55 protein-coding genes, 2 tRNA genes, 1 pseudogene and 1 other annotated feature (2 of these 59 cut by a window edge) are annotated in these 57,097 nt (G+C 54.7%); of the genes and pseudogenes, 32 read left to right on the top strand and 26 right to left on the bottom strand.

The window, feature by feature from the left end; all coding sequences use genetic code 11:
• The 5 genes from LG383_RS06405 to narI all read left to right on the top strand — a co-directional run.
• Positions 1–802, top strand: partial view of a NarK family nitrate/nitrite MFS transporter gene (locus LG383_RS06405; RefSeq protein ID WP_106993199.1) — the 3' portion only. The gene continues 593 nt to the left of window position 1, outside the view; 802 of the gene's 1,395 nt are visible here — the last part of the coding sequence; its start codon lies off the left edge, out of view; it ends in the stop codon at positions 800–802.
• 382 nt (positions 803–1,184) lie between these two features.
• The gene (locus LG383_RS06410; protein WP_106993198.1) at positions 1,185–4,928 is read left to right on the top strand and encodes a nitrate reductase subunit alpha; all 3,744 of its coding nucleotides are present in this window, start codon (positions 1,185–1,187) and stop codon (positions 4,926–4,928) included.
• Positions 4,925–6,460 (top strand): nitrate reductase subunit beta, encoded by a 1,536-nt coding sequence (gene narH / locus LG383_RS06415; RefSeq protein WP_106993197.1) that lies wholly within the window; start codon positions 4,925–4,927, stop codon positions 6,458–6,460. The genes LG383_RS06410 and narH overlap by 4 nt, the downstream gene beginning before the upstream one ends.
• Positions 6,457–7,167: a nitrate reductase molybdenum cofactor assembly chaperone gene (narJ, locus tag LG383_RS06420; protein WP_166182711.1), complete on the top strand. Its 711-nt coding sequence runs from the start codon at positions 6,457–6,459 to the stop codon at positions 7,165–7,167. Before narH ends, narJ begins: the two co-directional genes overlap by 4 nt.
• A complete protein-coding gene (gene narI / locus LG383_RS06425) occupies positions 7,167–7,844 on the top strand; it encodes a respiratory nitrate reductase subunit gamma (protein ID WP_106993195.1) in 678 nt (225 codons plus the stop codon). The genes narJ and narI overlap by 1 nt, the downstream gene beginning before the upstream one ends.
• Here the strand turns inward: narI and LG383_RS06430 are convergent.
• Complete coding sequence (locus LG383_RS06430) at positions 7,841–8,737, bottom strand: DMT family transporter (protein ID WP_225758602.1); 897 nt, start codon at positions 8,735–8,737, stop codon at positions 7,841–7,843. The genes narI and LG383_RS06430 overlap by 4 nt on opposite strands.
• Before the next feature lie 107 nt (positions 8,738–8,844).
• On the opposite strand from LG383_RS06430, the gene LG383_RS06435 reads away from it, so the two are divergent.
• Positions 8,845–9,288 (top strand): Lrp/AsnC family transcriptional regulator, encoded by a 444-nt coding sequence (locus tag LG383_RS06435; protein WP_106993193.1) that lies wholly within the window; start codon positions 8,845–8,847, stop codon positions 9,286–9,288.
• Positions 9,289–9,431: 143 nt separating this feature from the next.
• On the opposite strand, the gene LG383_RS06440 is transcribed toward LG383_RS06435, so the two are convergent.
• From LG383_RS06440 to LG383_RS06455, 4 genes are all read right to left on the bottom strand, one after another.
• Positions 9,432–9,516 (bottom strand) — tRNA-Tyr (locus LG383_RS06440).
• A gap of 35 nt (positions 9,517–9,551) precedes the next feature.
• A tRNA-Tyr gene (locus tag LG383_RS06445) sits at positions 9,552–9,636 on the bottom strand.
• A gap of 156 nt (positions 9,637–9,792) precedes the next feature.
• Positions 9,793–10,635: a formyltetrahydrofolate deformylase gene (gene purU / locus LG383_RS06450; RefSeq protein ID WP_032611289.1), complete on the bottom strand. Its 843-nt coding sequence runs from the start codon at positions 10,633–10,635 to the stop codon at positions 9,793–9,795.
• A 46-nt stretch (positions 10,636–10,681) separates the two neighbouring features.
• A complete protein-coding gene (locus LG383_RS06455; RefSeq protein WP_166182708.1) occupies positions 10,682–11,140 on the bottom strand; it encodes a YchJ family protein in 459 nt (152 codons plus the stop codon).
• Between the two features lie 118 nt (positions 11,141–11,258).
• On the opposite strand from LG383_RS06455, the gene rssA reads away from it, so the two are divergent.
• The 3 genes from rssA to galU all read left to right on the top strand — a co-directional run bounded on the left by rssA (position 11,259) and on the right by galU (position 14,377).
• Positions 11,259–12,161 (top strand): patatin-like phospholipase RssA, encoded by a 903-nt coding sequence (gene rssA, locus LG383_RS06460; RefSeq protein WP_166182707.1) that lies wholly within the window; start codon positions 11,259–11,261, stop codon positions 12,159–12,161.
• A gap of 92 nt (positions 12,162–12,253) precedes the next feature.
• Positions 12,254–13,267, top strand: a complete 1,014-nt coding sequence (gene rssB / locus LG383_RS06465) for a two-component system response regulator RssB (protein ID WP_106993189.1) — start codon at positions 12,254–12,256, stop codon at positions 13,265–13,267.
• Between the two features lie 201 nt (positions 13,268–13,468).
• Entirely contained in the window at positions 13,469–14,377 is a 909-nt protein-coding gene (gene galU, locus LG383_RS06470; protein ID WP_106993188.1) for a UTP--glucose-1-phosphate uridylyltransferase GalU, read from the top strand.
• A gap of 205 nt (positions 14,378–14,582) precedes the next feature.
• Here galU and hns read toward each other — a convergent pair whose 3' ends face one another.
• Positions 14,583–14,996, bottom strand: coding sequence for a histone-like nucleoid-structuring protein H-NS (gene hns / locus LG383_RS06475; protein WP_106993187.1), 414 nt, complete (start codon positions 14,994–14,996; stop codon positions 14,583–14,585).
• 549 nt (positions 14,997–15,545) lie between these two features.
• Here hns and tdk point away from each other — a divergent pair.
• Positions 15,546–16,160 carry a thymidine kinase gene (gene tdk, locus LG383_RS06480; protein WP_225758603.1) on the top strand — a complete coding sequence of 205 codons (615 nt, stop codon included), beginning with the start codon at positions 15,546–15,548 and terminating at the stop codon, positions 16,158–16,160.
• Between the two features lie 87 nt (positions 16,161–16,247).
• Here the strand turns inward: tdk and adhE are convergent, their stop codons facing one another.
• The gene (gene adhE / locus LG383_RS06485; RefSeq protein WP_225758604.1) at positions 16,248–18,929 is read right to left on the bottom strand and encodes a bifunctional acetaldehyde-CoA/alcohol dehydrogenase; all 2,682 of its coding nucleotides are present in this window, start codon (positions 18,927–18,929) and stop codon (positions 16,248–16,250) included.
• Positions 18,930–19,402: 473 nt separating this feature from the next.
• Here adhE and LG383_RS06490 point away from each other — a divergent pair, with 473 nt between their 5' ends.
• The 6 genes from LG383_RS06490 (at position 19,403) to oppF (ending at position 26,411) form a co-directional block, all read left to right on the top strand.
• Positions 19,403–20,050 carry a YchE family NAAT transporter gene (locus LG383_RS06490; protein ID WP_166185316.1) on the top strand — a complete coding sequence of 216 codons (648 nt, stop codon included), beginning with the start codon at positions 19,403–19,405 and terminating at the stop codon, positions 20,048–20,050.
• 774 nt (positions 20,051–20,824) lie between these two features.
• Entirely contained in the window at positions 20,825–22,456 is a 1,632-nt protein-coding gene (oppA, locus tag LG383_RS06495) for an oligopeptide ABC transporter substrate-binding protein OppA (RefSeq protein WP_225758605.1), read from the top strand.
• A gap of 85 nt (positions 22,457–22,541) precedes the next feature.
• Entirely contained in the window at positions 22,542–23,462 is a 921-nt protein-coding gene (oppB, locus tag LG383_RS06500) for an oligopeptide ABC transporter permease OppB (protein ID WP_106993181.1), read from the top strand.
• A 14-nt stretch (positions 23,463–23,476) separates the two neighbouring features.
• Positions 23,477–24,385 (top strand): oligopeptide ABC transporter permease OppC, encoded by a 909-nt coding sequence (gene oppC / locus LG383_RS06505; protein WP_106993180.1) that lies wholly within the window; start codon positions 23,477–23,479, stop codon positions 24,383–24,385.
• An 11-nt stretch (positions 24,386–24,396) separates the two neighbouring features.
• Positions 24,397–25,410 carry an ABC transporter ATP-binding protein gene (locus tag LG383_RS06510; protein WP_225758606.1) on the top strand — a complete coding sequence of 338 codons (1,014 nt, stop codon included), beginning with the start codon at positions 24,397–24,399 and terminating at the stop codon, positions 25,408–25,410.
• Complete coding sequence (gene oppF / locus LG383_RS06515) at positions 25,407–26,411, top strand: murein tripeptide/oligopeptide ABC transporter ATP-binding protein OppF (RefSeq protein WP_106993178.1); 1,005 nt, start codon at positions 25,407–25,409, stop codon at positions 26,409–26,411. The genes LG383_RS06510 and oppF overlap by 4 nt, the downstream gene beginning before the upstream one ends.
• Positions 26,412–26,454: 43 nt before the next feature.
• Here the strand turns inward: oppF and LG383_RS06520 are convergent, their stop codons facing one another.
• Positions 26,455–26,784, bottom strand: coding sequence for an HI1450 family dsDNA-mimic protein (locus LG383_RS06520; RefSeq protein WP_032611249.1), 330 nt, complete (start codon positions 26,782–26,784; stop codon positions 26,455–26,457).
• 37 nt (positions 26,785–26,821) lie between these two features.
• Complete coding sequence (gene cls, locus LG383_RS06525; protein ID WP_225758607.1) at positions 26,822–28,282, bottom strand: cardiolipin synthase; 1,461 nt, start codon at positions 28,280–28,282, stop codon at positions 26,822–26,824.
• A gap of 142 nt (positions 28,283–28,424) precedes the next feature.
• Between cls and LG383_RS06530 the strand changes: the two genes are divergently transcribed.
• Together LG383_RS06530 and leuE are read left to right on the top strand one after the other, a co-directional pair.
• Positions 28,425–28,598: a YciY family protein gene (locus tag LG383_RS06530; protein WP_146145509.1), complete on the top strand. Its 174-nt coding sequence runs from the start codon at positions 28,425–28,427 to the stop codon at positions 28,596–28,598.
• Between the two features lie 70 nt (positions 28,599–28,668).
• The gene (leuE, locus tag LG383_RS06535) at positions 28,669–29,304 is read left to right on the top strand and encodes a leucine efflux protein LeuE (RefSeq protein ID WP_166182702.1); all 636 of its coding nucleotides are present in this window, start codon (positions 28,669–28,671) and stop codon (positions 29,302–29,304) included.
• A gap of 35 nt (positions 29,305–29,339) precedes the next feature.
• Here leuE and LG383_RS06540 read toward each other — a convergent pair whose 3' ends face one another.
• The gene (locus tag LG383_RS06540) at positions 29,340–29,636 is read right to left on the bottom strand and encodes a YciI family protein (RefSeq protein WP_032611245.1); all 297 of its coding nucleotides are present in this window, start codon (positions 29,634–29,636) and stop codon (positions 29,340–29,342) included.
• Between the two features lie 221 nt (positions 29,637–29,857).
• On the opposite strand from LG383_RS06540, the gene tonB reads away from it, so the two are divergent.
• On the top strand, positions 29,858–30,589 hold the full coding sequence (tonB, locus tag LG383_RS06545) for a TonB system transport protein TonB (protein WP_166185311.1): 732 nt from the start codon (positions 29,858–29,860) through the stop codon (positions 30,587–30,589).
• Positions 30,590–30,631: 42 nt separating this feature from the next.
• Here tonB and yciA read toward each other — a convergent pair whose 3' ends face one another.
• The 4 genes and pseudogenes from yciA to LG383_RS06565 all read right to left on the bottom strand — a co-directional run.
• Positions 30,632–31,027: an acyl-CoA thioester hydrolase YciA gene (gene yciA / locus LG383_RS06550; RefSeq protein ID WP_106993174.1), complete on the bottom strand. Its 396-nt coding sequence runs from the start codon at positions 31,025–31,027 to the stop codon at positions 30,632–30,634.
• Between the two features lie 105 nt (positions 31,028–31,132).
• Entirely contained in the window at positions 31,133–31,672 is a 540-nt protein-coding gene (locus LG383_RS06555; protein ID WP_106993173.1) for a septation protein A, read from the bottom strand.
• Positions 31,673–31,728: 56 nt separating this feature from the next.
• Positions 31,729–32,472, bottom strand: a complete 744-nt coding sequence (locus tag LG383_RS06560) for a YciC family protein (protein ID WP_225758608.1) — start codon at positions 32,470–32,472, stop codon at positions 31,729–31,731.
• A 25-nt stretch (positions 32,473–32,497) separates the two neighbouring features.
• Positions 32,498–32,587: pseudogene (locus tag LG383_RS06565) on the bottom strand (YkgJ family cysteine cluster protein); the annotation flags it as partial.
• Between the two features lie 225 nt (positions 32,588–32,812).
• Here LG383_RS06565 and ompW point away from each other — a divergent pair.
• Entirely contained in the window at positions 32,813–33,445 is a 633-nt protein-coding gene (ompW, locus tag LG383_RS06570) for an outer membrane protein OmpW (RefSeq protein ID WP_166182701.1), read from the top strand.
• 30 nt (positions 33,446–33,475) lie between these two features.
• Here the strand turns inward: ompW and LG383_RS06575 are convergent, their stop codons facing one another.
• From LG383_RS06575 to trpL, 9 genes are all read right to left on the bottom strand, one after another.
• A complete protein-coding gene (locus LG383_RS06575; protein ID WP_103179906.1) occupies positions 33,476–33,748 on the bottom strand; it encodes a YqjD family protein in 273 nt (90 codons plus the stop codon).
• Between the two features lie 89 nt (positions 33,749–33,837).
• Positions 33,838–34,071: a sulfurtransferase-like selenium metabolism protein YedF gene (yedF, locus tag LG383_RS06580; RefSeq protein ID WP_039030671.1), complete on the bottom strand. Its 234-nt coding sequence runs from the start codon at positions 34,069–34,071 to the stop codon at positions 33,838–33,840.
• Positions 34,068–35,279, bottom strand: coding sequence for a selenium metabolism membrane protein YedE/FdhT (yedE, locus tag LG383_RS06585; protein ID WP_225758609.1), 1,212 nt, complete (start codon positions 35,277–35,279; stop codon positions 34,068–34,070). Before yedE ends, yedF begins: the two co-directional genes overlap by 4 nt.
• Positions 35,280–35,435: 156 nt before the next feature.
• The gene (trpA, locus tag LG383_RS06590; protein WP_225758610.1) at positions 35,436–36,245 is read right to left on the bottom strand and encodes a tryptophan synthase subunit alpha; all 810 of its coding nucleotides are present in this window, start codon (positions 36,243–36,245) and stop codon (positions 35,436–35,438) included.
• On the bottom strand, positions 36,245–37,438 hold the full coding sequence (gene trpB / locus LG383_RS06595) for a tryptophan synthase subunit beta (RefSeq protein WP_106993168.1): 1,194 nt from the start codon (positions 37,436–37,438) through the stop codon (positions 36,245–36,247). The genes trpA and trpB overlap by 1 nt, the downstream gene beginning before the upstream one ends.
• A gap of 10 nt (positions 37,439–37,448) precedes the next feature.
• Complete coding sequence (gene trpCF / locus LG383_RS06600) at positions 37,449–38,807, bottom strand: bifunctional indole-3-glycerol-phosphate synthase TrpC/phosphoribosylanthranilate isomerase TrpF (protein WP_225758611.1); 1,359 nt, start codon at positions 38,805–38,807, stop codon at positions 37,449–37,451.
• Positions 38,808–38,810: 3 nt separating this feature from the next.
• Positions 38,811–40,406, bottom strand: coding sequence for a bifunctional anthranilate synthase glutamate amidotransferase component TrpG/anthranilate phosphoribosyltransferase TrpD (trpD, locus tag LG383_RS06605; RefSeq protein ID WP_166182696.1), 1,596 nt, complete (start codon positions 40,404–40,406; stop codon positions 38,811–38,813).
• Positions 40,406–41,968 carry an anthranilate synthase component 1 gene (locus tag LG383_RS06610; RefSeq protein WP_225758612.1) on the bottom strand — a complete coding sequence of 521 codons (1,563 nt, stop codon included), beginning with the start codon at positions 41,966–41,968 and terminating at the stop codon, positions 40,406–40,408. The genes trpD and LG383_RS06610 overlap by 1 nt, the downstream gene beginning before the upstream one ends.
• A gap of 24 nt (positions 41,969–41,992) precedes the next feature.
• Positions 41,993–42,087 (bottom strand) — a sequence feature (Trp leader region).
• Positions 42,064–42,108, bottom strand: coding sequence for a trp operon leader peptide (gene trpL / locus LG383_RS23005; RefSeq protein WP_106993556.1), 45 nt, complete (start codon positions 42,106–42,108; stop codon positions 42,064–42,066). (Overlaps the previous feature by 24 nt.)
• A gap of 138 nt (positions 42,109–42,246) precedes the next feature.
• On the opposite strand from trpL, the gene rnm reads away from it, so the two are divergent.
• The 6 genes from rnm to rluB all read left to right on the top strand — a co-directional run bounded on the left by rnm (position 42,247) and on the right by rluB (position 46,354).
• Positions 42,247–43,128 (top strand): RNase AM, encoded by an 882-nt coding sequence (rnm, locus tag LG383_RS06620; protein WP_106993164.1) that lies wholly within the window; start codon positions 42,247–42,249, stop codon positions 43,126–43,128.
• On the top strand, positions 43,125–43,745 hold the full coding sequence (locus tag LG383_RS06625; protein WP_166182694.1) for an L-threonylcarbamoyladenylate synthase: 621 nt from the start codon (positions 43,125–43,127) through the stop codon (positions 43,743–43,745). Before rnm ends, LG383_RS06625 begins: the two co-directional genes overlap by 4 nt.
• Before the next feature lie 198 nt (positions 43,746–43,943).
• Positions 43,944–44,468 carry a DUF2778 domain-containing protein gene (locus LG383_RS06630; RefSeq protein ID WP_225758613.1) on the top strand — a complete coding sequence of 175 codons (525 nt, stop codon included), beginning with the start codon at positions 43,944–43,946 and terminating at the stop codon, positions 44,466–44,468.
• Positions 44,437–44,709 carry a hypothetical protein gene (locus LG383_RS06635; RefSeq protein WP_225758614.1) on the top strand — a complete coding sequence of 91 codons (273 nt, stop codon included), beginning with the start codon at positions 44,437–44,439 and terminating at the stop codon, positions 44,707–44,709. Before LG383_RS06630 ends, LG383_RS06635 begins: the two co-directional genes overlap by 32 nt.
• A 1-nt stretch (position 44,710) precedes the next feature.
• The gene (locus tag LG383_RS06640; RefSeq protein ID WP_106993160.1) at positions 44,711–45,202 is read left to right on the top strand and encodes a type VI secretion system tube protein TssD; all 492 of its coding nucleotides are present in this window, start codon (positions 44,711–44,713) and stop codon (positions 45,200–45,202) included.
• 276 nt (positions 45,203–45,478) lie between these two features.
• Positions 45,479–46,354 (top strand): 23S rRNA pseudouridine(2605) synthase RluB, encoded by an 876-nt coding sequence (gene rluB, locus LG383_RS06645; RefSeq protein ID WP_225758615.1) that lies wholly within the window; start codon positions 45,479–45,481, stop codon positions 46,352–46,354.
• Between the two features lie 32 nt (positions 46,355–46,386).
• On the opposite strand, the gene cobO is transcribed toward rluB, so the two are convergent.
• Both cobO and LG383_RS06655 read right to left on the bottom strand, forming a co-directional pair.
• Complete coding sequence (gene cobO / locus LG383_RS06650; RefSeq protein ID WP_225758616.1) at positions 46,387–46,977, bottom strand: cob(I)yrinic acid a,c-diamide adenosyltransferase; 591 nt, start codon at positions 46,975–46,977, stop codon at positions 46,387–46,389.
• On the bottom strand, positions 46,974–47,735 hold the full coding sequence (locus LG383_RS06655; protein WP_106993156.1) for a YciK family oxidoreductase: 762 nt from the start codon (positions 47,733–47,735) through the stop codon (positions 46,974–46,976). Before LG383_RS06655 ends, cobO begins: the two co-directional genes overlap by 4 nt.
• Positions 47,736–47,984: 249 nt before the next feature.
• On the opposite strand from LG383_RS06655, the gene sohB reads away from it, so the two are divergent.
• Entirely contained in the window at positions 47,985–49,031 is a 1,047-nt protein-coding gene (sohB, locus tag LG383_RS06660; protein WP_225758617.1) for a protease SohB, read from the top strand.
• 34 nt (positions 49,032–49,065) lie between these two features.
• Here the strand turns inward: sohB and LG383_RS06665 are convergent, their stop codons facing one another.
• Entirely contained in the window at positions 49,066–49,317 is a 252-nt protein-coding gene (locus LG383_RS06665) for a YciN family protein (RefSeq protein ID WP_106993154.1), read from the bottom strand.
• A 396-nt stretch (positions 49,318–49,713) separates the two neighbouring features.
• On the opposite strand from LG383_RS06665, the gene topA reads away from it, so the two are divergent.
• From topA to acnA, 5 genes are all read left to right on the top strand, one after another.
• Positions 49,714–52,308: a type I DNA topoisomerase gene (topA, locus tag LG383_RS06670; protein WP_106993153.1), complete on the top strand. Its 2,595-nt coding sequence runs from the start codon at positions 49,714–49,716 to the stop codon at positions 52,306–52,308.
• A 187-nt stretch (positions 52,309–52,495) separates the two neighbouring features.
• Positions 52,496–53,470 carry an HTH-type transcriptional regulator CysB gene (gene cysB, locus LG383_RS06675; RefSeq protein WP_106993152.1) on the top strand — a complete coding sequence of 325 codons (975 nt, stop codon included), beginning with the start codon at positions 52,496–52,498 and terminating at the stop codon, positions 53,468–53,470.
• Positions 53,471–53,805: 335 nt separating this feature from the next.
• Positions 53,806–53,946: a YmiA family putative membrane protein gene (locus tag LG383_RS06680; RefSeq protein ID WP_225758618.1), complete on the top strand. Its 141-nt coding sequence runs from the start codon at positions 53,806–53,808 to the stop codon at positions 53,944–53,946.
• 299 nt (positions 53,947–54,245) lie between these two features.
• On the top strand, positions 54,246–54,347 hold the full coding sequence (gene ymiC, locus LG383_RS06685) for a small membrane protein YmiC (RefSeq protein ID WP_225758619.1): 102 nt from the start codon (positions 54,246–54,248) through the stop codon (positions 54,345–54,347).
• A 167-nt stretch (positions 54,348–54,514) separates the two neighbouring features.
• Positions 54,515–57,097, top strand: the 5' portion of a protein-coding gene (acnA, locus tag LG383_RS06690; protein WP_225758620.1) for an aconitate hydratase AcnA. The gene runs 93 nt beyond the window's last position; the window shows 2,583 of its 2,676 coding nt (coding positions 1–2,583); its start codon is at positions 54,515–54,517; its stop codon lies off the right edge, out of view.

Consider the following 57,097-nt stretch of genomic DNA (forward strand, 5'->3'; position numbering starts at 1 on the left):
CGGTGCGGGCGTTGAGCAGGCTGATGGCTCATACCTGTTCCTGCAGAACGCGGCGTGGATCTGGGTCCCGTTCCTGGTGGTATTAACCCTGGCCGCATGGTTCGGCATGAACGATCTGGCGGCGTCGAAAGCCTCCCTGAGCGAACAGCTCCCGGTGCTGAAGCGTGCCCATCTGTGGATCATGGCGCTGCTCTATCTCGCCACCTTCGGCTCCTTTATCGGCTTCTCCGCCGGGTTTGCGATGCTGTCCAAAACCCAGTTCCCGGACGTGCAGATCCTGCACTACGCCTTCTTCGGCCCGTTCATTGGGGCTCTGGCGCGCTCCACCGGGGGGATGATCTCCGACCGTCTGGGCGGTACCCGCGTGACGCTGGTGAACTTCGTGCTGATGGCAATCTTCTGTGGCCTGCTGTTTATGACCCTGCCGGTTAACGGCGTGGGCGGCAACTTTGGCGCCTTCTTCGCGGTGTTTATGGTGCTGTTCCTGACCGCCGGGCTGGGTAGCGCCTCGACCTTCCAGATGATCTCGGTGATCTTCCGTAAGCTGACCATGGACCGCGTCAAAGCGCAGGGCGGCGACGAGCAGCAGGCGATGCGTGAAGCGGCTACCGACACTGCTGCCGCGCTGGGCTTCATCTCTGCGATTGGTGCCATTGGCGGGTTCTTTATCCCTAAAGCATTCGGCATCTCGCTGGACCTGACCGGCTCCCCGGCGGGCGCCATGAAAGTGTTCCTTGTTTTCTATATCGTCTGCGTGTTTGTCACCTGGCTGGTATATGGACGAAATTCTAATAAAAAATAAGTAAGTTTGATTATCCGTTTGCGCGGCCTGGTGCCGCGCTTTTTTTATCCCGATATTAGTTACAACATACTCAAGGACGCAACCCCTGCCGCCGCGCAGCCGCTGTGATCCCCATCGCTAATCAGGGGGCTCTACCCCTTAATACCCCTCCAGGTATCTGCCACGCGTGCTTTTGTACGATAAATACAAAATATCCATATAAAACAGTTGGTTGATATGTTGGGTTTTGTACCGCTTTAGGGGTAGTCGCGGATTAGCCGCGCTTAACATCCCCCGTTCCTCTTGATCGTTATCAATTCTCACCATCTTTCATAGCGTTACCTTCGCTGCAAATCAGCAATGTCGATTTAGAGAGCCACAGGCTCCACACAGGAGATACCCGATGAGCAAATTTTTGGACCGGTTTCGCTACTTCAAACAGAAGGGTGAGACTTTTGCCGATGGGCACGGCCAGGTTCTGGAGACCAACCGGGACTGGGAAGACGGTTACCGTCAGCGCTGGCAGCATGACAAAGTTGTCCGCTCCACCCACGGCGTAAACTGCACCGGCTCATGCAGCTGGAAGATTTTCGTGAAAAACGGTCTGGTGACCTGGGAAATGCAGCAGACGGACTACCCGCGTACCCGTCCGGATATGCCAAACCACGAACCGCGTGGCTGCCCGCGTGGCGCCAGCTACTCATGGTATCTCTACAGCGCCAACCGTCTGAAATACCCGCTGATGCGTAAGCGCCTGATGAAGATGTGGCGTGAAGCGAAAGTGCAGCACAGCGATCCTGTTGATGCCTGGGCATCCATTATCGAAGACGCCGACAAAGCGAAAAGCTTCAAGCAGGCCCGCGGTCGCGGCGGCTTTGTCCGCTCCTCCTGGCAGGAAGTGAATGAGCTGATTGCCGCCTCTAACGTCTATACCGTCAAAACCTACGGCCCGGACCGTGTTGCAGGCTTCTCGCCAATCCCGGCGATGTCGATGGTCTCCTATGCGTCCGGCGCCCGCTACCTCTCCCTGATTGGCGGAACCTGCCTGAGCTTCTATGACTGGTACTGCGACCTGCCGCCTGCGTCTCCACAGACCTGGGGTGAGCAGACCGACGTGCCGGAATCCGCTGACTGGTACAACTCCAGCTACATCATCGCCTGGGGCTCTAACGTGCCACAGACCCGTACCCCGGACGCCCACTTCTTTACCGAAGTGCGTTACAAAGGCACCAAAACCGTTGCCGTAACCCCGGATTACGCCGAAATCGCTAAGCTGTGCGACCTGTGGCTGGCACCAAAGCAGGGTACCGATGCCGCGATGGCGCTGGCGATGGGCCACGTGATGCTGCGTGAGTTCCACCTCGACAAGCCAAGCCAGTACTTCACCGACTACGTGCGCAAATATACCGACATGCCGATGCTGGTGATGCTGGAAGAGCGTGACGGTTACTACGCCGCAGGCCGTATGCTGCGTGCCGCTGACCTGGTGGATGCGCTGGGCCAGGAAAACAACCCGGAATGGAAAACCGTTGCTTACAACAGCAATGGCGACATGATTGCTCCGAACGGCTCTATCGGCTTCCGCTGGGGCGAGAAGGGCAAATGGAACCTTGAGCAGCGCAATGGCGCGACGGGCGAAGAGACTGAACTGCGCCTGAGCATGCTGGGCAGCCAGGACGAGATCGCTGACGTCGGCTTCCCGTACTTCGGCGGCGAAGGGTCTGAGCACTTCAACAAGGTTGAACTCCAGAACGTCCTGATGCACAAACTGCCGGTGAAACGCCTGCAGCTGGCCGATGGTTCTACCGCGCTGGTGACCACCGTTTACGACCTGACCCTGGCCAACTACGGCCTGGAACGTGGTCTGAACGATGAAAACTGCGCTACCAGCTACGACGACGTCAAAGCTTACACCCCGGCCTGGGCAGAGCAGATCACCGGTGTTCCGCGGGCGCACATCATCCGTACCGCCCGTGAATTTGCTGATAACGCAGACAAGACCCACGGTCGGTCAATGATCATCGTCGGTGCCGGTCTGAACCACTGGTATCACCTCGATATGAACTATCGTGGCCTGATCAACATGCTGATCTTCTGCGGCTGCGTCGGTCAGAGCGGCGGCGGCTGGGCGCACTATGTCGGCCAGGAAAAACTGCGTCCGCAGACCGGCTGGCAGCCGCTGGCGTTTGCCCTCGACTGGCAGCGTCCGGCACGTCACATGAACAGCACTTCGTACTTCTATAACCACTCCAGCCAGTGGCGCTACGAGACGGTGACTGCCCAGGAGCTGCTCTCCCCGATGGCGGATAAATCCCGCTACAGCGGCCACCTGATCGATTTCAACGTGCGTGCAGAACGCATGGGCTGGCTGCCGTCCGCACCTCAGCTGGGAACCAACCCGCTGCGCATTGCGGAAGAGGCGAAGAAAGCCGGGATGACCCCGGTGGATTACACCGTCAAATCCCTGAAAGAGGGCTCGATTCGCTTTGCGGCTGAACAGCCTGAGAACGGTAAAAACCACCCGCGTAACCTGTTCATCTGGCGCTCCAACCTGCTGGGCTCGTCCGGTAAAGGCCATGAGTACATGCTGAAATACCTGCTCGGGACCGAAAACGGTATCCAGGGTAAAGATCTCGGCAAGCAGGGCGGCGTGATGCCTGAAGAGGTGGAGTGGAAAGACAACGGTCTCGACGGCAAGCTGGATCTGGTGGTGACTCTGGACTTCCGTCTCTCCAGCACCTGCCTGTATTCCGACATCGTGCTGCCAACCGCCACCTGGTACGAAAAAGACGACATGAATACCTCGGATATGCATCCGTTTATTCATCCGCTGTCTGCTGCCGTTGACCCGGCCTGGGAATCGAAGAGCGACTGGGATATCTACAAAGACATCGCGAAGAAATTCTCCGAAGTCTGCGTGGGTCATCTGGGCAAAGAGACCGACGTGGTCACACTGCCAATCCAGCACGACTCCGCCGCCGAACTGGCGCAGCCGCTGGACGTGAAGGACTGGAAAAAAGGCGAATGCGACCTGATCCCGGGCGTGACAGCACCGCACATCATTCCGGTTGAGCGTGATTATCCGGCAACGTATGAGCGCTTTACCTCTATCGGTCCGCTGATGGAGAAAATCGGTAACGGCGGGAAAGGCATCGCCTGGAACACCCAGACCGAAATGGATCTGCTGCGTAAGCTCAATTACACCAAAGCGGACGGCCCGGCCAAAGGCCAGCCAATGCTGAACACGGCGATTGATGCGGCAGAGATGATCCTGACCCTGGCCCCGGAAACCAACGGCCAGGTGTCGGTGAAGGCCTGGGCTGCGCTGAGTGAATTTACCGGTCGCGACCATACCCATCTGGCGCTGAATAAAGAAGACGAGAAGATCCGCTTCCGCGATATTCAGGCCCAGCCGCGCAAAATCATCTCCAGCCCGACCTGGTCTGGTCTGGAAGATGAGCACGTCTCCTACAACGCCGGTTATACCAACGTTCACGAGCTGATCCCATGGCGCACCCTGACCGGCCGTCAGTCGCTGTATCAGGATCACCAGTGGATGCGTGACTTCGGTGAGAGCCTGCTGGTGTACCGTCCGCCAATCGACACCCGTTCTGTGAAAGCCGTTATGGGCAAGAAATCCAACGGTAACCCGGAGAAGGCGCTGAACTTCCTGACGCCGCACCAGAAGTGGGGTATCCACTCCACCTACAGCGACAACCTGCTGATGCTGACCTTGTCGCGCGGTGGCCCGATTGTCTGGATGAGTGAAGCGGACGCCAAAGATCTGGGTATCGAAGATAACGACTGGATCGAAGTGTTCAACAGCAACGGTGCCCTGACGGCGCGTGCGGTAGTGAGCCAGCGTGTGCCGGCCGGGATGACCATGATGTACCACGCGCAGGAACGTATCGTGAACCTGCCGGGTTCAGAAATCACCGAGCAGCGCGGCGGTATTCACAACTCCGTGACCCGTATTACGCCGAAGCCAACCCACATGATCGGCGGCTATGCGCAGCTGGCCTACGGCTTTAACTACTACGGCACCGTAGGATCGAACCGCGATGAGTTCGTGGTGGTACGTAAGATGAAGAATATTAACTGGTTAGACGGCGAAGGTAATGACCAGGTACAGGAGAGCGTAAAATGAAAATTCGTTCACAAGTCGGCATGGTGCTGAATCTGGATAAATGCATCGGCTGTCATACCTGCTCAGTCACCTGTAAAAATGTCTGGACCAGCCGGGAAGGTATGGAGTACGCCTGGTTCAACAACGTCGAAAGCAAGCCGGGCACCGGCTTCCCGACCGACTGGGAAAACCAGGAAAAGTGGAAGGGCGGCTGGATCCGTAAAATCAACGGCAAACTGCAGCCGCGCATGGGTAACCGCGCGCTGCTGCTGGGTAAAATCTTCGCGAACCCGCATCTGCCGGGCATCGACGATTACTACGAGCCGTTTGATTTTGACTACCAGAACCTGCACAACGCGCCGGAAGGTAAACACCAGCCGATCGCCCGTCCACGCTCGCTGATCACCGGTCAGCGCATGGACAAAATCACCAGCGGGCCAAACTGGGAAGAGATTCTGGGCGGTGAGTTCGAAAAACGCGCCAAAGACCAGAACTTCGAGAACATGCAGAAGGCGATGTACGGCCAGTTCGAAAACACCTTCATGATGTATCTGCCGCGCCTGTGCGAACACTGCCTGAACCCGGCCTGTGTCGCCACCTGCCCGAGCGGTGCCATCTACAAGCGTGAAGAAGACGGCATCGTGCTGATCGACCAGGACAAGTGCCGCGGCTGGCGTATGTGTATCACCGGCTGCCCGTACAAAAAGATCTACTTCAACTGGAAGAGCGGTAAGTCCGAGAAGTGCATCTTCTGCTACCCGCGTATCGAAGCCGGGATGCCAACCGTCTGCTCCGAGAGCTGCGTAGGCCGTATCCGCTACCTCGGCGTGCTGCTGTATGACGCAGATGCGATTGAGAACGCGGCAAGCACCGAGCATGAGAAAGATCTCTATCAGCGTCAGCTGGATGTGTTCCTCGATCCGAACGATCCGAAGGTAATCGCTCAGGCGCTGGCCGACGGCATTCCGCAGAGCGTGATCGACGCAGCGCAGCAGTCGCCGGTCTACAAAATGGCGATGGACTGGAAGCTGGCCCTGCCGCTGCATCCGGAATACCGCACATTGCCGATGGTCTGGTACGTGCCACCGCTGTCGCCGATTCAGTCTGCGGCGGACGCGGGCGAGCTGGGCAGCAACGGCATCCTGCCGGATGTCGAAAGCCTGCGTATCCCGGTGCAGTATCTGGCGAACCTGCTGACTGCGGGTGACACCCAGCCGGTGCTGCTGGCCCTGAAACGTATGCTGGCGATGCGCCACTTCAAACGTGCGGAAACCGTTGACGGCGTCATCGATACCCGCGCGCTGGAAGAGGTGGGCTTAAGCGAAGCGCAGGCCCAGGAGATGTACCGCTACCTGGCGATTGCTAACTACGAAGATCGTTTCGTGGTGCCGAGTAGCCACCGTGAGCTGGCTCGTGAAGCTTTCCCGGAGAAAAGCGGGTGTGGCTTTACTTTCGGCGACGGTTGCCACGGTTCAGACAATAAATTCAACCTGTTCAACAGCCGCCGCATCGATGCGATGGATGTGACCAGCAAAACGGAGCCGCACCAATGATTGAACTCGTCATTGTTTCGCGTCTGCTCGAGTACCCGGATGCTGCTCTTGCGCAGCATCAACAGGAACTCTTTGATGCACTCGCGTCATCGGAAAACCTGGATAAAGAGGATGCCCAGACATTGGGCGTTTTCCTCCGCGACCTGCTGGCGCGCGATCTTCTGGATGCCCAGTCTGACTACAGCCAGCTGTTTGATCGCGGCCGCGCCACCTCGCTGCTGCTGTTTGAACACGTTCACGGGGAATCCCGCGATCGCGGTCAGGCGATGGTCGATCTGATGGCCCAGTATGAGCAGCACGGTTTGCATCTCGACAGCCGCGAGCTGCCGGATCACCTCCCGCTGTATCTGGAATATCTGGCGCAGCTGCCGAAAGAAGAGGCGCTGGGCGGTTTGCAGGATATCGCGCCGATCCTGGCGCTGCTGGGCGCACGTCTGCAGCAGCGTGAAAGCCGCTATGCGGTGCTGTTCGATCTGCTGGTGAAGCTGGCCAACGCTTCGGTCGACAGTGAAAAAGTGGCGGAGAAAATCGCGGATGAAGCCCGGGATGACACCCCCCAGGCGCTGGATGCGGTCTGGGAAGAGGAGCAGGTGAAGTTCTTTGCTGACCAGAGCTGCGGCGAGTCGGAAATCTCTGCTCACCAGCGTCGTTTTGCCGGTGCCGTTGCCCCGCAATATTTAAATATCTCTACCGGAGGACAGCAATAATGCACTTCCTGAATATGTTCTTCTTCGATATCTATCCGTACATTGCGGGTTCGGTCTTTCTGATTGGTAGCTGGCTGCGTTACGACTACGGTCAGTACACCTGGCGCGCTGCCTCCAGCCAGATGCTGGATCGCAAAGGGATGAACATGGCCTCGAATCTGTTCCACATCGGGATTCTGGGTATCTTTGCCGGTCACTTCCTCGGGATGCTGACCCCGCACTGGATGTATGAATCCTTCCTGCCGATGGACGTGAAGCAGAAGATGGCGATGATTGCCGGGGGCGCCTGCGGCGTGATGACCCTGGTGGGCGGCCTGATGCTGCTGAAACGTCGTCTGTTCAGCCCTCGCGTGCGGGCCACCACCACCGGAGCGGATATTCTGATCCTCTCCCTGCTGATGGTGCAGTGTGCGCTGGGTCTGCTGACCATTCCGTTCTCTGCACAACACATGGACGGCAGCGAAATGCTGAAGCTGGTGGGTTGGGCGCAGTCGGTGGTGACCTTCCACGGCGGGGCGTCTGAGCATCTCGACGGTGTGGCTTTTGTGTTCCGCGTGCACCTGGTGCTGGGTATGACCCTGTTCCTGCTGTTCCCGTTCTCCCGTCTGGTGCATATCTGGAGCGCGCCGGTGGAGTACCTGACGCGCCGGTATCAGATTGTGCGAGCTCGTCGCTAATTCGCTGTTTTAATCGAAACCCCGCTCTGGCGGGGTTTTTTTTCGCCCCAGCCGAGGTTGTTGCCCGCTGCGGCCAACAGAATCAGCGCCCCGCCGGCCAGTTGGGTGAGATTCAGCGAGTGGCCAAACACCAGATTATCGACAATCAGCGCGACCACCGGGTAGATAAACGACAGTGAGCCGATGATGGGGGTAGGGAGCTTCTGGATGGCGCTGTAGAGCAGCTGGTACATGATCCCGGTGTGGACGATGCCCAGCGTCAATAAAATCCCCCACGGGAACTCACCTGATAAAGCGGGCATATGCGCCAGCGGCATGAGCATCACTACGCCGGTCAGAACCTGAATAAAGGCGATATGCTGCGGTGCAATGGTCTTTAATTTGCGGGTGATGATAGCGGTGAGGGCATAAAAGAAAGCCGCACCCAGCGCGAGGCCGATACCCGCCAGCCATCCCGCCTCATGCCCGCCCGTCAGTTCGCTGGAGAGCAGAATCACCACGCCGCCAAAGGCGAGGAACAGCCAGCCCCATTTCACCAGGCTTACCCGTTCACCCAGCAACATCCCCATCAGCACCAGCATAAAGGGCTGAGTGTTATAGACCACCGTCGACAGGCCGATAGAGATACGCTCAAAAGCGGCGAACAGCAGCAGCCAGTTCACCACCAGCGCGACGCCGCCAAGAACGGCGAGGCCCAGCGTGACTTTGGTTAACGGGCTGAAAGGCTGTTTACTGAAACGAATAAAGAGAAACAGCGCAATCGCGCCGATCAGACAGCGCCAGAACACCACCTCTGTTACCGGCAAACCGGAGAGCAAAACAAAGGCTCCAATGGAACCGGATATCAGCATCGCCAGGCTCATTTGCCAGACGCCCTGTTGGATTTCACGCATCGCACACCTCCTGATTAATGCCCTTATTGTTGAAAAAAAGTGTCCGGTTTAACAGGGCTGATCTAAGGTAAAAGACGTTAGTTGCTTTTATAAATTAGGTGAATGCTATGGATTACCTTATCGATGAGACCGACCGCCGGATCCTGTCCTGTCTGGTGGAGGATGCGCGTATGTCGCTGAAGGTGCTGAGCGGCCGGGTGGGGCTGACATCACCCAGCACCGCAGAGCGGTTGAAAAGGCTGGAAGAGCGGGGTGTGGTTCAGGGGTATGGCGCCCGGGTGAATCTGGCGGCGTTAGGCTATACCCTGCAGGCGCTGGTGCGCGTGCGCCCGCTGCCGGGGTTATTGCATAAGGTGGATAAATATATCCAGGCGATGCCGGAGTGCATTGAAAGCGACAAAGTAACCGGTGAGGACTGTTTTGTTATCAGGCTGGTGGTGCGCTCGATAGAGCAACTGGATACGCTACTGGATGGGCTGGCAGAACATGCCCAGTGCAATACGTCGATTGTGAAGAGTTCACCGGTGACGCGTCGATTGCCACCGTTGTAGGGATTTTGCCGGGAGGCGGCTGCACCTTACCCGGCCTACGATTTGGTTTTGTAGCCCCGGTAAGCGCAGCGCCACCGGGGAGAACAGGTGCGCGGGATCCGAAGAATAGATATTTATTTTGAATTGTTTTTTTAGAGAAGTGATGGTGGTGGGGGAAGGATTCGAACCTTCGAAGTCGATGACGGCAGATTTACAGTCTGCTCCCTTTGGCCGCTCGGGAACCCCACCAGGGGTAATTCAGATTTTGAGGTAAAGCTTGAAGATGGTGGTGGGGGAAGGATTCGAACCTTCGAAGTCGATGACGGCAGATTTACAGTCTGCTCCCTTTGGCCGCTCGGGAACCCCACCACGGGGTAATGCTTTTACTGGCCTGCTTCCTTGTGGGAAGCGGGGCGCATCATATCAAATGACGCGCCCCTGTAAAGACTTCCTTTGCTAAATTGAATCGTTTGCCTGATTTTTACGCATAAAGACGCAAAGCTAATCGATTCATTTTATAAAGGATTAAAGAATAATCGTTCTGTTACCGTAGACAAACACGCGCTGCGCCAGCACCTGATACAGCGCCCGGCTTAAGACATTTTTTTCGACGTCGCGTCCGGCACGCATCATATCTTCCGCCGTGTAGGTGTGATCAACATGAATCACGTCCTGCATGATAATTGGGCCTTCATCCAGATTATCATTCACATAGTGCGCCGTTGCGCCGATGATCTTAACCCCGCGCTCGTACGCCTGGTGATAAGGACGCGCGCCGATAAAGGCTGGCAGGAACGAGTGGTGAATATTGATGATCTTATTCGGGAACCGCGCAACGAAGGATGGCGTCAATACGCGCATGTATTTCGCCAGCACCACGTAATCCGGGTTGTGCGCTTCGATGGCCTGGGCCATTAAATTGTCATGCTCTTCGCGGGTGTGGCCTTCATGGCTCACCAGCTCAAACGGAATATCAAAGCGCTCGACCAGAGTGCGCAGCGTTTCATGATTGCCGATGACCGCGGCGATCTCCACATCCAGACCGCCGTAGTTAGCTTTCATCAGCAGATCGCCCAGGCAGTGCGCCTCTTTGGTGACGAGGATAACTACCCGGCGACGACCGGCTGGCGTCAGCTCGCGCACGGAACCTTCCGGCAGCGCGCCGTCCAGATCGGCCAGCAGCGTCGCGTCGTTGAAAATCCCTTCCAGCTCGGTACGCATAAAGAAGCGGCCGGTACGGTGATCAACAAACTCGTTGTTCTGCACGATGTTCAGTTCATGCTTATAGCAAATGTTGGTAATACGGGCGATCAGCCCTTTCTGGTCGGGACAAATGGTGCGCAGCACTTTGCGTTGTGTTGATTGCATTGCCGGAAAATCCTTTGCGTGTTTGCTGAAACGGTATCGTCAGGCCTTATTGCCCGCAACACTTTTTAAATTTTTTACCTGAACCACAGGGGCAGGGGTCATTACGACCGAACTGCGGACGCGTACCATCAATATAGTACCACCGTCCGCCCTCCTTTAAGAAACGCGAGCGTTCGATGATGGCACCGGCTTTCCCGTGCTCGGTAAAGCGGGCAACAAAACTGACGAACCCCTCGTTCTCGTCTTTGCCTGACGCCGTTTCATACTGGGTCAACCCGGACCATTGCGTATTCGCAAAACCGGATTCGATCTCCTGACGAAAATCAGCAGCATGACATGACGGGTGCCAGGTCTTAACCAGGTAGTCTGCGTCCCGCATCACAAAAGCGGTATAACGGGACCGCATAAGTGAGGCCGGGTCCGGTGCAACCTGTTCACCAGTAAGATATCGCTGGCAACATAGGCTATACTCGTGAGCGCTACCGCAGGGACAGAGTTGAGACACGATTCTCTTCCTGAAACAATAAATGAATAAATGGCGCATAACGCCAGGGTGGCACTATGTTAACCGAGCGGTTGCAATGACGCTATGCCAGGAATCCAGGGGACGTTAAACAGGGCTAATGAGAAAAGTTAAAATCGGACTGGCGTTGGGCTCGGGAGCAGCCCGGGGCTGGTCGCATATTGGTGTGATCAATGCCTTACAACGTTTAGGTATCGAAATAGATATCGTCGCAGGCTGTTCAATAGGTTCTCTGGTGGGGGCCGCCTATTCGTGTGGCAAACTTCCCGAGCTGGAAACCTGGGTACGTTCTTTTAGCTACTGGGACGTCCTGCGCCTGATGGATCTCTCCTGGCAACGTGGCGGGTTGTTACGCGGTGAGCGCGTCTTCAACCGTTTTCGCCAGGTAATGCCTCTGACCGAATTCTCCAGTTGCCAGATGCCTTTCGGTGCGGTCGCGACTAACCTCAGCACCGGCCGGGAAATCTGGTTCACCGAAGGCGATATCCATCTTGCCGTACGTGCCTCCTGCAGTATGCCGGGCCTGATGGCGCCAGTTCCGCATAACGGCTACTGGCTGGTGGACGGCGGTGTTGTCAATCCTGTGCCCATTTCTCTGACTCGCGCGATGGGGGCCGATATCGTGATTGCGGTCGATCTCCAGCATGATGCGCATCTGATGCAGCAGGACCTCATGCCGGTGAATACCCAAACGGATGACGGCGCACTTGACGATCTCGCCTGGCATGAAAAGTTGCGCGGACGTCTGAGTCGTGTGGCGACGCGTAAACGGGTCGCTGCGCCGACCGCTATGGAAATTATGACCACCTCGATTCAGGTGCTGGAAAATCGCCTGAAACGCAATCGAATGGCGGGTGACCCGCCGGATATATTGATTCAACCTTTTTGTCCACAAATCTCAACGCTCGATTTCCATCGCGCAGAGGCGGCAATCACCGCTGGCGCGCAGGCCGTCGAAAAGAAAATGGATGAATTATTACCTTTGGTGCGGGCTTCTGCCTGAGCACGCTTTTTTTGATTACTTCAGCAAAATCTGACAGGCGATAGTACCGATAGCATGCCACTATTGATCTATTGTCAGCGCCGGGAGAGACCATGACACAGCCATTAGCCGGGAAACAAATTCTGATAGTTGAAGACGAGCCTGTTTTCCGCTCACTACTGGATTCGTGGCTTTCATCACTGGGAGCAACAACAGCACTCGCAGGGGATGGTGTCGACGCCCTTGAAAAAATGGCGGGACTAAAGCCCGATCTGATGATTTGTGATATCGCCATGCCGCGGATGAACGGTCTGAAGCTGGTGGAGCATTTACGTAACGCAGGGGATCAGATCCCTATCCTCGTCATTTCTGCGACCGAGAATATGGCTGATATCGCGAAAGCGTTGCGTCTGGGCGTGCAGGATGTCCTGCTCAAGCCGGTGAAAGATCTTAATCGCCTGCGTGAAACCGTCCTCGCATGCCTCTATCCCAATATGTTTAATTCGCGGGTAGAAGAGGAAGAGCGACTTTTTCAGGACTGGGATGCGCTGGTTAATAACCCTACTGCGGCGGCAAAGCTTTTACAGGAACTGCAGCCGCCAGTGCAACAGAACATCTCCGGATGCAAAGTGAATTACCGTCAGTTGATGGCTGCCGATCAACATGGCCTGGTGCTGGATATCGCTCCGTTATCCGATAACGATCTGGCGTTTTATTGTCTGGACGTTACCCGGGCGGGGGATAATGGCGTGCTGGCGGCGTTATTATTACGCGCCCTGTTCAATGGTTTACTTCAGGAACAACTCTCGCATCAGGGACAACGGTTGCCAGAGTTAGGGAGTTTACTTAAACAGGTAAATCAGCTGCTGCGTCAGGCAAGTTTGCCCGGGCAATTCCCGTTACTGGTTGGTTATTACCACAGCGGCCTGAAAAATTTGATTCTGGTCTCGGCCGGACTTAATGCCACGCTTAATACTGGCGAACATCATATTCAGGTCAGCAACGGTGTTCCGTTAGGAACGTTAGGCAACACCTATCTTAATCAAATAAGCCACCGCTGTACTTCATGGCAATGCCAAATTTGGGGTACGGGAGGACGGTTGCGCTTAATGTTGTCCACGGAATAATCAGTTGGAATTTAAACGGTAGATAGCTTTACCGTCGTTTCACCGGCAATGCTACTATCGGGACAAGTTTTCATTCGTATTTATCCTAATTAAGCGGTAGCGCGTCCTTTTCAGACCCGGACCTCATCCTCTGGCTGATATACTGAACGCGTTATTAATGCAGACTAAAGTTCAAAACATGAACAGTTCAGGAGAGTTTCAATGGCTGCCGTAAATTCGAAAGTGACAAAGGCCGTTATCCCGGTTGCCGGGTTGGGAACCAGGATGCTGCCAGCAACGAAGGCAATTCCAAAAGAGATGCTGCCACTCGTTGATAAGCCATTAATCCAGTATGTGGTCAACGAATGTATTGCCGCCGGCATTACTGAAATTGTGCTGGTAACACATTCATCCAAAAACTCTATCGAAAACCATTTCGATACCAGTTTTGAACTTGAAGCCATGCTGGAAAAACGCGTTAAGCGTCAGCTTTTACAGGAAGTGCAATCTATTTGCCCGCCGCACGTGACTATTATGCAGGTCCGTCAGGGTCTGGCAAAAGGTCTGGGTCATGCAGTGCTGTGTGCTCATCCGGTTGTGGGTAACGAGCCAGTGGCGGTTATTTTGCCGGACGTTATTCTCGACGAGTTTGAATCCGATCTGTCTCAGGATAACCTGGCAGAAATGATTAAACGTTTCGACGAAACGGGCAGCAGCCAGATCATGGTTGAACCGGTTGAAGACGTGACCGCTTACGGTGTTGTCGACTGCAAAGGCGTTGAAATGAACCCGGGCGACAGCGTGCCAATGGTGGGCGTGGTTGAGAAGCCAAAAGCCGACGTAGCGCCGTCTAATCTGGCTGTGGTAGGGCGTTATGTCCTGAGTGCAGAGATTTGGCCGCTGCTGGCGAAAACGCCTCCAGGCGCCGGGGATGAAATCCAGCTGACCGATGGCATCGACATGCTGATCGAGAAAGAGACCGTTGAAGCCTACCATATGAAAGGTAAGAGCCACGACTGCGGTAATAAACTCGGTTACATGCAGGCCTTCGTTGAATATGGTGTTCGCCACCAGACCCTGGGTGAAGAATTTAAAGGCTGGCTGAAAGAGACGCTGGGCATTAAAAACTAACCAGACGCTAATGCGTTAAGCAAAAACCGGTGACAGCATGGCTATCACCGGTTTTTTTATGCGTCTTTTCAGCCTGGCTGCTCGGGAGCAGGTGAATAGCATCGCCTGAGTTATATATGACAGTATGTAACGGAATGTCACGCGGTATAAAATACAGGCATAAAAAATCCCGCATTAAGCGGGATTTTTCTGATAACTCTCTGACTTATTCCTTAATCAGGAAGTCGTCCAGTTGTTTGCCTTCTTCTTCCATCGCTTTCTTGATAACAGCTGGAGTACGACCCTGGCCGGTCCAGGTTTTAGATTCGCCGTTCTCATCGATGTAGCTATATTTAGCTGGACGCGCAGCGCGTTTAGCTTTGGTGCCTGTTTTAGCAGCAGCCATGCTGTTCAGCAATTCGTTTGGATCAATACCATCAGCGATCAGCATTTCACGATATTGCTGCAGTTTACGCGTACGTTCTTCGATTTCAGCAGCCGCGGCATTTTCTTCTTCACGGCGCTCGTTTACAACGACTTCTAATTTCTCCAGCATTTCTTCAAGCGTTTCCAGAGTACATTCTCTCGCCTGGGCACGAAGAGTACGGATGTTGTTCAGAATTTTAAGTGCTTCGCTCATTGTAGTAATCTCAAACTTATAATGTGGGGGGTTTGTTGAAGTAATAATAGAGGCATAAATTGATATATGCAATAGGTCAGAATGTAAGGAATTCAAAAAACGCCTAATATTTGGCATTATTATTAATAACGCTAACTTAAATTTCCGTGGCCAAAAGAGGGGAGTGTTATCAAAAGATGCGTTGTAAACCTGACGGGGAACGCATCTTTTGAGAGTAATTTTCTTCGGGATTATTGTTACTGCGGATAAATATCAACCTTTTGTATTAGTGCCGAAAACAGGGTTGCCCGCTGAAACTGTTAATTATTCCGGCTTCAATTCTGACCCCGTAACGACATTAAAATAACAGATTTTTCCTGAACTTACCGTTTTTAAAACCGTACTGTAATTCATGTTTTTACCGGCCTTTATCACCGTCTGGTGTATATCCCTTCAGCGGTTAAAATGTTCCGCACCGCCTGCAAAGCGCGCTGCAGCACGGAAGACCAGACAAAATATGGTACAATCGCGCATCGGTAATAATACACATTGATTAGGGTTTAACGGCCAATGGCACAACTGTATTTCTACTATTCAGCAATGAACGCAGGTAAGTCGACCGCATTACTGCAATCCTCCTACAATTACCAGGAGCGCGGAATGCAGACCCTCGTTTACACCGCAGAGATCGATGACCGTTTTGGTAGCGGAAAGGTTAGCTCGCGAATTGGTCTCTCGTCGCCGGCAAAGCTATATAACCCGCAAACCAATCTGCTGGACGAGATCCGCGCAGAGGTTGCCAGTCAGGCTATACATTGTGTGCTGGTGGATGAGAGCCAGTTTTTAACCCGCCAGCAGGTGCATGAGTTGTCCGAGGTGGTCGACGAGCTGGATATTCCGGTGCTCTGTTATGGCCTGCGTACTGATTTCCGCGGTGAACTGTTTATTGGCAGCCAGTATTTACTGGCCTGGTCGGATAAACTGGTTGAATTGAAAACTATCTGTTTCTGCGGCCGTAAAGCGAGTATGGTGCTGCGCCTGGATCAGGCGGGCACACCCTATGCGGAAGGTGAACAGGTGGTGATTGGCGGCAATGAACGCTATGTCTCAGTCTGCCGTAAGCATTATAAAGAGGCGCTGGTTGTGGGCTCTCTGACGGCCATTCAGGAAGCCTGTCGTCGTTAACGACGCTATTTCATATCCTCTCTCTGTTCACTCTGTATAACAAACATAAAAAAACCCGCCGGAGCGGGTTTTTTATTAAGCAGTTAATTAAGCGCTTTTCTTCGCTTTCTTATCAGCTTTCACCGGCACTTCTACAACAGGTGCTGCGGGTGCAGATACGCCTTCGGAGTATTCACGACCGTAGTAGGTATCCAGCAGGATCTGTTTCAGCTCTGCGATCAGCGGGTAGCGCGGGTTCGCACCAGTACACTGGTCATCAAAGGCATCTTCAGACAGCTTGTCTACGTGCGCCAGGAAGTCAGCTTCCTGAACACCAGCTTCGCGAATAGACTTCGGAATACCCAGTTCAGCTTTAATGCTGTCCAGCCATGCCAACAGTTTCTCAATCTTCGCAGCAGTGCGATCGCCAGGTGCGCTCAGGCCCAGGTGGTCAGCAATTTCTGCGTAGCGACGACGCGCCTGCGGACGGTCATACTGGCTGAAAGCAGTCTGTTTGGTTGGGTTATCGTTCGCGTTGTAACGGATAACGTTGCCAATCAGCAGGGCGTTTGCCAGGCCGTGAGGAATGTGGAACTGGGAGCCCAGTTTGTGCGCCATGGAGTGACACACACCCAGGAAGGCGTTAGCAAACGCGATACCTGCGATGGTGGCAGCACTGTGAACGCGCTCACGAGCAACCGGGTTCTTAGAACCTTCGTTGTAAGAGGCTGGCAGGTTCTCTTTCAGCAGTTTCAGCGCCTGCAGAGCCTGACCGTCAGAGAACTCAGACGCCAGCACGGAAACATAAGCTTCCAGGGCGTGAGTTACCGCATCCAGACCACCGAACGCACAGAGTGATTTCGGCATATCCATCACCAGGTTGGCATCAACAACTGCCATGTCCGGAGTCAGGGCATAGTCTGCCAGCGGGTATTTCTGGCCGGTAGCGTCGTCGGTTACAACGGCAAACGGCGTGACTTCAGAACCGGTACCAGACGTGGTGGTGATCGCAACCATTTTTGCTTTCACACCCATTTTCGGGAACTTGTAGATACGTTTACGGATATCCATAAAGCGCAGCGCCAGTTCTTCGAAGTGCGTTTCCGGATGCTCGTACATTACCCACATGATTTTGGCTGCATCCATTGGGGAGCCGCCGCCCAGGGCGATAATCACGTCTGGTTTGAAGGAGTTCGCCAGCTCTGCGCCTTTACGAACAACGGACAGGGTTGGGTCAGCTTCAACTTCGAAGAACACGTCCACTTCTACGCCAGCTGCTTTCAGCACAGAGGTGATCTGGTCTGCATAGCCATTGTTGAAGAGGAAACGGTCAGTCACGATGAGCGCACGTTTGTGGCCATCAGTAATCACTTCATCCAGCGCGATTGGCAGGGAGCCACGGCGGAAGTAGATAGATTTCGGAAGTTTATGCCACAACATGTTTTCAGCTCGCTTAGCAACGGTTTTCTTGTTGATCAGGTGCTTAGGACCAACGTTCTCAGAGATGGAGTTACCACCCCATGAACCACAACCCAGAGTCAGGGAAGGCGCGAGCTTAAAGTTATACAGGTCACCGATACCACCCTGAGAAGCAGGGGTGTTAATCAGGATACGTGCAGTTTTCATCATCTGACCGAAGTGCGCGACACGCTCCGGCTGGTTGTCCTGGTCGGTGTACAGGCATGAGGTATGACCGATACCGCCCATGGCTACCAGTTTCTCTGCTTTGATGACCGCGTCGTCGAAATCTTTCGCACGGTACATGGCCAGCGTAGGAGAGAGTTTCTCGTGAGCAAACGGCTCGCTTTCATCAACGTCGGTCACTTCACCAATCAGGATCTTGGTGGAAGCCGGAACGGTGAAGCCTGCCAGTTCAGCGATTTTATACGCTGGCTGACCTACGATGGCTGCGTTCAGTGCGCCATTTTTCAGGATGATGTCCTGAACAGCTTTCAGTTCCTGGCCCTGCAGCAGGTAGCCGCCGTGGCTGGCGAAACGTTCGCGAACGGCGTCGTATACGGAGTCAACAACAACGACAGACTGCTCGGAAGCACAGATAACGCCGTTATCGAAGGTTTTAGACATCAGTACCGATGCAACAGCACGTTTGATATCGGCAGTTTCGTCGATAACAACCGGGGTGTTACCTGCACCTACGCCGATAGCCGGTTTACCGGAGCTATAAGCGGCTTTAACCATGCCTGGACCACCGGTCGCAAGGATCAGGTTAATGTCAGGGTGGTGCATCAGGGCGTTAGACAGCTCCACAGAAGGTTGATCGATCCAGCCGATCAGGTCTTTCGGTGCACCTGCAGCGATCGCCGCTTGCAGAACGATATCGGCCGCTTTGTTGGTCGCATCTTTAGCACGTGGATGTGGAGAGAAAATGATTGCGTTACGCGTCTTCAGGCTGATGAGCGATTTGAAGATAGCAGTAGATGTTGGGTTAGTAGTAGGAACGATACCGCAGATGATGCCGATAGGCTCTGCAATGGTGATGGTACCGAATGTGTCATCTTCAGACAGGACGCCGCAAGTCTTCTCGTCTTTATAGGCGTTGTAGATATACTCAGAAGCAAAGTGGTTTTTGATCACTTTATCTTCAATGATACCCATACCAGATTCGGCAACGGCCAGTTTAGCGAGAGGGATTCGAGCATCTGCAGCAGCCAGAGCGGCGGCACGGAAGATTTTATCAACCTGCTCTTGAGTGAAATTGGCATATTCACGCTGGGCTTTTTTTACGCGCTCTACAAGTGCGTTAAGCTCTGCGACATTAGTAACAGCCATAATGCTCTCCTGATAATGTTAAACTCTTTTAGTAAATCAGTTGCTCGACACGAAAGTATAGTCAGCGTCATTGCCACTTGCTTAACTTACATAAAAACAAGGTGTTAACGTTTTTATCGTTCCCCTGATTTACTAAAAGAGCCTCCCATCAGTAGCCTACGTTCAGATACTGAATCTCCGTGGTGGCGTAATCAAGATTACTCACTTCTGAGTACGGAAAACATGATCTGTATCAATTTATCCATAAGCTGATACCTTTCAGCAGGGGTATTTTGGGGCATTGCCAACGATGTTAAATAATTGCAAAAGCAATTGAACCACAGGTATGCATTTAGTACACAAATATTTTACAGCGTCAAACCACTATAATTCACAATATTGTGATGAAGTACATGCGTAAAAAGCGTATCTTCTGCGCGGTTATTGGCGTTGCCATTCTTTATTTTCAGTCTTGCTTATCAGCGGAGCTAACAGTGAGCCTATCGCTCTTTGATTTTCCAACTTATTTCAAGTTTTTTATCGGTCTGTTCGCGCTGGTCAACCCGGTGGGCATTATTCCCGTCTTCATTAGTATGACCAGCTATCAGACCGCGCTTGCCAGGAATAAGACCAACCTGACGGCGAACCTGTCGGTCGCTATTATCCTGCTGACCTCTCTCTATCTTGGCGACTCTATATTGCAGATTTTTGGCATCTCTATTGATTCATTCCGGATTGCCGGCGGGATCCTGGTGGTAACCATCGCGATGTCGATGATTAGCGGCAAGCTGGGCGAGGATAAACAAAACAAGCAAGAAAAGTCAGAGACCGCTATCCGGGAAAGTATCGGCGTGGTGCCGCTGGCGCTGCCATTAATGGCGGGTCCGGGGGCGATCAGTTCCACCATCGTCTGGGGAACGCGCTACCACAGCCTGATGCATCTGATTGGCTTCTCGATCGCCATTGCGCTGTTTGCATTCTGCTGTTGGGGTGTGTTCCGCATTGCGCCCTGGTTGGTACGACTCCTTGGCCAGACCGGCATTAACGTTATCACCCGTATTATGGGTCTGCTGCTGATGGCTCTGGGGATTGAATTTATTGTTACCGGGCTGAAATCAATATTCCCGGGCTTGTTGAGTTAACCATTTCAAATGAAAGAGCGGCGCCAGTGGCGCCGTTTTTTTTGTCATTATCAGCAAATCATATAATGAAAGTTGAAAATCGCTTTAACTATAATAAATTTTACTAATAATTTTGTTTTGTTAACTATCAACCACTTGTCTCCCACCCCGACACAGCACTGGTCACATTCCGCGCAATAAGACTGTTATTTTACTCACACGATACTCTGGGGCTTGCTGCGGGATAACTGAGATGATATTAGTAATTTGATGAATGAATTAGATGAATGTGCTAAATAATAGACAGTTGTTAATTTTTTGTACAAACAACGCCTCGTCTCCAGCACTGCGACGCCATCGTCGAGCACACTTTCTACATCCCATTGAAAAGCGAAGATTTTATCCGCTTTTGATGCGCGGCAGGGTAGCTCACAACATAACGGTAAGTTCCGTAAAAGAGAATTGGTTAACAAATTTGCAAAATGTATTGGCACCCGGGAAAGCCATTTGGTACTTTCCGGCCTTATATTTTCCGCAGAAATCTTTTAGATGAGAATCTTTTTCATTAACGATTCTGATCTAAAAGAATTAAGACGGGCCTCGACAGGGGAGGCCTGTTAAGAATCGACGCAAGGCGGCCAGACGAGCCGTTAGTAATAGTAAAGTCGGTGATAGCGAGAAGTAAAAAACGCCTGACAGCAGCATAAACTCCTACGTTGTCAGGGAACCCCAAAAAAGGGGAATTAAACAGGCTGGTAAAAAACCAGTAATTATAAAGAGTGGAGTACCAACACAATGTCCATCATCACAAAAAAAAGTCTGGTCGCGGCGGGGATTTTAACTGCGCTAATCGCGGGCAACGTTGCAATGGCTGCTGACGTACCTGCTGGGGTTCAGCTGGCGGAGAAGCAAACGCTGGTGCGTAACAACGGTGCTGAGGTTCAGTCTCTGGATCCGCACAAAATTGAAGGTGTACCGGAGTCTAACGTTAACCGCGACCTGTTCGAAGGTCTGCTGGTCACCGACGTAGACGGCCACCCGGTTGCCGGGGTTGCTGAAAAATGGGAAAACAAAGACTTTAAAGTCTGGACCTTCCACCTGCGTAAAGACGCAAAATGGTCTGATGGTTCCCCGGTTACCGCACAAGATTTCGTTTATAGCTGGCAGCGCCTGGCGGATCCAAATACCGCCTCTCCGTATGCGAGCTATCTGCAGTATGGCCATATCGCCAATATCGATGACATCATCACCGCCAAAAAACCGATTACCGACCTCGGCGTAAAAGCCATTGATGACCACACCTTCGAAGTAACCCTGAGCGAGCCAGTCCCGTATTTCTACAAGCTGCTGGTGCACCCGTCCGTTTCCCCTGTTCCAAAAGCAGCGGTTGAAAAATTCGGCGAGAAGTGGACCCAGCCTGCCAATATCGTTACCAACGGCGCCTACAAGCTGAAAGCCTGGGTGGTTAACGAACGTATCGACCTCGAGCGTAATACCAACTACTGGGATAACGCGAAAACCGTTATCAACCAGGTTACCTACCTGCCAATCGCTTCTGAAGTGACAGACGTTAACCGCTACCGCAGCGGCGAAATCGACATGACCTATAACAACATGCCGATCGAACTGTTCCAGAAGCTGAAAAAAGAGATCCCGGCTGAAGTTCACGTTGACCCGTATCTGTGTACTTATTATTACGAAATCAACAACCAGAAAGCGCCATTCACCGACGTTCGCGTGCGTACCGCGCTGAAGCTGGCACTGGATCGCGATATCATCGTCAATAAAGTGAAAAACCAGGGCGACCTGCCGGCTTACAGCTACACCCCGCCGTACACCGATGGCGCGAAGCTGACCGAGCCAGAATGGTTCAAAATGACCCAGGAACAGCGTAATGCTGAAGCGAAGAAACTGCTGGTCGAAGCCGGATATACCGCTGACAAGCCGCTGACCTTCAGCCTGCTGTACAACACCTCCGATCTGCATAAAAAACTGGCTATCGCCGTCTCCTCCATCTGGAAGAAAAACCTGGGTGCGAACGTGAAGCTGGAAAACCAGGAGTGGAAAACCTTCCTGGACAGCCGCCATCAGGGCACCTTTGATGTAGCGCGTGCAGGCTGGTGTGCGGACTATAACGAACCAACTTCCTTCCTGAACACCATGCTGAGCGACAGCTCGAACAACACCGCGCACTATAAGAGCGCAGAGTTCGATAAGCTGATCGGCGATACCCTGAAAGTCACTGACGAAGCGCAGCGCGCTGAGCTGTATTCGAAAGCAGAACAGCAGCTCGATAAAGACTCTGCGATCGTGCCGGTTTACTACTACGTGAACGCCCGTCTGGTGAAACCGTGGGTAGGTGGTTATACCGGTAAAGACCCGATGGATAATATCTACGTTAAAAACTTGTATATCATCAAGCATTAATGGCAATGAGTGGGGCGGGCAGTGCTCGCCCCACGGTGTCTACTCATCGTAATATTATATAGGCACACGCCAGAAGGTACGGGCAATGTTGAAATTTATCCTACGTCGCTGTCTTGAAGCGATTCCAACGCTATTTATTCTCATAACGATCTCCTTCTTTATGATGCGTCTCGCACCGGGTAGTCCATTTACCGGTGAACGTACGCTGCCGCCAGAAGTGATGGCGAATATCGAAGCGAAATACCATTTAAACGATCCGATCTCCACCCAGTATTTCAATTATCTGAAGCAGCTGGCGCACGGCGATTTTGGGCCGTCATTCAAATATAAAGACTATTCCGTAAACGATCTGGTGGCGTCCAGCTTCCCCGTTTCGGCTAAATTAGGTGCCGCGGCATTTTTACTGGCCGTGATTCTTGGCGTGACGGCGGGTGTAATCGCCGCGCTGAATCAAAATACCAAATGGGATTACGCCGTTATGGGGGTGGCAATGACCGGGGTCGTCATACCGAGTTTTGTCGTCGCGCCCTTACTGGTCATGATATTTGCTATTACCCTGAAGTGGTTGCCCGGCGGGGGCTGGAATGGTGGGGCGCTGCAGTACATGATCCTGCCGATGGTGGCGCTGTCACTGGCCTATATTGCCAGCATTGCGCGTATCACCCGTGGTTCGATGATTGAAATTTTGCACTCAAACTTCATTCGTACCGCGCGCGCCAAAGGGCTGCCGATGCGTCGGATTATTTTCCGTCACGCATTAAAACCTGCGTTATTGCCGGTTCTCTCTTATTTAGGCCCGGCGTTCGTCGGTATCATTACCGGTTCAATGGTTATCGAAACCATTTATGGTCTGCCGGGTATCGGCCAGCTGTTTGTTAACGGCGCCCTGAACCGCGACTACTCCCTGGTATTGAGTCTGACCATCCTCGTCGGTGCGCTGACCATTTTCTTTAACGCGATTGTTGATGTGCTGTATGCCGTCATCGATCCGAAAATCCGCTACTGACACTGGAGCTCGCCATGATGTTAAGTAAGAAAAATAGCGAGGCGCTGGAAAACTTCAGTGAAAAACTGGAAGTCGAAGGACGCAGTCTCTGGCAGGATGCCCGCCGTCGCTTTATGCACAACCGCGCGGCGGTTGCCAGCCTGATTGTGCTGGTGATGATCGCCCTGTTTGTGACCTTAGCGCCGATGCTGTCGCAGTTCAGCTACTTCGATACTGACTGGGGCATGATGTCCAGCGCTCCGGATAGCGAATCGGGCCACTACTTTGGTACCGACTCCTCCGGGCGTGACCTGCTGGTGCGTGTCGCCATCGGCGGGCGAATCTCGTTGATGGTGGGGATCGCCGCAGCCTTCGTGGCGGTGATTCTGGGCACCCTGTACGGATCGCTCTCCGGCTATCTCGGCGGTAAAGTGGATTCGGTGATGATGCGTATCCTTGAGATCCTCAACTCCTTCCCGTTCATGTTCTTCGTGATCCTGCTGGTGACCTTCTTCGGCCAGAACATCCTGTTGATCTTTGTCGCTATCGGCATGGTCTCCTGGCTGGATATGGCGCGTATCGTGCGCGGCCAGACCCTGAGCCTGAAGCGCAAAGAGTTCATCGAAGCGGCGCAGGTCGGTGGGGTCTCTACCGGCAATATCGTGGTCCGTCATATCGTGCCGAACGTGCTGGGTGTGGTAGTGGTGTACGCCTCCCTGCTGGTGCCGAGCATGATCCTGTTCGAATCCTTCCTCAGCTTCCTCGGCCTGGGTACCCAGGAGCCGTTGAGCAGCTGGGGTGCGCTGTTGAGTGATGGCGCGAACTCGATGGAAGTTTCACCGTGGCTGCTGCTGTTCCCGGCAGGGTTCCTGGTCGTGACACTGTTTTGTTTCAACTTTATCGGCGATGGCCTGCGTGATGCCCTCGACCCGAAAGACCGTTAAGGAGCGCCGCCATGACCATTATTGAAACGGCATCTGCGCCACAAACCCAACAGCTGGGCAATGCCCTGCTGGATGTGAAAGATCTGCGCGTCACCTTTAAAACGCCTGATGGCGATGTAACCGCGGTAAACGATCTCAACTTCAGCCTGCGGGCCGGTGAGACGCTGGGGATCGTGGGTGAATCCGGTTCCGGTAAATCCCAGACGGCCTTTGCGCTGATGGGGCTGCTGGCGCAAAACGGCGTCATCGGAGGGTCTGCGACCTTTAACGGCAGAGAGATCCTCAACCTGCCGGAAAACGAGCTGAACAAGCTGCGCGCCGAGCAGATCTCGATGATTTTCCAGGATCCGATGACCTCCCTTAACCCGTACATGCGTGTGGGTGAGCAGCTGATGGAAGTTCTGATGCTGCACAAAGGGCTGGGCAAAGCCGAAGCTTTTGAAGAGTCGGTCAAAATGCTGGATGCGGTGAAAATGCCGGAAGCGCGTAAGCGCATGCGCATGTTCCCGCATGAGTTTTCCGGCGGGATGCGCCAGCGTGTGATGATCGCCATGGCCCTGCTGTGCCGACCAAAACTGCTGATTGCCGATGAACCCACCACCGCGCTGGACGTGACCGTTCAGGCGCAGATCATGACCCTGCTGAACGAGCTGAAGCGTGAGTTCAATACCGCCATCATCATGATCACCCACGATCTGGGCGTGGTCGCCGGGATCTGTGACAAGGTGCTGGTGATGTATGCCGGTCGTACCATGGAGTACGGGCGAGCGCGCGACGTGTTCTACAACCCGGCGCACCCGTACTCTATCGGCCTGCTGAATGCTGTCCCGCGTCTGGATGCGGAAGGCGAGGCGCTGCTGACCATCCCGGGCAACCCACCGAACCTGTTGCGTCTGCCGAAAGGCTGTCCGTTCCAGCCGCGCTGCCCGCATGCGATGGAGATTTGCAACACCGCACCACCGCTGGAAGAGTTTGCCCCAGGCCGTCTGCGTGCCTGCTTTAAGCCGTACGAGGAGCTGGTATGACTGTCATCGACGAAAAACGTAATGTCCTGCTCGAAATCGCGGATCTGAAAGTCCACTTTGACATCAAAGATGGCAAGCAGTGGTTCTGGCAGCCGGCAAAAACCCTGAAAGCCGTGGACGGCGTCACCCTGCGTCTGTACGAAGGGGAGACCCTGGGCGTGGTGGGCGAGTCGGGCTGCGGTAAATCGACCTTTGCCCGTGCGATTATTGGCCTGGTGAAAGCCACCGACGGTAAAGTGGCCTGGCTGGGCAAAGATCTGCTGGGGATGAAGCCTGACGAGTGGCGCGCCGTGCGTAGCGACATCCAGATGATTTTCCAGGATCCGCTGGCCTCCCTGAACCCGCGTATGACCATCGGGGAGATCATTGCCGAGCCGCTGCGCACCTATCATCCTAAGATGCCGCGGACTGAAGTGCGCGATCGCGTCAAAGCGATGATGATGAAAGTGGGCCTGCTGCCGAACCTCATCAACCGTTACCCGCACGAGTTCTCAGGCGGCCAGTGTCAACGTATCGGGATTGCCCGCGCGCTGATCCTTGAGCCGAAACTGATTATCTGTGACGAACCGGTCTCCGCGCTGGACGTGTCGATTCAGGCGCAGGTAGTGAACCTGCTGCAAAAACTGCAGCGTGAGATGGGCCTGTCGCTGATCTTTATCGCCCACGATCTGGCGGTAGTGAAGCATATCTCCGATCGCGTGCTGGTGATGTATCTCGGCCATGCGGTAGAGCTGGGCACCTATGATGAGGTGTACCACAACCCGCTGCACCCTTACACCAAAGCCCTGATGTCTGCGGTGCCGGTGCCCGATCCGGATCTGGAGAAGAATAAACAGATTCAGCTTCTGGAAGGGGAGCTGCCGTCGCCGATCAATCCGCCGTCCGGCTGTGTGTTCCGTACCCGCTGCCCGATTGCCGGGCCGGAGTGTGCGAAAACGCGCCCGGTGCTGGAAGGCAGTTTCCGCCATGCGGTCTCCTGCCTGAAGGTTGACCCGCTCTGAACGGATAACAGGTAATAAAAAAGGCTGCATTCGCAGCCTTTTTTTATTCGCGCCAGAGGATGTGGCACAGCTTGTGGTCTTTCTCGCGACACAGCAGGACGCGGGCAAAGATATCGTTAATCTCACCGCCGTCGGTATCGGCCAGACCAATCACCACTTCAGCGAAGAAGTCCGGGTTCAGGTCATAATCGACGTGCTCGGCCCAGTCTTCAGACGGGTCGAACAGCTCGGCACCGCCACGCTCTTCAAACTGCAGATTAAAGAGAATCACGTCTGCCGGATCGAGATTATCGACGGCCAGTTCGAGGAAGATATCGTAGGCCTGTTCGAGCGTTTCGTCTTCGGTCAGGCGATTGTTCAGATCCATTTCCATGATGACTACCTGTTTAACATCGTTGGTTGGGCACGTTTTACAGCAACGGACTAAAGAAGTAAAACAGTCGTTCGGTAATTCGTTGCCATAGCGGTCTTTTCACCCACAACCGCGCATCCAGCAAGCGGGAGCGGGAGATATAGTCGTCCTGCACCGCGGCCAAATCAGCGCCAAAACCAGCGTCATCAATCACCAGGGTGATCTCAAAATTGAGCCACAGGCTGCGCATATCCAGGTTAACCGTCCCCACCAGGCTGAGTTCGCCATCCACCAGCACGCTTTTGGTGTGAAGCAGGCCACCTTCAAACTGGTAAATCTTCACCCCGGCGGCCAGCAGTTCGCTGAAGAAGGCCCGGCTGGCCCAGCCTACCAGTACCGAATCGTTCTTGCGCGGCAGGATGATGCTGACATCCACCCCGCGCTGGGCGGCGGTACAGATGGCGTGCAGCAGATCGTCGCTCGGCACGAAGTAGGGGGTGGTCATGATCAGATATTCGCGGGCGGAATAGGCCGCGGTGAGCAGCGCCTGGTGAATCAGATCTTCCGGGAAGCCAGGACCAGAGGCAATGGTGTGGATGGTATGCCCGCTGGCCTGCTCAAACGGCATGATGTTGGCATCAGGCGGCGGGGGCAGAATGCGCTTGCCGGTTTCGATCTCCCAGTCGCAGGAGTAGACAACCCCCATCGCGGTGGCGACCGGGCCCTCCATGCGCGCCATCAGATCAACCCACTGGCCCACGCCGGCGTCCTGTTTAAAGAAGCGCGGGTCCACCATGTTCATACTGCCGGTATAGGCAATGTAGTTGTCGATCAGCACCATTTTGCGGTGTTGGCGCAGGTCCATCCGGCGCAGGAACACACGCAGCAGGTTTACTTTTAAGGCTTCGACCACCTCCACCCCGGCATTGCGCATCATCGATGCCCAGTTGCTGCGGAAAAAGGTCACGCTACCGGCGGAGTCGAGCATCAGACGACAGTGAATACCCCGGCGTGCGGCGGCCATCAGGGATTCCGCGACCTGATCGGCCATCCCGCCCGGTTGCCAGATGTAAAACACCATCTCGATGTTATGGCGTGCCAGCTGAATATCGCGGATCAGCGCATGCATCACGTCATCGGAGGTGGTCATCAGCTGAAGCTGATTGCCTTTGACGCCCGCAATGCCCTGGCGGCGCTCGCAGAGCTGAAACAGAGACGCTGCGACGTCGCTGTTCTCTTCGGCAAAGATATGTTTGCAGGATTTCAGATCGTTAAGCCATTTGGCCGTTGAGGGCCACATGGCGCGGGCGCGTTCCGCGCGTCGTTTACCGAGGTGAAGTTCGCCAAAGGATAAGTACGCGATGATGCCGACCAGCGGCAGGATAAAAATAATCAACAACCATGCCATGGCGGAAGGAACGGCTCTGCGCTTCATCAGGATGCGTAATGTTACCCCTGCGATGATTAGCCAGTATCCCAGAATGAGCAGCCAACTCACCACGGTGTAGAAGGTTGTCATAATAAAAAATCCTTTTGAAAGCGTATTGTTAAGAGTTTACGCGTCAGGATTTTTCTGGCAAATAAAAACGCCAGATAAAAGCACTGGTTTGCCGCAGGCAAGGGTCTATAATGAGCGCTCTGTTTTAGGAAGAGTTGTTAACATGAAGCGCAGTAGAACAGAAGTAGGGCGCTGGCGCATGTTGCGACAGACAGGTCGTCGCAAAGCGCGTTGGCTGGAAGCACAATCCCGCCGTAATATGCGTATCCACGCCATCAGAAAATGCAGTACGAACCGTCATCGCAATGCGTTACTGTTCGCCGTTCAGGATTACTGAATGACACAAGGGCACCCTTTGAGGTGCCCGATGTTTTTTAAAGATTCGCTATTTCGAAAAGGAGGATGAAGTGTTTGCGGATTTTGGTGTGCTTAATTTCTGGACCTATGTTGTTGGAGCCATTTTCATTGTTCTGGTTCCGGGTCCCAATACCCTGTTTGTCTTAAAAACCGGCATTGGTCATGGCGTCAAGAAAGGCTATCTGGCGGCCAGCGGCGTGTTTATCGGTGATGCGGTGCTGATGTTTCTCGCCTGGGCCGGGGTCGCGGCGCTGATTCAGACCACCCCAATACTGTTTAATGTGGTTCGCTATCTCGGGGCGTTCTACCTGTTATGGTTGGGCGGGAAGATGCTCTGGTCGGTCATCCGGCATAAACAGCAGGGCGAAGCGGGCGGTATCGAACCGGCAAAAACCATCATGAAACGCTCGCTGGTGCTGAGTATGACCAATCCGAAAGCGATCCTGTTTTATGTCTCGTTCTTTGTGCAGTTTATCGACGTACAGGCTAACAACACCGGCGTGGCGTTTATGATCCTCGCGATCACGCTGGAGGTCATCAGCTTTATCTATATGAGCTTCCTGATTTTCTCCGGGGCATTTGTCACCCGTTACCTGAAAACCAAAAAGAAACTGGCGAAGCTGGGGAATGGCTTGATCGGTTTGTTGTTCGTTGGATTCGCGGCGCGGCTGGCGTCGCTGCACTGACAAGAAAGGCTCCTGATAAGGAGCCTTTTTTTATCCTAGAAAACTTTTTTAAACGGTTTCACCACGACGTTATCATATACGCCAGCCGCCACATACGGGTCGTCCTGCGCCCAGGCCTGCGCCGCTTCGAGTGATTCAAACTCGGCAATCACCGTCGAGCCGGTAAAGCCGGCCGCACCCGGATCGTTGCTGTCGACGGCAGGCATTGGCCCTGCAGTCAGTAATCTGCCTTCGTCATGCAGCAGCTGTAAGCGTGCCAGATGGGCAGGGCGCACGGAGAGGCGTTTTTCCAGAGAATCAGCAACATCTGCAGCAAAAATCACATAAAGCACAGCGGAGCTCCTTAACCAATAAAAGTGTGAATTACGTTATGTGAAAGTGCAGGGGACTGCAATGTAAAGATAGCTACATTGTTAAAACCCTGCGCACTGCGTGCCTTTTTTCGCCTGCCGGACGCTTTATTCAGGCGAAGTTTAACTGGCTTATTGAATATGATTGCTATTTGCATTTAAAATCAGGGCCTGGCTTTTTAACTGAAACGATTATGACTTCAATGACCCTTGAATTACCTCGCCGCTTTCCCTGGCCGACGCTGTTGTCCGTCGCGATTCATGGCGCCGTCGTTGCGGGTCTGCTTTACACATCGGTACATCAGGTTATTGAAATGCCAGCGCCCGCGCAGCCGATTTCTGTGACCATGGTGACGCCTGCGGAGCTGGAGCCCGTACAGGTAGCGCCACCACCGGAACCTGTCGCAGAACCCGAGCCGGAACCGGAACCTGAAATCGTTCCTGAACCGCCTAAAGAAGTGCCGGTGGTGATCCCGAAACCGGAGCCCAAGCCTAAGCCAAAACCGAAGCCGAAACCAAAACCGGTGAAAAAGGTGGAAGAGCGTCCGAAGCGTGAAGAGCGCCCGGTCGAGCCTCGCACTACGCAACCGGTTGAAAGAGCTGCCCCGACTCGCCCGGTGATGAACTCGTCCCCGGCCACCGCTAAGCCGGTTGCGGCGGCCCCTTCTGGTCCGCGTGCGCTGAGCCGTAACCAGCCGGTTTATCCGGCGCGAGCGCAGGCATTACGCATCGAAGGGCGTGTTCGTGTGAAGTTTGACGTGACCGCAGACGGGCGAGTGGATAATGTCGAAATCCTCTCCGCGCAGCCATCGAATATGTTTGAGCGGGATGTGAAAACCGCGATGCGTAAATGGCGATACGAAGCTGGTAAGCCAGGCCGCGGGCTGATTGTGAATATCGTTTTCCGCCTCAACGGCGGGGCACAGATGGAATAATAAAAAAAGCCTCCGGATGGAGGCTTTTTTTTGGCCTGATTGTCAGACCTGCGGCAGAGGACGCGGTTTCCCGTCGTTATCCACCGCGACATAGATAAACAGCGCTTCGGTCGCTTTATAACGCTGGCCGATAGGCTCAGAAGAGACCTTTTTCACCCACACCTCAATGTTGATCGACACTGACGTATTTCCACGCTTCACGCAACGCGCGTAGCAACACACCACATCACCGACCGCGACAGGGCGCAGAAACGTCATGCCATCGACCCGGACCGTCACCACGCGGCCCTGAGCAATCTCTTTGGCGAGGATCGCCCCACCCATATCCATCTGCGACATCAGCCAGCCGCCAAAAATATCGCCGTTCGCATTGGTATCGGCGGGCATTGCAAGTGTGCGTAAAACCAGTTCGCCCTGCGGGGCGTTCGTTGTTGTCATTATGGACTCTACTCATTACGGAGGACTTCAGGCGGGATGCTACTATGATTTACAGCCGGAGAGAACAGAAGAAAACGCCAGGCTTATTGAGCCTGGCGGGGGAGATTACTGCTTGTCGTCCTGCGGCATGTGGCGGTAGATGTAGATCCCGCTCAGCAGGGTGAAAATCAGCGTCAAGGCGGTCAGACCAAACACTTTGAAGTTGACCCAGATATTCTGCGGCAGCCAGAAAGCGATATAGATATTCGCCAGGCCACAGAGAATAAAGAACACCGCCCAGGCAACGTTCAGGCGCGACCAGACGCTCTGCGGCAGGGCCAGCTCTTTACCCAGCATGCGCTGAATAAGCGGCTTTTTCATTACCCACTGGCTGAACAGCAGGGCACCGGCAAACAGCACGTAGATAACGGTCACTTTCCACTTGATGAACTCATCGTTGTGGAAAAAGACGGTCAGGCCACCGAAAAAGGCCACCAGCACGAAGGTGATCAAGGCCATTTTTTCGACCTTACGGTAGCGCACCCAGCTGTAGATCAGCACCACCGCAGTAGCGACGATCAGGGCGGTGGTGGCCGCGTAGATGTCATACAGTTTGTAGAAGGCAAAAAAGACAACCAGGGGTAAAAAATCAAGAAACTGCTTCATTCTTCGATTCCATCATCTGCGACGACCCGGGCGTGGTGCCCGGACCATCAGAAAAATTACTGGCGAATTAACGTATACAGGCGGAACAAATAGACCAGCAAGACCGCTGAGATCAGGTTGCTCACAGTATTCGCCACCACGGCACCGACGTTCGGGGTCAGGACGGCCAGGTTCGGGGCAAACAGCAGGAGCAGGGTTTTAGCCAGCAGCCAGCTCATCACCGCCGGGGCAACCAGACGCATATTAGACCATGCCAGCCGAATGCTGCTACGCATGGCGACAAAAATGCCCATTCTGTCCTGCACCACCATAATCGGCGCGAAGGCGAGCACAATCGCTAACAGTACGCCCGGCACCACGACCAGCATAATCCCTAATTGCACCAGCATGGTGGTTAAAAAGATCAGGATAAACAGTTTCGGCAGCAGTGGCGCGCTGGCGCCAATCGCCCGCAGGGCGCTGACGCGTTGCCCGGCCGAGACCAGTTGGATCATTAACAGTACGCCACCCGCCAGAATGGCATTGCCAATCAATCCGGAAAAGGTGGTCGCCGCAGAGGCTCGCAACAGGATCTGCTGCTGCTCCGGGGACATATTTTGCACCATCTCAAACAGCCCGACGCTGCTGGTGACGGGATCGCCTTCACTCAGGCTGGCTATCTGCTCCTCACTCGGCGAAAAGGCATGACCAAGTACCACCGTGATTAATGCGCACAACAAGGCGATCAGTAACAAAGTAACGAACTGATTGCGGAAGAAATTCCCCGTGTCACGGTAGACAGACTTCGCCGTGATAGACATGCACTCTCCTTGAGTATTGCAGATGTTAATTAGCGGGCAATTGTACCCTGGATAACTGCCTGGTGGCAGTATCAAGCCTTGTATGGAAAAGCATATCTTTGTAAAGCGCCCGTAATGCATCGCTGTAATTTTGCGCGGTGGTTATGCCGCTGCGCAGGGTTTGCCCGAAACGGCAAAATTGATCCAGATAGCCACTACCAATTTTTGCGTAGGGTTAAAAAAATTAATTTAGATCAATGAATGTTAAATTGCTGAATCTAGTGTGATCTCTGTTGGATCACTTATTAATCATTTGTGGGTATATTCCGTTCCTCAATAAAACCATAGCGAGGGAATGGATATGAAAAAAGCAGTGGTTGCAGCATTGATTCTGAGCACGTTTTCCGGTGGCGCCGTGGCCCACGAAGCAGGCGAGTTCTTTTTCCGCCTGGGAACCGCCACGGTTCGTCCCACGGAAGGTTCGGACAATGTGCTGGGGTTGGGCGGATTTAACGTCAGTAACAATACCCAGGCCGGGATGACCTTTACCTGGATGGCCACCGACAACGTCGGCGTTGAACTGCTGGCGGCCACGCCGTTTCGTCACAAGGTAGGGACGGGCCCGACCGGGGACATCGCCACGGTTCATCATCTGCCACCCACCCTGATGGCCCAGTGGTATTTCGGCGACGCCGGTAGCAAGCTTCGCCCCTATATTGGTGCCGGGGTCAACTACACCACCTTCTTTGATGAGAAGTTTAACGATACCGGTAAAGAGGCGGGCCTTTCCGACCTGAGTCTGAAAGATTCCTGGGGCGTAGCGGGGCAGGCGGGGCTGGATTACCTTATCAACCGCGACTGGCTGATTAACATGTCGGTCTGGTACATGGATATCGACACCGAAGTGCGCTTTAAGGCGGGGGATCAACAGCAAAATATCAGCACCCGTCTGGATCCGTGGGTGTTTATGTTCTCGGCGGGATACCGCTTCTGAAAGCAAAAAGGCCCCGAAGGGCCTTTTTTACTATTTACGACCCAGTAACAGGCCGAGGACAATACCCACCGCACCTGCGGCAATAAGGCCGGTCAGCGGGTTATTTTTAACGGCATCGGTCACATCAGTCACCACGTCGCTGGCCTGTGCAGCATATTTGCGCCCGGCACCCTTCAACTGATGTTTAGGCGAATCAACGGCCTCGCCAAACTGCTGCTGTGCAGCACCGGCAAATTCATCCAGTTTGTTCTTCGCTTTTTCACCTGCGTATTGTGCATCATTATCAAGATTTTGGTCTGACATAACGTTCTCCTTTTGTAGTCAATGTAAAGCATAGACCCAATAGAGATATCCTGAAGAAAATGGGATTAATACCTGGCGCTACGCTGTCATTATTTCTGGATAAGATAGCGGATAGTCGGTCCATCCTGCTGAATATCCAGCACCGTATAACCGTGGTTTTTGGCATCCAGCGGAATATTGTTGATGGATTGCGGACAGTCGCTGACCACCTCAAGGATCTCGCCTTTCTTCAACTGCGGCATCGCTTCAAGGGTAGCCACGGCAGGGTAAGGACAAGGTTCGCCCACCATATCGAGGCGATAGTCGGGAACGATCTCTTTCATGCGGCTTCCTCACGAATTTCAGTTTTCACGGCAGCGCGACGGAAGAAGCGTTTCTCCTGCGCCAGCACCAGTAAAAAGGCGATCAACAGCAAAAGGTAGGTCACCAGCAACCCACCCAGTGGACCAAAGGTGGTGAGAAGATTGACCTTGTCCCAGTTGGTCGCAAGAGCCGGTGCGAAATCATCCCAGTAAAAGGCCAGCAGGGTGGAACCAATCACGTTACCCAGACCGACCCACCAGTAGTGGACCTGACCTTCCACCGCGCGGTACATCCAGCCCGTCTCGCACCCGCCGGCCAGCACAATCCCGAAGCCAAACAACAGCCCGCCGATGATGGCGTTCGGGCCTGCCCACATGATCTTGGGTGCCACACCCAGCTGGACGTAGCTGAAAATGCCGATAGCACTCACCGCCATCCCGGCGATGATCGCTTTGGCCATCATCGTGCGCCCGGTGATCCACATATCGCGAAACGCCGAGGTAAAGCAGATCTGCGCCCGCTCAATCAACAGGCCAAAGCCGACGCCGAACAGCATCGCTAGCCCCAGTTTGGGCTGATCCAGCGCGGTACAGAGCGCCCAGGCCAGCATGCCGAAGAAGACCAGCATCCCCAGACGAAAGCGGCGGCGCGCCTGATCCGGCTTCTGGGTTAATGGCGAAGCGGCGCTCACCTTTTGCATTTTGATCGGAATACGGAACAGGGGCAGCAGCGTGAAGCGAGCGCCAAAGTACGAGCCTACGGCGGTGGCCAGGGCAAAGAACCAGGCGTGCAGGGAGAACTGGGGGATCCCGGTAAAGAAGGCGGCCAGGTTACAGCCCATCGCCAGACGTGCGCCGAACCCGGCGATAATGCCGCCGACCACTGCCTGGGCGATGCGGATCCGGCTGTGCGGCATACGCAGTTTGACATTGTTGGCCCACAGCGCGGCAGCAAAACAGCCGCCGAACATGCCAATGATCATCATGCCGTCGATACGGGTGAGCGGGGTACCTTCAAGGTGGATCAGTTTGAAGTAGCCCCACTCTTCGGTGTGAACGCCCGCCAGCTGCAGCAGCTGACCGCCCCAGCGGGTGAATTCGCCGGTGACGGCCCAGAAGGTGCCGGTGATGCCGAAGTAGTAGGTGGAGAGGATCCCTGCAGCAATAACGGCAGGAACGGGGGACCAGAACTTAATTAAATAAGCCTGTTTAAAGTGTTGCCACGACATAGATAAACCTCTGAACTCAGAAGGATTAAGGAGGAAGCCTTAAAAGACGAGGGGATAATACGCCGGGAATCGGGTTTGAAAAGCGTTAAATGCGCTAAAGCTCGAAGGGATCAATTTATACGGAAAGCCGTCTGGCAAAACCAGACGGCGATGTCATTACTGCGGACGGGTTGCCGCTTTCATGGCACTGGCAAACGTTTTCAGCTGGCTCAGCATCTGCTCAGGCTTATCGACGTTTTTCTCGATAATTTTCACGATTGCAGAGCCAGAGATCGCCCCGGCAGCACCGGCCCCCAGCGCGGCAGAGACCTGCTCCGGCGCGGAGATACCAAAGCCCTGCAGCGGCGGAGCGGCATTGTACTCCGCCAGTTTCTCTACCAGATGATGCAGCGGCAGCGCAGCTTTGTTCTCAGCCCCCGTTACACCGGCGCGCGACAGCAGGTAGGTATAGCCGCGACCATGAGAGGCGATCTGGCGCAGCAGTTCGTCGTCGGCGTTCGGCGGACAGATAAAGATCGGCGCGACGTTATAACGCATCGCCGCCTGGCGGAACGGTGCCGACTCCTCTACTGGCACATCGGCCACCAGCACTGAATCCACCCCCACGCGGGCGCACTCGGCGTAGAACTCGTCGATGCCGCGGTTAAACACCAGGTTAGCGTACATCAGCAGCCCGATGGGAATGGTCGGGTATTTCTGACGAATGGTGGCCAGCATTTCGAAGCACTGCGTCGGGGTCACGCCCGCGGCAAAGGCGCGCAGGGTAGCGGCCTGGATGGTCGGGCCGTCGGCCAGTGGGTCAGAGAAGGGAATGCCCAGCTCCAGCGCATCGGCACCCGCTTCGATCAGGGTGTCGATAATTTTCAGCGACTGCTCAGGAGAGGGATCCCCCAGGGTAACGAAGGGAACAAAGGCGCCTTCCTTGCGGGCTTTCAGCTCAGCAAACACGTTATCGTAACGTTCCATCAAATTTCCCCTCGTGCTTTCAGAATATCGTGAACGGTGAAGATGTCTTTATCGCCGCGACCGGAGAGGTTCACCACCAGCAGCTGCTCTTTCTCCGGGTTGTCTTTGATCATTTTCAGGGCATGCGCCAGGGCGTGGGAGGACTCCAGCGCCGGAATGATCCCCTCTTTACGGCACAGGGTTTTGAAGGCTTCCAGCGCTTCGTCATCAGTGATCGACACATATTCGGCGCGACCGATGCTGTTCAGGTGCGCGTGCTGCGGCCCAACGGACGGGAAGTCCAGCCCGGCAGAGATGGAGTACGACTCCTCAATCTGCCCTTCGTCGGTCTGCATCATCGGCGCCTTCATACCGAAGTAGATGCCGACGCGGCCATGCTTCAGCGGTGCGCCGTGTTCACCGGTTTCAATCCCGTGACCGGCAGGTTCCACGCCAATCAGCCCCACGTTGGCGTCGTCGATGAAGTCAGCAAACATGCCGATGGCGTTAGAGCCGCCACCTACGCAGGCGATAACCGCATCCGGCAGACGCCCCTCTTTTTCGAGGATCTGCGCTTTGGTCTCTTCGCCGATCATGCGCTGGAATTCACGCACGATGGTCGGGAACGGGTGCGGGCCTGCGGCGGTACCCAACATATAGTGGGCATTTTCATAGTTACCGGACCAGTCGCGCAGCGCCTCGTTACAGGCATCTTTCAGGGTGGCCGAGCCGCTGTATACCGGGATCACTTCCGCGCCCATCAGACGCATACGGAACACGTTCGGCGACTGACGTTCAACGTCTTTTGCCCCCATGTAGATGCGGCATTTCAGGCCCAGCAGGGCGCTGGCCAGCGCCGACGCCACGCCGTGCTGACCGGCACCGGTTTCGGCGATGATTTCGGTTTTACCCATCCGTTTTGCCAGCAGCGCCTGACCCAGTACCTGGTTGGTTTTATGCGCGCCGCCGTGGAGCAGATCTTCACGCTTCAGATAGAGCGTGGTATTGGTGCCCTCGGTCAGGTTGCGACATTTGGTCAGGGCCGTCGGACGCCCGGCATAGTTTTTCAGCAGGTCGGTAAACTCAGCCTGGAAGAGCGGATCTTTTTGCGCGCTCACGAACGCCTCTTCCAGCTGGCGCAGGGCGGGCATCAGGATCTGCGGCACATACATGCCGCCGAATTCGCCAAAGTAAGGGTTTAATAATGTGGTCATCTTCTCTTCCTTAATATGCACGCAGCGTTTTGAACACCGAAGCCAGCTTGCTGGCATCTTTGATGCCCGGCTGCGACTCAACGCCTGAATTGAAATCGAGACCTGCGCAGCCCGCTTTAGCGGCTTCAACGCAGTTATCCGGGCCTAAACCCCCGGCGAGCAGGACGTTGTCCAGCTTCTCACCATTGAGCAGCGACCAGTCAAAACGCTGCCCGGTTCCGCCCTGGCCGTTATCCAGAACATATTTATCGACATGGTGCAGCGTGCGCGGCGGCAGGGTACCGGTCACGCTCAGCGCTTTCCAGATTTGCACCTGCGGGTTCAGCGCGGCGCGCAGGGCATCGATATAGGCCTGATCTTCACTGCCGTGCAGCTGAACGGCGGCGAGAGAAAGCGCCTCTGCCGTGGCAACCACCTTTTCAAGAGTGGCATTGCGGAACACGCCCACGTACTGCAGTGGGGCGGCGGCAATCACTTCGCGCGCCTGGGTTTCGCTGACGTTGCGCGGGGAGGACTCAACAAAAATCAGCCCGCCGTAAATCGCGCCCGCTTCATGGGCCGCGGCGGCATCCTGAGGACGCGTCAGGCCACACACTTTGTTCTCACCCAGCAGAACGCGACGCACCGCCGCGCTGAGATCGGCCTGCTCCATCATGGCGGAGCCAATCAGGAAGCCGTTGGCGAAGTGGCTCAACTCGCGAACCTGAGCATAACTGTTGATGCCGGACTCGCTGATCACCGTCACGCCTGCGCCCAGACGCGGCGCCAGTTGACGGGTGCGGTTGAGGTCGATGGAGAGATCGCGCAGGTCGCGGTTATTAATACCGACCACTTTCGCCTCCAGGGCGATGGCGCGCTCCAGCTCCTCTTCGTTGCTCACTTCGGTCAGCACGCCCATGTTCAGGCTGTGCGCTACCGCGGCGAGCTGGCGGTACTGCTCGTCGTCCAGCACCGAGAGCATCAGCAGGCAGGCATCGGCCTGATAAAAACGTGCCAGCCAGATTTGATACGGGTCGATAATAAAGTCTTTGCACAAAATCGGCTGCGGAGCGATCCCGCTGACGATCGGCAGAAAATCAAAGCTGCCCTGGAAGTACTTCTCATCGGTCAGCACCGAAATAGCCGACGCGTGGTGCTTGTAGATGGCGGCGATCTGGGCCGGGTCAAAATCGTCGCGGATCACCCCTTTTGACGGGGAGGCTTTTTTGCACTCCAGGATAAACGCGGTGCGCGCGCCCCGCAGGGCATCATAAAAACGACGGCTGCTCGGTACCACCTCATTCTGGAAACTGGCGAGCGGCTGCTGCTCTTTACGCGCTTCAACCCAGATGGCCTTATCGGCAACGATTTTCGCTAATACGGTCTGCATTGTTTACCCTCTTGCCGCAAGTGCGGTCACTCGATCGTAGGCTGCGCCAGAGCGCAACACGTCCATCACTTTTTGCGCGTTTTTATGGAGATCTTCTTCGCCGTGCAGACGCATCAGCATGGCGACGTTAGCGGCCACAGCGGCCTCATGCGCAGGCTCACCTTTACCTTGTAACAGGCGCGTCAGAATGTCACGGTTTTCTTCCGGGGTGCCGCCTGCCAGCTGCTCCTGGTGATATGGCGTCAAGCCAAAGTCCGCGGCTTCAAGCTGATAGCTTTTGATTTCACCGTTATCAAGCTCTGCCACCAGAGTCGGCGCATGCAGGGAGACTTCATCCATCCCGCCGCTGTGCACCACCGCGGCGCGCTGATATCCGAGCACGCGCAGGGTTTCGGCAATCGGCAGCACCAGCTCCGGGCTGTAGACGCCAATCAGCGCTAACGGCGGATGGGCCGGGTTGATCAGCGGGCCCAGCACGTTAAACAGGGTGCGGGTTTTCAGCTGCTGGCGCACCGGCATCGCGTGACGGAATCCGGTGTGATACTTAGGCGCGAACAGGAAGCAGACGCCCAGCTCGTCCAGCGCATCGCGGGACTTCTCGGCGTTCATGTCCAGATTGATGCCGAAGGCGGCCAGCAGATCCGACGATCCGGAACGGCTGGAGACGCTGCGGTTCCCGTGTTTTGCCACCTTCATCCCGCAGGCCGCCGCCACAAAGGCACTGGCGGTGGAGATGTTGATACTGTTGCTGCCGTCGCCGCCGGTACCGACGATGTCCGCAAACAGGTAGTCCGGACGCGGGAACGGGGCGGCGTTTTCCAGCAGGGCGGTGGCGGCACCGGCGATCTCCTGCGGCTGCTCACCGCGCACTTTCATGCTTACCAGCGCGGCGGCCAGCTGCTCGGGCTTCAGCTCGCCGCGTACTACGGCGGAGAATAGCTGGTGGCTCTCCTGCTGGCTCAGGGTCTGCGCCTGATAGAGTTTTTCCAGAATCGGCTGCAGGCTGTTGGTCTGCTCCAGCTTCTGCAGCGCCCAGTTGAGGGTCTGCTCCAGCAGGCGCGCGCCTTGCGAGGTCAGAATGGATTCCGGGTGGAACTGCATGCCACAAACCCGGTCTGCATCGTGACGCACCGCCATTACCATCCCGTTGTAGTGGGCGTTGATGGTCAGGCCTGCCGGGATATTGCTGCCTACCAGCGAGTGATAGCGCGCCACCGGCAACGGATTCATCAGCCCGGCAAACATCGCCTGGCCGTCATGTTCAATACTGGAGGCTTTGCCGTGCAGGATCTCACCGGCCTGACCGACGTAACCGCCGTAGGCCTCGACAATCGCCTGGTGGCCGAGACAGATGCCAATGATCGGCAGCTTGCCGCGCATGCGGGTTAACAGTTCCGGCATACAGCCCGCTTCACTTGGCGCACCCGGGCCCGGGGAGAGCATCAGCACCGGGTTCTGCATGGTGGCCAGACGGTCGATTAAGGTCTGAGCCGGAACATGGTTACGGTAAATCACCACGTTGTGACCGTTTGCACGCAGCTGATCCGCCAGGTTGTAGGTAAATGAGTCGATATTATCGAGCAGCAGAATGTCAGCCATCAGAAAATCTCCTGTGCGTGATGGGCAGTCGCAATTGCGCGCAGTACCGCGCGGGCCTTATTGCGGGTTTCGTCAGCTTCAGACTGCGGAACCGAGTCGAGCACAATGCCTGCGCCCGCCTGGACAGTAGCGATCCCTTCTTCAACGTAAGCAGAGCGGATCACGATGCAGGTATCCAGATCGCCATGTGCCGTGAAGTAACCCACTGCACCGCCGTAGCTGCCGCGACGTCGACCTTCGGCCTGGGCGATAAGCTGCATGGCGCGGACTTTCGGCGCGCCGCTCAGGGTGCCCATGTTCATGCAGGCCCGGTAGGCGTGCAGCACATCGAGATCCTGACGCAGTTCGCCCACCACGCGGGAGACCAGGTGCATCACGAAGGAGTAACGGTCAACTTTGGTCAAATCGGCCACGTAACGGCTGCCTGGGGTACAGATGCGCGCCAGGTCGTTACGCGCCAGGTCCACCAGCATCAGGTGCTCGGACATCTCTTTCTGGTCGGTACGCATCTCCAGCTCAATGCGGCTGTCGAGATCGCGATCCAGAGAACCGTCGGCGCGGCGACCACGCGGGCGGGTTCCGGCAATCGGATAGATTTCAATCTGACGGCTGGTGGCGTCGTACTTCAGGGAGCTCTCCGGCGAGGCGCCGAACAGCGTGAAATCGTTATCCTGCATAAAGAACATGTACGGGCTGGGGTTGCTCTTCTTCAGCACGTCGTAGGCCGCCAGCGGGGACGGGCATGGCAGGGAGAAGCGACGGGACGGCACTACCTGGAAAATCTCGCCAGCGCGAATCGCTTTCTGCATCTGACGCACCACCACGCCAAACTCATCGTCCGTCTGGCTGACATCACAACGCATCTGCTCCACCCGCTGCACCGGCAACTCCGGTGGCGCTTCATTCATCTGCTCCTGCAGCTGGGCAATGCGCTGCTCCAGTCGCTGTTTCTCCGCCAGTAATGGCGTAAACAGGCTGGCCTGAATGCGGGTGTATTTTTTCTGGTGGTCGATCACCAGTAAGGTTTCTGCCAGATAGAAGCAGTAGTCCGGGCAGCGGTTGCCCTGTTCAAGCTCCGGCAGCTCCTCAAAACCGGCAACCAGGTCATAAGCAAACAGCCCGCCGAAGAACATCGCTTCGCGCTCATGTTCCGGCACGTTCACCAGCCCCTGCAGCAGACGGAAGGCATCAAACACCGACAGCGAGCAGAGGCGGGCATCTTCGTCCAGCAACTGGCTCACCGGCGGGAAGTGCAGGATGCGCTGGTCCGGGCGATGTTCATTCTCGATGCCTGCTGGCAGCACGCCATCCAACAAACAGAGCAGCGCCGCGCCGTTTTCGGAGAGCGCCTGCAGGGTGACGGTGTCGCCCAGAGCGGTTATACGCAGCGCGCTGTCGACCAGCAGCAGGCTTTTCAGATCGTCCTTACTGTCGATATCCGCAGACTCCAACAGCAGCGTGGCAGGGCGCGCGCCGCAGACCTGATGGAACAGAGCGGTTGGGTTGTGGCGATACGCCGCCTCACGGGTCAGCAGTTCAAGGGTCGGTTTGGCTCTATGCATTTTGTTGTTCTCTTTATTCTGTTCATAAAAAAGCCCGCTCAGTGGCGGGCCAGGTATCTGTTTGCATGATGCAGACGTACGACACTGCCCGATTATCAGGAAGTGCGCCACCAGCCATGCAGAGTGAAATGTGCGGTCATTTTCAGATACCTCGTTGAGTGAACTTGCGTACTAGTTAACTAGTTCGATGGCGTAATGTCAACCCCCCGATTTCAGAATTTCACCACATAACGTTATTATAGCGGCGCAGATATTGAAGATGAGTGACGGGAGCCGCTTTGAGCGACACGAATTACGCAGTGATTTACGATTTACACAGCCACACTCAGGCCTCTGACGGCCTGCTTACGCCCGAAGAACTCGTCCATCGCGCCCATGAGATGCGCGTCGGCACGCTGGCGATCACCGATCACGATACCACCGAGGCCATTGCGGCCGCGCGGGCGGAAATTGCCCGCAGTGAATTGCCGCTTACACTCATAGCAGGCGTGGAAATTTCCACCGTCTGGGAAAACCATGAGATCCATATCGTCGGGCTGAACATCGACATTGAGAACCCGACCCTGCGTGCGTTCTTGGACCAGCAGAAGGCGCGTCGCATTCTGCGGGCAGAACTGATCGCCGAGCGGCTGGATAAAGCCCACATCCCCGGCGCCTGGGAAGGGGCGCTGCGTCTGGCCAAAGGCGGTGCGGTAACCCGGGCACACTTTGCCCGTTTTCTGGTTGAGGCCGGGAAGGCGAATAACATTGCGGATGTGTTTAAAAAATATCTCGCACGGGGGAAAACCGGATACGTTCCTCCCCAGTGGTGTACAATAGAACAAGCTATTGATGTCATTCATCATTCTGGCGGAAAGGCGGTGCTTGCCCATCCCGGGCGGTATAACCTCTCTGCCAAATGGCTGAAACGTCTGCTGGCGTACTTTGCCGAACACGGCGGAGACGCGATGGAAGTCGCGCAGTGTCAGCAGGCGCCCAACGAGCGCAGTCAACTGGCTGAGTATGCCCGCCAGTACGGCCTCCTTGGCTCCCAGGGCTCTGATTTCCATCAGCCTTGCCCGTGGATCGAGCTGGGACGCAAGCTCTGGTTACCCGGTGGCGTCGAGCCAGTGTGGCAACTCTGGGAGCAGCCAACGCCAATTGAGGAGAGGGAAGTATGAGCCAATTTTTTTATATCCATCCTGACAATCCGCAGCCGCGTTTGATTAATCAGGCCGTGGAGATCGTGCGTAAGGGCGGCGTTATCGTCTACCCAACCGATTCAGGTTACGCTTTGGGCTGTAAGATTGAAGACAAAGGCGCGATGGAGCGCATTTGCCGGATCCGCCACATCCCGAACGGGCACAACTTTACCCTGATGTGTCGCGATCTGTCGGAGCTGTCGACCTACTCCTACGTGGATAACGTGGCGTTTCGGTTGATCAAAAATAACACCCCGGGCAACTACACCTTTATCCTCAAAGGGACAAAAGAGGTGCCGCGTCGCCTGCTGCAGGAAAAACGCAAAACTATCGGGATGCGCGTGCCATCGAACCCGATTGCCCAGGCGCTGCTCGAGACGTTGGGTGAGCCGATGCTGTCGACCTCACTGATGCTGCCAGGCAGCGACTTTACCGAATCCGATCCGGATGAGATCAAAGATCGTCTGGAGAAACAGGTGGATTTGGTTATTCACGGCGGCTATCTCGGCCAGCAGCCGACAACGGTTGTCGATTTAACGGAAGATGCCCCGGTAGTACTGCGTGAAGGGGTAGGGGACGTTAAGCCTTTCCTGTAATGGTGTAGTTTCCTTTCTTATGGGGCCATTTTATTAGCTTATATAATGGCCCTGTTATTAACGCTTCGTTTCTTCCCCTTTGTAGTGAAAATCTTATTATTATCTGAAAACTATTCTTTTGTCGGAATAGTCTCACAATGTATGAATATGCGGATGTACGATAAAAGAATACATATTTACTGATAAAGCAGGTTATCTATGGCGTTACAAGGAACGTTAATTCTGAACGGGGCAGACTATGCGCCTTTTAATCTGTACGGCGTAGGTGTGTTTATGGCGCACTCGGGATTAGGAGCATATCGGAACAATATGAATTGTGCTGCTATTGCAAAACTAGGGCCGATCCCTCCCGGAAAATATTGGATTGTTGATCGCAAAGAAGGCAACTTCTTGTCTCAGAAAATGACGGAAACACACGATGAGGCGAATAGACTTTTTGGTCGTCGCGCCTTTGGCAAATCGGATTGGTTTGCATTATGGCGCGATGATTGGGGAATCGACGATGACACATGGATTGAAGGTGTCAAACGCGGCAACTTCCGGCTACATCCTGGTACAGTTTCAAAAGGCTGCATAACCATAGCCAATAATTCTGACTTTGCGATGATCCGTAATGCGCTTATGAGCACGCCACTTATACAGGTTCCCTGTATGCGGGCTTTGATGGCGCGGGGATGGGTGGAGGTGGTCGATGGCGGTTATACTAAAAAAACTTGCGCGTAAAACAGGTAAATTTATTTATTTCATCATTCTGTTGATTTGTATAGCCCACAGCCTTCCATATGCAGAGTTATATATTAATGAAAGTTTTGCAACAAGATGGGCGCTGTTTTTCTATGGAAAGGAAGACGCAGAAGCCATGTATGATGCTTTTACCGATATTGATTTTTCTATAATGCTATTAATAGCATTCCCTATGTATATTTTAACAATGAAGTTAATTAAAAAAATAAGGAGAAAATAAAATGCCAATCCCTCCGTATATGTGGTTGAAAGACGATGGCGGCGCAGATATTAAAGGATCTGTTGACGTTGAGGATCGCGAAGGAAGCATAGAGATAATAGGGTTAAGCCACGGGATAAACCTGCCTGTAGACAGTGCTAACGGTAAAATCACCGGGACACGCCAGCACTCATCCATGATGATTGAAAAGGAAGTGGATAGCTCTACACCCTACCTTTATAAAGCAGCATCTACAGGTCAGACGCTGAAAAGTGCAGAGATTAAGTTTTATCACATTAACGATGCCGGACAAGAAGTCTGCTATTACACGGTGTTGATGGAAAATGTAAAGATTACTGGCGTTAACTGCGCTGTACCTAACGTTAAATTATCGGGAAACGATAAAATGAACCACGTAGAAAGCATCAGTATCCAATATGAGAAAATCACCTGGCGCATAGTGGATGGCAACATTCAGCATACCGACGCCTGGAACGAGCGCCCTACAGCATAACGAAATCTGACGGCCCCATCTGTACGAGAGAGCCGATCCGTTGGGTTTGCTTCAGGTTATCCATGCCAGAACGCTGCTGCACAAAACTTGTTGAATCATTTAGTCTAAAATTCATGTAGTATGTGCGGCCATGAATCACTATGTGCGGCACCTTGCCCGCCATTTTGTGTGCTATGAAAGAGTTATAGATCAGCGAGTTAAGCTCTTTTTGGGCCTGACTCGTTGTTTTCGAAAGTATACCAGACGCCTGTGAAGGCGACACCTGAAGGAAGCTCAATGAGCGAGAAATTACAGAAAGTGCTGGCCCGCGCCGGCCACGGCTCACGCCGTGAAATCGAAACCATTATCGAAGCAGGTCGTGTCAGTGTGGACGGTAAAATCGCCACCTTGGGCGATCGTGTTGAAATCGTGCCAGGCTTGAAAATCCGTATCGATGGTCACCTGATCTCGGTAAAAGAGTCTGCCGAGCAAATTTGCCGCGTGCTGGCGTACTACAAACCAGAAGGCGAGCTCTGTACCCGTAACGATCCTGAAGGCCGTCCGACTGTGTTCGACCGCCTGCCAAAACTGCGCGGTGCGCGTTGGATTGCTGTAGGCCGTCTGGACGTCAACACCTGCGGTCTGCTGCTGTTCACCACCGATGGCGAACTGGCAAACCGTCTGATGCACCCAAGCCGTGAAGTGGAGCGTGAATACGCGGTTCGCGTGTTTGGCGAAGTCGACGAGAACAAGATCCGCGATCTGTCGCGCGGCGTGCAGCTTGAAGATGGCCCGGCCGCCTTCAAAACCATCAAATTTACCGGTGGTGAAGGCATTAACCAGTGGTACAACGTAACCCTGACCGAAGGCCGTAACCGCGAGGTGCGTCGCCTGTGGGAAGCCGTTGGTGTGCAGGTTAGCCGTCTGATCCGTGTACGCTACGGTGACATCCTGCTGCCGAAAGGGCTGCCGCGCGGCGGCTATACCGAGCTGGATTTAACCCAGACTAACTATCTGCGCGAACTGGTGTCACTGACGCCGGAAACCACCTCGAAAGTTGCGGTAGAAAAAGATCGTCGTCGCATGAAAGCAAATCAGATTCGTCGGGCGGTCAAACGTCACAGCCAGGTCAGCAGCAATCGCCGCTCTGGCAGCCGTAACAACCACGGCTAAAAAAATAAAACCCGGCATCGCCGGGTTTTTTCTTAATAGTCGATACCGATTTGCGCTTTAATGCCGGCATCAAAGGCATGTTTGACCGGGCGTAACTCGCTGACCGTATCCGCCATCTCCAGAATATCCCGATGACAGCCGCGCCCGGTGACAATCACCGTCTGGTGTGTCGGACGGTTGTTCAGTGCCTCCACCACCTCCTGCAAAGGCAGGTAGTCGTAAGCCACCATATAGGTGATCTCATCCAGCAGCACCATGTTGAGCGTTGGATCGGCCAACATGCGCTTCGCCTGCTCCCAGACGCCCAGACAGGCCGCGGTGTCGGTGTCGCGGTTCTGGGTGTCCCAGGTAAACCCGGTCGCCATCACCTGAAACTCAACTCCGTGAGGCTCGAGCAGATTACGCTCGCCGTTCGGCCACTCTCCCTTGATGAACTGGATCACGCCTACCTTCTGCCCGTGACCCACGGCGCGGGTCGCGGTACCAAAGGCCGCGGTGGTTTTGCCTTTGCCGTTACCGGTGAAGACGATAATAATTCCGCGCTCATCCTGAGCGGCGGCAACGCGGGCATCAACCTGTTCTTTCAGGCGCTGCTGGCGCTGCTGATGACGTTCATCACTCATTGCGATATTCCTGGTTTACGGCCGGGTTGGGCATCAAAGGTCATACCGGTTTTGCGGCGACTGTCGTCGCCCATCAGCCACAGATAGAGCGGCATGATATCGGCCGGGGTTTTCAGTTTAAGCGGATCTTCACTCGGGAACGCACTGGCGCGCATCCCGGTGCGTGTGCCGCCGGGGTTGATGCAGTTCACGCGCAGGTGGCGGCTCTGATACTCCTCCGCCAGCACCTGCATCATCCCTTCAGTAGCAAATTTCGAGGCCGCATAAGCACCCCAGTTGGCGCGCCCCTGACGCCCGACGCTGGACGAGGTGAACACCAGCGAGCCGGAATCGGACTGCAGTAATAAAGGAAGGAGTGCCTGGGTAAGGAAAAAGGTGCCGTTGACATTCACCTGCATCACCTGCTGCCAGATCTCCGGGGTCTGCTGATCCATCGGGCGCACTTCACCGAGGAAACCCGCATTATGCAATACCCCGTCCAGACGCGGATAATCTGCGGCAATACGCCGGGCAAGCTGCTGGCACTCTTCTGGAGTGCAGGTTAACAGGTCGAGCGTATATTGGTGGGTCGGTGCGCCGCCCTCGCTGGCGATCGCTTGCGCAACGTCGCGCAGTTTATCTTCATTCCGCCCCAACAGAATGACGTGTGCGCCATGGCGGGCGTAAGTCAGCGCCGCCTCACGGCCAATACCGTCGCTGGCGCCGGTGACCAGGATGATACGGTTTTGCAGTAGATCTTTTTTGGGTTGATAGTGCAAAGTCACTCCTCTGGCGCGCGTTGGCGCGGCCCATGCTGTGCGGTCTCTTTTCGGCTTTATGCCCGAAAGTGAGCAGGATATCAATCAGTCATCCGGAGAGTTCACTGTAAAATTAACAATTTGCAAACATTTTTCCGTGAAATGCCAATTCCTGAAGACGCCTCGCAAGGGTATCGTCAGGTGCGAGACGCCTGGCGAAGGCTGTTGTACACTGGGTGTGAAAACAAGTGGTTAAACCAAGGTGGACGCGTGGAATTACTTTCTGAATACGGTTTATTTCTGGCCAAAATAGCAACGGTAGTGATTGCCATTGCGGTGGTCGCAGTTCTGATTGTCAACCTGACGCAGCGTAAACGTCAGCGCGGTGAGTTGCGGATCACCCGGTTAAGCGAGCAGTATACGGAGATGAAGGAAGAGATGTCGGTGGCGCTGCTTGACCCGCATCAACAAAAGCTGTGGCACAAAGCGCAGAAGAAAAAGCTCAAGCTTGACGCGAAAGCGGCAAAGCAGAAAGCAAAGCAGGAGCACCGCGCCGAGGTGTCAAAACCGCGGGTCTATGTGCTGGATTTCAAAGGCAGCATGGATGCGCATGAGGTCTCCTCCCTGCGCGAAGAGATCACCGCCGTGCTGGCAGTGGCCAGAACTGAAGACCAGGTTGTCCTGCGTCTTGAAAGCCCGGGTGGGGTGGTGCACGGCTACGGGCTGGCCTCCTCGCAGCTGCAACGCCTGCGTGACAAGCAGATCCCACTGACGGTGGCGGTAGATAAAGTTGCCGCCAGCGGTGGCTACATGATGGCCTGCGTGGCCGATAAAATCGTCGCTGCGCCTTTCTCTATTATTGGTTCGATTGGCGTAGTGGCGCAGATCCCCAACTTCAATCGTTTCCTGAAAAACAAAGATATTGACGTTGAGTTGCACACGGCGGGTCAGTACAAGCGCACCCTGACTCTGCTCGGTGAAAACACCGAGGAAGGGCGACAGAAGTTCCGTGAGGATCTTAACGACACGCACCTGCTGTTTAAAAGCTTTGTGAAGCAGATGCGTCCAACGCTTGATATCGAGCAGGTGGCGACCGGTGAACACTGGTACGGCACCCAGGCGCTGGAAAAAGGGCTGGTGGACCAGGTGGGGACCAGCGACGATCTGCTGCTGGGGCTGATGGAGGGCCGCGAGCTGGTAGGCGTGCGCTATATGCGACGGAAAAAGCTGATAGACCGTTTTACCAATAGCGCCGCAGAGAGTGCGGATCGTCTCCTGCTACGTTGGCTGCAGCGTGGACAAAAACCCCTGCTGTAAACAAAAACGCGAGGCCAGTGCCTCGCGTTTTGCTTCAATCGACCAGGTGATACTTTTCCGATAGCGCATGGGCCAGGTATTTAAACATGTTAAATACCGCCGTGCTGCGTGGGGTAGGTAGCCCCTGCTCATCGAGATAGTACTCGCCGCTGAACACCAGCACGCCATTACGCTGTTCCACACCCGTGGCTTCGATCCCTGCCAGAGTGTCTTCATGTTCACGAATGAGTTTATTTGCTTCGGCAAGTAACGTTGCGCGGTCAATTGGTTGGGTAGTTTGCTGCATTATCCCCTCCTTAAACAGTGATATTAGTCTACGCTGACGCGGTCCCGGGAGCAAATTTTCCCCGTTTTCGGGCATGCAGGGCAAGACGGACAGCGCTGGCGTGATTTGCTTTTGCATGCTAATAAAGTTGCGTAACGGATTTTATCAGGTAGAGTGTGCGCTTTCGTCATTCTGGCAATAGATTTGCTTGACATTCGACCTAAATCTCGTCGTGCAGTCACACCGGAGCGAGAAAAAGCCCGTAATCTCAACCACCTGGCTGAGGTCGTTTTTGGCGACTGGTCCGAATGGGGGTTGATATCCACTGATGACGTCGTTATATAGATGACTCGTCGCCAGTGGAAGGTGAACTCACGCGACGTATTCCTGGAAGAAACAAATTAGGTAAAGGTGAATATGGGTAAAGCTCTCGTTATCGTTGAGTCCCCGGCAAAAGCCAAAACGATCAATAAGTATCTGGGTAGTGACTACGTGGTTAAGTCCAGCGTCGGTCATATCCGCGATCTGCCGACCAGTGGCTCAGCCAAGAAGAGCGCCGACTCTACCTCCACCAAAGGGGCCAAAAAGCCTAAAAAGGATGAACGTAGCGCGCTCGTAAATCGCATGGGGGTTAACCCGTGGGATAACTGGCAGGCACAGTACGAAGTGCTGCCGGGTAAAGAGAAAGTCGTCTCCGAGCTGAAACAGCTGGCGGAAAAAGCCGACCACATCTATCTCGCAACCGACCTTGACCGCGAAGGGGAGGCCATTGCATGGCACCTGCGGGAAGTGATCGGGGGAGATGACACCCGCTACAGCCGCGTGGTGTTTAACGAAATTACGAAAAACGCGATCCGTCAGGCTTTTGAAAAGCCGGGCGAGCTGAACATCGATCGCGTTAATGCTCAGCAGGCGCGCCGCTTTATGGACCGCGTCGTGGGTTACATGGTCTCTCCACTGCTGTGGAAAAAGATTGCCCGTGGTCTGTCAGCGGGCCGCGTACAGTCTGTTGCCGTGCGTCTGGTGGTTGAGCGTGAACGCGAAATCAAAGCGTTTGTGCCAGAAGAGTTCTGGGAAATTGACGCCAGCGTGACCACGCCAGGCGGCGATACGCTGCCGCTGGAAGTGTCGCACCAGAACGATAAGCCGTTCCGCCCTGAAAACCGTGAGCAGACGATGGCTGCGGTTGCGGTGCTGGAAAAGGCCCGCTATCAGGTGCTGGATCGTGAAGACAAACCGACCAGCAGCAAGCCGGGCGCGCCGTTTATCACCTCCACGCTGCAGCAGGCGGCAAGTACCCGTCTGGGTTACGGCGTGAAGAAAACCATGATGATGGCTCAGCGTCTGTATGAAGCGGGTCACATTACCTATATGCGTACTGACTCCACCAACCTGAGCCAGGACGCAGTGAACATGGTGCGTGATTACATTGGCGATAACTTCGGTAAGAAGTATCTGCCGGAGAGCGCCAACCAGTACAACAGCAAAGAGAATTCACAGGAAGCGCACGAAGCGATTCGTCCTTCTGACGTTGCTGTGGTGGCGGAATCCCTCAAGGATATGGAAGCCGATGCGCAGAAGTTGTATCAGCTGATTTGGCGCCAGTTTGTCGCCTGCCAGATGACACCAGCGCAGTACGACTCCACCACCCTGACCGTTGGTGCGGGTGATTTCCGCCTGAAAGCGCGTGGCCGTATTCTGCGTTTCGATGGCTGGACCAAAGTGATGCCGGCGCTGCGTAAGGGTGATGAAGACAAAACCCTGCCAGCGGTCAACGCCGGGGATGAACTCTCTCTGGTTGAACTGACGCCAGCCCAGCACTTCACCAAGCCACCGGCTCGCTTCAGCGAAGCTTCGCTGGTGAAAGAGCTGGAAAAACGCGGCATCGGTCGCCCGTCTACCTATGCGTCGATCATTTCGACCATCCAGGATCGCGGCTATGTGCGTACGGAAAACCGCCGTTTCTATGCAGAGAAAATGGGTGAAATCGTAACCGATCGTCTGGAAGCTAACTTCCGCGAGCTGATGAATTACGACTTTACCGCGCAGATGGAAAACAGCCTGGACCAGGTGGCGAACCACGAAGCCGAGTGGAAGAAAGTGCTCGACAGCTTCTTCGGCGACTTCACCAACCAGCTGGAAAAAGCGGAAAAAGACCCTGAAGAGGGTGGCATGCAGCCGAACCAGATGGTGCTGACCAGCATCGACTGCCCGACCTGCGGCCGCAAGATGGGGATCCGTACCGCCACTACCGGCGTGTTCCTCGGCTGCTCAGGCTATGCTTTATCACCGAAAGAGCGCTGCAAAACCACCATCAACCTGGTGCCGGAAAACGAAGTGCTGAACGTGCTGGAAGGCGATGATGCGGAAACCAACGCATTACGCGCTAAGCGCCGCTGTAACAAGTGCGGCACAGCGATGGACAGCTACCTGATCGATCCGAAGCGTAAGCTGCACGTCTGTGGTAACAACCCGACCTGCGACGGTTACGAGATCGAAGAGGGCGAGTTCCGCATTAAGGGCTATGACGGTCCGATCGTGGAGTGTGAAAAATGTGGTTCTGAAATGCACCTGAAGATGGGGCGTTTTGGCAAGTACATGGCCTGTACCAACGACGACTGCAAAAACACGCGTAAGATCCTGCGTAACGGTGAAGTGGCACCGCCGAAGGAAGATCCGGTTCCTTTGCCGGAGCTGCCGTGCGAGAAGTCTGATGCCTACTTCGTCCTGCGTGACGGTGCCGCAGGCGTCTTCCTGGCGGCTAACACCTTCCCGAAATCACGTGAAACGCGTGCGCCGTTAGTGGAAGAGCTGTTCCGCTTCCGCGATCGCCTGGCAGAGAAGCTGCGCTATCTGGCCGATGCGCCACAGCAGGATCCTGAAGGCAACAAAACGGTTGTACGTTTTAGCCGTAAAACCAAGCAGCAGTATGTTGCTGCTGAAAAGGACGGTAAAGCCACCGGCTGGTCAGCATTTTATGTTGACGGCAAATGGGTTGAAGGCAAGAAATAAGCCTTAATTACCGCAACTTACCTGTAAAAGGGCCGGACATCCGGCCCTTTTTTATTGCCTGTTTATTATTTTTTGTTACGGGCTATACAGCAATGATATAAATGATATAGTGGTTATAGTTAATCCTTTTCTTATTATCAAATCGTCTTAAGCGATTGCCCGTGTGCGCTCAATCGGATGGTCCCGCATGAAACTACAGCAGCTTCGCTATATCGTTGAGGTGGTCAACCACAACCTTAATGTCTCCTCGACCGCAGAAGGTCTTTATACCTCCCAACCCGGTATCAGTAAGCAGGTCCGTATGCTTGAAGATGAGCTGGGGATCCAGATTTTCGCCCGCAGCGGTAAACATCTTACCCAGGTGACCCCGGCGGGGCAGGAGATTATCCGTATCGCCCGCGAGGTGCTGTCGAAGGTCGATGCCATTAAATCCGTGGCAGGCGAGCATACCTGGCCTGACAAAGGCTCCCTGTATATCGCCACCACCCACACTCAGGCACGTTACGCCTTGCCGGGCGTGATTAAAGGCTTTATCGAGCGCTACCCTCGCGTGTCGTTGCATATGCATCAGGGCTCACCGACGCAGATTGCTGAGGCGGTCTCCAAAGGCAATGCGGATTTTGCTATTGCCACCGAAGCGCTGCATCTTTACGACGATCTGGTCATGCTGCCTTGCTATCACTGGAACCGCTCGATTGTGGTGACGCCGGAACACCCGCTGGCGGCCAAAACGTCGGTGTCGATCGAAGAGCTGGCTCAGTATCCGCTGGTAACCTATACCTTTGGCTTTACCGGCCGTTCAGAGCTGGACACCGCTTTTAATCGTGCGGGGCTGACGCCACGGATCGTCTTTACCGCCACCGATGCCGACGTGATTAAAACCTATGTACGGCTGGGGCTGGGGGTGGGGGTGATTGCCAGCATGGCAGTCGATCCGATAGCCGATCCCGATCTGGTGCGCCTGGATACCCAGGGGGTGTTCGGCCATAGCACCACCAAAATTGGTTTCCGTCGTAGCACTTTCTTGCGTAGCTATATGTATGATTTCATTCAGCGTTTCGCCCCACATTTAACCCGCGATGTGGTGGATACGGCAGTGGCGCTGCGTTCTAATGAAGACATCGAAGCGATGTTTAAAGATATTAAGCTGCCAGAAAAATAATACCCTGCGGTATCTTTCCTGCGGGAAGGATACCGTTATCCCTGCGTTAACCCGAATTAAACCCCGCCTCACGCTTGCCATTCTTCAGAATAACCATAGGGTTTTAGCGCTTTCTGTACCTGTCCTTAACAAAAATACAACCAAAATAGAAAATAAATAGCCGCTACGCAAATTCCTCGTTTCATTTATATATTTCCGCTCAAAAGATTAGATATTTCACGGTATACGATTGGTAAATTCGCTGGATTTTCAACTAAAGTTTCTTTAGGATTTATCTCAACCATGATTACTTATACCAATTGTTTGGTATCTAAATGATAAGCGATATCGATTGTATGAGGTTAGCAATGCCGTCAGGACGTCAGGATCCGCAACGGAACCCAGGACTTAAGCGTAAAGCCTGGCTGGCGGTGTTTCTCGGCTCCACGCTGTTTTGGGTGGTGGTGGCGTTACTGGTCTGGAAATTTTGGGGTTAACTATGACGGTACAGGGGCGCAGTGAAGCAGTGAAACCTATGTGTCAGCAACGTGACACTCGCCGCAAAGTCCGTAAAGAAGTTAAAGGGCAAGTGCCTGCTTCCTGGACACTGTCTCCGCAACAGCAAGCCTTCATTGATTCGTTCGCAGAAGACGATACCAAAAAACAATAATTCTGCCGCTCAGGCGTAGTGCATTAATAATCCAGTGCACTTTTGTACTCTTAAATAAATACACTTCAGCAATACCGAACTGAGCCAGACTCAGCCGTAAACAAATAAATAAAGACGGGTGTCACAATGATGAATAATATATCCGGAGTTAAATACTGGTCGTGGATCGCTGCGTTCTCCCTGTCGATTCTCTTCTGGTACCAGCTCATCTCCCTCACCTTACACTGAAAAATAAAGCCTCGCTAAAGCGGGGCTTTTTGTTTTTACCCTCTCCTGTAGTCTTAAATTTGTCCATTTGAGTTGTTATCAAATCGTTACGGTGACGATGTGTTATCTTTAATTACGGCCCTGATAAAGGTCAGGGTATCGCAATCCCGGTAATTAAGGAGGAGCTTATGTCGTTAACCTTACGCGAAGCCAGTAAGGACACATTGCAGGCCGAGAACAAAACCTATCACTACTACAGCCTGCCGCTGGCCGCCAGGGAGCTTGGGGACATCGCGCGTTTACCCAAGTCGCTTAAAGTATTACTGGAAAACCTTCTGCGCTGGCAGGATGAGGACTCTGTCACCAGCGAGGATATCCACGCCCTCGCCGGGTGGCTGCAAAATGCCCATGCCGACCGGGAAATTGCCTATCGTCCGGCCAGGGTCCTGATGCAGGACTTCACTGGCGTCCCGGCGGTAGTCGATCTGGCGGCGATGCGCGAAGCGGTTAAACGCCTCGGCGGCGATACCGCCAAAGTGAACCCGCTTTCTCCTGTGGACCTTGTTATTGACCACTCTGTAACCGTGGACCACTTTGGCGACGATGAGGCCTTTGAAGAGAACGTGCGTCTGGAGATGGAGCGTAACCACGAGCGCTATGTGTTTCTGAAGTGGGGCCAGCAGGCCTTCAGCCGCTTTAGCGTTGTCCCGCCCGGCACCGGTATCTGTCACCAGGTCAATCTCGAATATCTTGGCAAAGCGGTGTGGAGCGAACTGCAGGATAAAGAGTGGGTGGCCTACCCGGATACCCTGGTCGGTACTGACTCGCACACCACCATGATCAACGGTCTTGGCGTGTTGGGCTGGGGGGTAGGGGGGATCGAAGCTGAGGCCGCCATGCTCGGCCAGCCGGTCTCGATGCTGATCCCTGACGTGGTCGGCTTTAAGCTGACCGGCAAACTGAGTGAAGGCATCACCGCAACCGATCTGGTGCTCACCGTGACGCAGATGCTGCGTAAGCATGGGGTGGTGGGCAAATTCGTTGAATTCTACGGTGACGGGCTCGATACGTTGCCGCTGGCTGACCGGGCCACCATCGCCAACATGGCGCCGGAATATGGCGCAACCTGTGGCTTCTTCCCGATTGACGGCGTAACGCTGGAATATATGCGCCTCAGCGGGCGCAGCAGCGAGCAGGTCGCGCTGGTCGAGGCCTATGCCAAAGCGCAAGGAATGTGGCGTAACCCGGGTGATGAACCCGTGTTCACCAGCACTCTGGCGCTGGATATGGGCGAAGTGGAAGCCAGTCTTGCCGGGCCGAAACGTCCTCAGGATCGGGTGGCGCTGGCAGATGTGCCGAAGGCCTTTGCCGCCAGCACCGAGCTGGAGGTTAACACCGCCCACAAGGATAGCCGTCCCATTGATTATGTTATGAACGGCCATCAGTACCAGCTTCCGGATGGCGCGGTGGTGATCGCGGCCATTACCTCCTGTACCAACACCTCTAACCCCAGCGTGTTGATGGCGGCCGGGCTGCTGGCAAAAAAAGCCGTTACTCTTGGGCTGAAACGCCAGCCGTGGGTAAAAGCCTCGCTGGCACCGGGGTCCAAGGTGGTCTCCGATTATCTGGCCCAGGCCCGGCTGACACCGTACCTGGATGAGCTGGGCTTTAACCTGGTCGGCTACGGGTGTACCACCTGTATCGGGAACTCCGGGCCGCTACCGGAGCCTATCGAGACGGCCATCAAGCAGGGCGATATGACGGTAGGGGCGGTGCTCTCTGGCAACCGTAACTTCGAAGGTCGTATCCATCCGCTGATTAAAACCAACTGGCTGGCATCACCGCCGCTGGTGGTGGCCTATGCCCTGGCCGGCAACATGAATATTAACCTCGCGACCGAGCCGCTGGGGCACGATCGCAAAGGGGATCCGGTTTATCTGAAGGATATCTGGCCGTCAGCACAGGAGATCGCCCTCGCGGTGGAAAAAGTCTCCACCGACATGTTCCGCAAAGAGTATGCCGAAGTGTTCGAAGGCACGCCGGAGTGGAAAACGATTGAGGTGGCGCGCTCAGACACCTACAGCTGGCAGGATGATTCTACCTATATCCGTCTGTCGCCTTTCTTCGACGAGATGCTGGCCGAACCAAAACCGCTGGAAGATATTCACGGCGCGCGGGTGTTAGCCATCCTTGGCGACTCGGTTACCACCGACCACATCTCCCCGGCGGGCAGCATTAAAGCCGATAGCCCGGCTGGGCGATATCTGCAGAGTCGTGGCGTGGAGCGACGTGACTTCAACTCCTACGGTTCGCGTCGCGGCAACCATGAGGTGATGATGCGCGGTACCTTCGCTAATATCCGCATTCGCAACGAGATGGTGCCAGGGGTCGAAGGTGGGATGACCCGCCATCTGCCGGGCACGGAAGTGATCTCGATTTACGATGCTGCCATGAAGTATCAGCAGGAAGGCACGCCGCTGGCGGTCATTGCCGGGAAAGAGTACGGCTCCGGATCCAGTCGCGACTGGGCTGCAAAAGGGCCTCGACTGCTGGGCGTGCGCGTGGTGATCGCTGAGTCGTTTGAGCGTATCCACCGTTCAAACCTGATTGGGATGGGGATTTTACCCCTGGAGTTCCCGCAGGGGACATCACGTAAAACGCTGGGGCTGACCGGGGAGGAACGCATTGATATTGCGGATCTGCAAAGTCTGACGCCGGGTGCCACGGTACCGGTCAAACTGACGCGGGCGGACGGGCAAACCGAGATGGTG

The organism is Leclercia sp. Marseille-Q4284 (genome assembly GCF_916618945.1).
GTDB lineage: Bacteria > Pseudomonadota > Gammaproteobacteria > Enterobacterales > Enterobacteriaceae > Enterobacter > Enterobacter tamurae.

Excerpts from the sequence above, each read along its gene's own strand:
- LG383_RS06410 (WP_106993198.1), top strand. The coding sequence starts at position 1,185 with ATGAGCAAATTTTTGGACCGGTTTCGCTACTTCAAACAGAAGGGTGAG.
- narH (WP_106993197.1), top strand. The coding sequence starts at position 4,925 with ATGAAAATTCGTTCACAAGTCGGCATGGTGCTGAATCTGGATAAATGC.
- narJ (WP_166182711.1), top strand. The coding sequence starts at position 6,457 with ATGATTGAACTCGTCATTGTTTCGCGTCTGCTCGAGTACCCGGATGCT.
- narI (WP_106993195.1), top strand. The coding sequence starts at position 7,167 with ATGCACTTCCTGAATATGTTCTTCTTCGATATCTATCCGTACATTGCG.
- LG383_RS06430 (WP_225758602.1), bottom strand. The coding sequence starts at position 8,737 with ATGCGTGAAATCCAACAGGGCGTCTGGCAAATGAGCCTGGCGATGCTG.
- LG383_RS06435 (WP_106993193.1), top strand. The coding sequence starts at position 8,845 with ATGGATTACCTTATCGATGAGACCGACCGCCGGATCCTGTCCTGTCTG.
- purU (WP_032611289.1), bottom strand. The coding sequence starts at position 10,635 with ATGCAATCAACACAACGCAAAGTGCTGCGCACCATTTGTCCCGACCAG.
- rssA (WP_166182707.1), top strand. The coding sequence starts at position 11,259 with ATGAGAAAAGTTAAAATCGGACTGGCGTTGGGCTCGGGAGCAGCCCGG.
- rssB (WP_106993189.1), top strand. The coding sequence starts at position 12,254 with ATGACACAGCCATTAGCCGGGAAACAAATTCTGATAGTTGAAGACGAG.
- galU (WP_106993188.1), top strand. The coding sequence starts at position 13,469 with ATGGCTGCCGTAAATTCGAAAGTGACAAAGGCCGTTATCCCGGTTGCC.
- hns (WP_106993187.1), bottom strand. The coding sequence starts at position 14,996 with ATGAGCGAAGCACTTAAAATTCTGAACAACATCCGTACTCTTCGTGCC.
- tdk (WP_225758603.1), top strand. The coding sequence starts at position 15,546 with ATGGCACAACTGTATTTCTACTATTCAGCAATGAACGCAGGTAAGTCG.
- adhE (WP_225758604.1), bottom strand. The coding sequence starts at position 18,929 with ATGGCTGTTACTAATGTCGCAGAGCTTAACGCACTTGTAGAGCGCGTA.
- oppA (WP_225758605.1), top strand. The coding sequence starts at position 20,825 with ATGTCCATCATCACAAAAAAAAGTCTGGTCGCGGCGGGGATTTTAACT.
- oppB (WP_106993181.1), top strand. The coding sequence starts at position 22,542 with ATGTTGAAATTTATCCTACGTCGCTGTCTTGAAGCGATTCCAACGCTA.
- oppC (WP_106993180.1), top strand. The coding sequence starts at position 23,477 with ATGATGTTAAGTAAGAAAAATAGCGAGGCGCTGGAAAACTTCAGTGAA.
- LG383_RS06510 (WP_225758606.1), top strand. The coding sequence starts at position 24,397 with ATGACCATTATTGAAACGGCATCTGCGCCACAAACCCAACAGCTGGGC.
- oppF (WP_106993178.1), top strand. The coding sequence starts at position 25,407 with ATGACTGTCATCGACGAAAAACGTAATGTCCTGCTCGAAATCGCGGAT.
- LG383_RS06520 (WP_032611249.1), bottom strand. The coding sequence starts at position 26,784 with ATGGAAATGGATCTGAACAATCGCCTGACCGAAGACGAAACGCTCGAA.
- cls (WP_225758607.1), bottom strand. The coding sequence starts at position 28,282 with ATGACAACCTTCTACACCGTGGTGAGTTGGCTGCTCATTCTGGGATAC.
- LG383_RS06530 (WP_146145509.1), top strand. The coding sequence starts at position 28,425 with ATGAAGCGCAGTAGAACAGAAGTAGGGCGCTGGCGCATGTTGCGACAG.
- tonB (WP_166185311.1), top strand. The coding sequence starts at position 29,858 with ATGACCCTTGAATTACCTCGCCGCTTTCCCTGGCCGACGCTGTTGTCC.
- yciA (WP_106993174.1), bottom strand. The coding sequence starts at position 31,027 with ATGACAACAACGAACGCCCCGCAGGGCGAACTGGTTTTACGCACACTT.
- LG383_RS06555 (WP_106993173.1), bottom strand. The coding sequence starts at position 31,672 with ATGAAGCAGTTTCTTGATTTTTTACCCCTGGTTGTCTTTTTTGCCTTC.
- LG383_RS06560 (WP_225758608.1), bottom strand. The coding sequence starts at position 32,472 with ATGTCTATCACGGCGAAGTCTGTCTACCGTGACACGGGGAATTTCTTC.
- ompW (WP_166182701.1), top strand. The coding sequence starts at position 32,813 with ATGAAAAAAGCAGTGGTTGCAGCATTGATTCTGAGCACGTTTTCCGGT.
- LG383_RS06575 (WP_103179906.1), bottom strand. The coding sequence starts at position 33,748 with ATGTCAGACCAAAATCTTGATAATGATGCACAATACGCAGGTGAAAAA.
- yedF (WP_039030671.1), bottom strand. The coding sequence starts at position 34,071 with ATGAAAGAGATCGTTCCCGACTATCGCCTCGATATGGTGGGCGAACCT.
- yedE (WP_225758609.1), bottom strand. The coding sequence starts at position 35,279 with ATGTCGTGGCAACACTTTAAACAGGCTTATTTAATTAAGTTCTGGTCC.
- trpA (WP_225758610.1), bottom strand. The coding sequence starts at position 36,245 with ATGGAACGTTACGATAACGTGTTTGCTGAGCTGAAAGCCCGCAAGGAA.
- trpB (WP_106993168.1), bottom strand. The coding sequence starts at position 37,438 with ATGACCACATTATTAAACCCTTACTTTGGCGAATTCGGCGGCATGTAT.
- trpCF (WP_225758611.1), bottom strand. The coding sequence starts at position 38,807 with ATGCAGACCGTATTAGCGAAAATCGTTGCCGATAAGGCCATCTGGGTT.
- trpD (WP_166182696.1), bottom strand. The coding sequence starts at position 40,406 with ATGGCTGACATTCTGCTGCTCGATAATATCGACTCATTTACCTACAAC.
- LG383_RS06610 (WP_225758612.1), bottom strand. The coding sequence starts at position 41,968 with ATGCATAGAGCCAAACCGACCCTTGAACTGCTGACCCGTGAGGCGGCG.
- LG383_RS06625 (WP_166182694.1), top strand. The coding sequence starts at position 43,125 with ATGAGCCAATTTTTTTATATCCATCCTGACAATCCGCAGCCGCGTTTG.
- LG383_RS06630 (WP_225758613.1), top strand. The coding sequence starts at position 43,944 with ATGGCGTTACAAGGAACGTTAATTCTGAACGGGGCAGACTATGCGCCT.
- LG383_RS06635 (WP_225758614.1), top strand. The coding sequence starts at position 44,437 with ATGGCGGTTATACTAAAAAAACTTGCGCGTAAAACAGGTAAATTTATT.
- LG383_RS06640 (WP_106993160.1), top strand. The coding sequence starts at position 44,711 with ATGCCAATCCCTCCGTATATGTGGTTGAAAGACGATGGCGGCGCAGAT.
- rluB (WP_225758615.1), top strand. The coding sequence starts at position 45,479 with ATGAGCGAGAAATTACAGAAAGTGCTGGCCCGCGCCGGCCACGGCTCA.
- cobO (WP_225758616.1), bottom strand. The coding sequence starts at position 46,977 with ATGAGTGATGAACGTCATCAGCAGCGCCAGCAGCGCCTGAAAGAACAG.
- LG383_RS06665 (WP_106993154.1), bottom strand. The coding sequence starts at position 49,317 with ATGCAGCAAACTACCCAACCAATTGACCGCGCAACGTTACTTGCCGAA.
- topA (WP_106993153.1), top strand. The coding sequence starts at position 49,714 with ATGGGTAAAGCTCTCGTTATCGTTGAGTCCCCGGCAAAAGCCAAAACG.
- cysB (WP_106993152.1), top strand. The coding sequence starts at position 52,496 with ATGAAACTACAGCAGCTTCGCTATATCGTTGAGGTGGTCAACCACAAC.
- LG383_RS06680 (WP_225758618.1), top strand. The coding sequence starts at position 53,806 with ATGAGGTTAGCAATGCCGTCAGGACGTCAGGATCCGCAACGGAACCCA.
- ymiC (WP_225758619.1), top strand. The coding sequence starts at position 54,246 with ATGATGAATAATATATCCGGAGTTAAATACTGGTCGTGGATCGCTGCG.